Raw genomic sequence first — 57,671 nt, forward strand, 5'->3', positions numbered from 1 at the left:
TGACTGGTGACTGGTGACTGGTGACTGGTGACTGGTGACTGGTGACTGGTGACTGGTGACTGGTGACTGGTGACTGGTGACTGGTGACTGGTGACTGGTGACTGGTGACTGGTGACTGGTGACTGGTAACTGGGGAAACAGGGAATATTTAGGGTTTGCTGATAGCATAGCGTGGCGTTAGCCATATAAATCCGAAAACTTTACAGGTAAAGGGTTTTAGCTATTTTGACTTGTACTGAGCGACTTGTACTGAGCCTGTCCTGAGCCTGTCCTGAGCCTGTCCTGAGCGGTGTCGAAGGGCGGTGTCGAAGGGCGGTGTCGAAGGGCAGCGTCGAAGGGCGCAGTCGAAGTAAGTCGAAGTAAGTCGAAGTGCTTTCAAAAAGTGCCAGCTTTTATGAGGTGGCAACTGAAAAACCTTGCACTTAATTCCTACTTAAAGAAAAAATCGTTCCTATCCAACTCTTAAAACTGTCACCGTGGCGTAGCACCTGTAACCTGTCACCTAGCTTTCACAGATAACTTTTTCAGCAAACCCTATTTATCTTTCTCCTGCCTCCTGCCTCCTAAAAAAGATTACACCCAGAAAATCCGAAAAAATTCTGGGTGTCACTAGTAAACTTCTCACACTTCCCGATCTATCTTGTAAAAACGCTTATTCAATAATGAATGGACAATTAACAATGAACAATTGAGAACTACCTCTCCCTTGAAGGGAGAGGAGCAAAAAAGCGGAATTTTTTTCTTTTTTTCCCTTTGAAAGGGGAGGTTTTAAACCGTTCGGCTGACGCTCACGGCGAAAGCCTTGAGTGAAACAATTGTCAATTATCAATTATCAATTATCAATTGCTAACTGGCTTTTTCCTTAGAAATCATCAACCAAAGAACTCAGGCGACTGATTACAGGGTCGACCTCTTGGGGAGTAGGATCGGGAGTAGAAGCAGTTTCATTAACTACTTCTACCGTTGCTATAGATGAATTTGCGGGTTGAAAAGATGCTGCTTGATTGACCATGATTGCCAATTGTGCAACTTGTTGACTAAGTTGTAATATCTGGCTTTCCATCACCTGCAAACGATTGGATTCCTTAGCAAAAAAACGTTCCTCAAGTCCAGCTATCTGACGTTGCAACTCACCGAGTTGTTGTTCCATCGGTAGTGCTGCTGTATTCGGAGAAGGTCGTACAGAGTCCGGTACACATAAAGCTTGCCAAAGAGCCTCTTTACAGAGGTCACTGAAAGTCTTTTCTGGTTGCGCCTCCAAGTAACTTTCTACCTGTGCTAACAAGCTCTCATCACCAATTTCTGGATTGAAAGTGACGGATTTAACTACCTTTTTTGACCATTGGAACATCAGTTTTATTACCTAGCAGCGCGAACAGCAGAAGCAGACAATTGCGCCTCTCCGTAAAGATATTGACCTAAAGCGTTAGCTTGGCGGGAGGGTGCAGCCAGATGGGCATTAATCTTAGCTTCTTTGAGCAGACGTTGTACATCTTCCCAGAAGAACTCACCACCACCACCAGTGATAATTACATCTGTAACACGTTCTGGTAACCAAGCCAGCACACGATTGCAAATTTCGCGTGAAAACTGCTCTGTGAGGTTCGGCAGAAAATCATCTAGGTTAGTGGGTTTGCTTGCACCTTTAGGACGATAAAAACGCTCACCTTTGGGCTTATTAACCGCAGAAATCAGTGCTAGAGATTGACTATCAGCCCCTTCTATTTCATTAGCTACCAGTTCATAAAACTTGCTCATGCCAAAGTCTTCACTTTGAGAAAGACCTCTAGCAAAGCGGAAATTATCCACCATGATACAATCAATGGTTTGATGTCCAATATCGACAATTCCCACTGATATTTTGGTAAAATCAGGGGATGAGGGGGTTTTATTAGGTTGAGCTTCAGACCACAGCAGACTGCCGTAACCTTCTGGCATCACCCAAACTTTAGTTATATTTAACGACAAAGATTCCCCACGGAAGTTGAAGACATGGGGACCTGTTACTTGGCTGATTAAAGCGGTTTTTTCCTTTTCAAACTGTTCCAAGGACAGGAAAGGCAGACCTAAGACAACGGAAATTTCGTCTTTGAGTTTAAAGTAGCCAGCAGCTGCCAATACTTTGACCAGTGCATCTTCTACCTTAGATTGTCCAACTCCTAAACCTGCACCAAAGTCTGCTGCTAACTGCCCTACAGCATAGCCCTTGCCTTGATATTCCATCCACAAATCCATTAAAGGATCGGTTGCCTTAGATTCAAACACCCCACCACGTATTTGTTCAATTGACATTTGCTTGACATTGGCAGGGATGAAGGCAACATTGCCAGGTTCGCGGCTGACACAAGTTTTGGTAGATGTTCTACCTAAATCAACGCTGAGAATGTTTTTACCCGAAATTGAGGCTGGCTTATTAACATTGTTGTTTATAGGGGCTGATGCTACTCGATTCATGGGTATAGCAGCAGCGTTCATCGGATTAGCTACGGGTGGTTGGTCTGTCATGAAAGCTCCTATGTGGTGACGTAACTGTAAAAAGTTATCATGCCCATCTTACAAAAATACAAGATCAAAAAAATTTTCAGATGGGTCAAGTGTAGCTAGAAATACGGCAAAATTTATTGTAGGCGATTGGAAATGTAACATTATTTTGGATTTATTGTACAGGCAAAATTTTCACATATAGCCAGTGGAAAGTGGAGATATTTCCGTTACTAGCCGCCGAAACCTCTCTACAGCAGCCATATATTGAAAACTGAACTATATTCATCTGCGAGTTTCTCGACTTTGGCGCTTGAGTACCCAAAGTAAGAATACTACCAATAGACCTCCCAGGACAATTTTAGATACAGGGGCAAGGTATTTCTGCACAAGTTCATACTGGATTCCTAACCAGTATCTGGAATATGTGAGCAAAGCCACCCAGGCAGCACTACCCAAAGTTGTGTAAAATAAGAAAGGCAACAAGGGCATATTGCTCATACCTGCGGGAACAGAAATCAAAGTACGAATTCCTGGTACAATACGACCAATTAATACTGCTTTTCCCCCATGTCTGTTAAACCATCCTTTAGCCCTATCAATATCTTCGCTAGATATAGTCAACCATCTACCGTACTTGTTAGCTAATTGTTTTAAGCGTCGTTCCCCCAAAAACTTACCAGGATATTACCAGATCAGTGCGCCCGCGACAGAACCCAAAAGTCCTGATAAAAACACACCTATTATATTCAGCTTTGCTCCTCCTGGTTGATATGGACCGGACGTAAATCCTGCCAATGGCATAATCAATTCAGAAGGTATGGGGGGAAAAAGGTTTTCTAGGAACATCAGCAGGGTGATTCCTAAATATCCCAAAGAGCTAATGGTCTTGGTTATCCATTCGAGCATACTGGTGATTGGTGATTGGTGATTGGTGATTGGGGAAGAGTTGATAGTTGATAGCTGATAATTGATAGTTAATTGGGAAACATCAAATTGATTACCCAGTCCCCAGTCCCCAGTCCCCAGTCCCCAGTCCCCAGTCCCCAGTCCCCAGTCCCCAGTCACCTATTCTAGACAGTTGGCGTTAATGATTGTACTATCGATCCGGATTCCCATTCTAATGGGTTCCAATCCCGCTCTTCTACAGCCATTTGCTCAATTAAACTGGCTAATCTCAGAGCTTTAAGGGCTTGTTCACCACCCACAGAAGGCTGATTACCTCCATGTACACAGTTAACAAAATGCTCTAACTCTGCGCTTAAAGGTTGAACGTTACTAGTATAGACTTTTTCTATCAAACCATCTTGCCTATACAGAACCTGCCGATGGTCGTTATGCGGATTAGTATTTTGGCGATGAATCAAAATTTCATTTTTGAGGAAATCGGCTTCAGTAAATGAATTTTTGCAATGGGCGACGATGCGGCGAATTTTACGGTGAGTGACTTTACTGGCGGTGAGAGTGGCGACAATGCCATTGGCAAAGCCTAATGTGGCAGTCACATAATCTAAATAACCAGAGTCTAGGGAACGAGTGCCATTCGCTGTTAATTTGACTACGGGTGAACCAGCTAATTCTAAAAGTAGGTCAATGTCATGGATCATTAAATCCAGCACGACTGAAACATCATTCGCCCTGGCTGAATAAGGACTCATCCGATGCGCTTCTAAGGCCAAGACTTCCTCTGTTTTCAGGACTTGACTCAGTTCTCTAAAGGCTGGATTAAAACGCTCAATGTGTCCTACCTGCAAAATACATTGAGACTCAGCGGCTGCGTTGACGAGTGATTCTGCTTCGGAAATACTGGCAGCAATTGGCTTTTCAATCAAAACATGAATTCCTGCTAACAAACAGTTGATGCCTACGGCATAATGTAAGCGAGTGGGTACAGCAATACACACTGCATCTACATGGGGTAGCAGATCACAGTAATCTTCAAAAAAACGGACTTTGTATTTGCTGGCAGTTTCTAAGCCTCGTTCAACGTTGATATCAGAAACGCCTATCAGTTCAACATCTTTCATTGAACTGAGTACGCGGGTGTGATGTTGTCCCATGTTACCCACCCCAATCACGCCTATGCGGATTGCACGTGGCTGGTTGCGCTGTGAATATAGATTTGGTTCTGCCACTGATATGCTATTTTGCACTATTATTTTCTCCTCAACCACCAAATTTAAAAACGCTACGGTCGTTGGCATTTATACTGAACTGCCAAGTGTGATCCGTCTAAAACCATCCAGATGGTAACATAGTGGTTCTATTTATGAAGAATTTCAAAGTTTATGTTCAGTTCCCACTATCTTGCTAACTTTTGGATCGTTAGTTATTAATTTTCCTATGGTTTATAATTGACACAAAAGAATATGTGTTTTTTTATTGACTGACCATCTCAAAAATACTTACGTGGTAGCTTTCGGATGGCAGTTAGGTAATTAATAACTCAGATAACTACTTCCTTCGCTGCTGGATAAATTTATGACATTCTAATTTCCGTAAAATTATCAGTGACTGTAATTGGCTGCAAGGTTGTCTGTAAAAATTTTGCCAACGATACTGTAAATTGTTTTTTGCATTTTGATTTGCATTTTGATTTGCATTTTGAATTTAATTTTTTGTTTGTTGCATTTTGTTGATTGTCTCACCTTTTGGGTGAGATTGATGTTAGGGATTTTTTGAGATTTTTTTTGCATGATGAAAGCTGTAATTCTATTGTCTGGCGGATTGGATTCTTCTACGGTTCTCTATCAAGCTAGGGCTGATGGTTGTGAATGTTACGCCATTTCTTTTGATTACCAGCAGCGACACCGCCGAGAGTTACAATCAGCTATGTTTGTAGCGCAGTCTGTAGGGGTTGTTCAACATCAGATAGTTAATTTTGATTTACGCTTATGGGGTGGTTCTGCTTTGACGGATGAGGCGATCGCTCTCCCTCAAGCACGTTCCCTGGATGAAATGTCACAAAGTATTCCTGTCACTTATGTTCCTGCCCGGAATACTATCTTTTTAAGTTTTGCTTTGGGTTATGCTGAGACTATCGGCGCACAACGTGTATACATTGGTGTTAATGTTTTAGATTACTCTGGTTATCCTGATTGTCGTCCTGATTATATCCAAGCGATGCAAGAAGTGTTCCGTTTGGGAACTAAACAAGGTCGGGAAGGACAACCTATTGATATTATTGCACCGCTAATTAATTTGAAAAAAACGGAAATTATCCAACTTGGTAATCAGTTAGATGTACCTTGGGAGTTAACTTGGTCTTGTTATGCTGGTGGTGATCAAGCTTGTGGGGTTTGTGATTCTTGTCGGTTGCGGTTAGCTGCTTTTGCACAGTTGGGTTTACAAGATCCTGTTGATTATCTGTAGCAGGAAGCAGGAGCTAAGTTAGTAGTGGATTTAGATCCACCACTATAGCAGGAGTCAGTAGGGGCGAAGCATTCGGACAAAAATATTGGGGAAAAATCGAGAATTGATCACCTGAATGCTTCGCCCGTAAAGGAGTCAGGAGTCAGAAGTAAAACCCTCTTGTATTGGGCGTTTCATGAATGAATGGCTACTTTAATACTTAGCAATAACCAATCAATTCGCCATCATTCCATTCTAATGTATCGCCAATGGTATCACCGTTATGATAGGCAGCCAGTAAAACTTCACTGGTTTTACCATAGGATATTGCCCCAGTAGCATCAAGAGCGATCGCACCCAAATCCCGTTCATTTTTACTAGCTTCGGTAAATGAGCGCAACATCGCCTCTTTTAAAGACATTCCATCACTAACCCGGATGACAATTTTAGCGGCTAAACACTCATCAATGATATCTTCCCCAATACCAGTACAACTTACTCCTGCATATTGAGTAGCATAATTACCTGCTGGCATAGCAGAATCACTGACTCGCCCAATGCGCTCAAAGCCTTTACCACCTGTGGAAGTACCAGCGGCTAATTGACCATAGCCATCTAAGGCGACTACACCAATTGTACCCCGTCCTGCATTAGACATTTCTGCCATTTCCGGTTCAGCGACAACTCCAGCCATTGTCCTTTTAAAGTTATCTTCCCGTTCTTGCATCCACTCGTTAAGACGCAAATCAGTTAAAGCATTATAGGTGGGAATTTGTAACTCTCGTGCTAACTCAGAGGAACCGTAATCAGACAATACCCGATCTGGGGAATTTTGCAGAAATAGCGCCATTTCAATCGGGTTTTTTACCCGTGCAACATTAATTACACCACTAAACCGCCCTGATGTACCATCCATCAGAGAAGCACTCATGCGGATTTGACCATCAGATTGTAATACAGAACCAGTACCTGCATTAAAGCGGGGGTCATCTTCCAACATTTGACAACCCCGGACTACAGCATCAGAAGCAGTTGCGCCTGTGATCAATAGTGAGTATACTTCGTGTATTACAGTATGCAGCGATCGCCTGACAGATGCCAATCCTCCCTTTCCTTGGAGAGAACTACCAGCCCCACCATGAATAATTAATTTAGGTTGTACTTGTAAAGTCATTTATTTGTTTCTGTGTAGTTTTAACAGTTATTAGTTATCAGTTATCAATTGTCAATTGTCAATTATTTATCGTCTTTAGCCTGAGAACGGCGACGACGACAACGTTCTGAGCAATATTTAACTTCATCCCAACAATCTTGCCATTTTTTTCGCCAAGTGAAGGGACGTTGACATACTGGACAGATTTTTTCAGGCAGGTCAGATTTAGAACGAGTACGTCCCATGTTGATTTTAGATTTTAGATTTTAGACTGGTGATAATTCATAGTTGATAGTTGATTGGGAAAAATAAAATTGATTACCCAGTCAATGGTCCCCAGTTCCTGTCTCTAATGTCACCTGTCACCATATACTAACGTAAGTTGCTAATGATGCAAGAAAGGCTCTCAAATCGAAGTAACAAGGATAAGTAGATAGCAAAAAAGCAGGGAACACCATCATAATTCATTCTTTCTCCTGACTCCTAACTGCTATTCTTAACTAGCAACTTGGGTTAATATTATTGAAGATGCCTGAAAAAAATTCAGATTAATCCTGGATTTGGCATCTGATCATAGTTGTTGTAATAATTGGTAGATATTAACTCAGATTGGATATTTATAAAGCAGTAATTCGTCCTTTTTTATTTACTCTGGTAAAAGCAGATCCAGAGTGGTTACACCAACAGGCAATTAGTAGTTTGAATTTGCTGTCAGAAGCCAGCTATCATCAGTGTGCTAGATGGTTGAACTCTCTGCTACAAAAGTCTTTGTGCCTCTATGATACACGGCTAGAACAAAATCTATTCGGGTTAAATTTTCCTAACCCATTAGGTTTGGCTGCGGGATTTGATAAAGATGGAGTAGGTGCTAATTTTTGGTCTAGTTTTGGTTTTGGTTGTGCTGAATTGGGTACTGTTACTTATCATGCACAACCAGGCAATCCTCCTCCCCGTTTGTTTCGCTTAACTTTAGATCAAGCAGCCCTCAACCGAATGGGTTTTAATAATGCTGGTGCTGCTGCAATGGCAATGAGATTAAAAATGCTTGATCCGCAACAATCTCGGTTAATACCCATAGGCATAAATTTGGGTAAGTCTAAAATTACACCATTGGAAACGGCAGCAGCAGATTATTTAGAAAGCTTTCGCTTGCTGAAAAATCTAGGTGATTATTTTGTGGTTAATGTTTCTTCTCCTAATACACCAGGATTGCGATCGCTCCAAGATGCAGCAATGCTCAGTCAAATTTTGGAGGTTCTGCAAACAGAAAACATGGCACAAAAACCCTTATTTGTCAAGATAGCACCGGATTTAGAATGGGAAGCCATCGCTGACATTATTGATCTCGCCAAAACCTATAAACTAGCGGGAATAATTGCCACCAACACCACCATCAGCCGTGAGGGACTAAAAACCCAAATCATTGAAAAAACCGGTAAAACACCTCAAGAAGAAGCCGGAGGCATTAGCGGAGCGCCATTACGCCAACGTTCTACGGAAGTCATACGGTTTATTTATCAAAAAACCCAAGGACAGATACCCATCATTGGCGTTGGTGGCATTTTCACAGCTGAGGATGCTTGGGAAAAAATTACAGCAGGTGCTAGTCTCATCCAAGTTTATACAGGTTTGATTTATGAAGGACCAATGATGGTGCGCCGCACTCTTGCCGGTTTGTTAACCAAACTAGAAGAAAACGGCTTAAATTCCATCAGTGAAGCAGTGGGAATAGGGAATAGGGAATAGGGAATAGGTGATAGGTAATTGGGTTATTCATCCTCCCAGTCACCAGTCACCAGTCACCAGTCACCAATCACCAGTCACCAGTCACCAGTCCCCAGTCCCTAATTTTCCAAAGGGAAAAACTCCCTAGACTTACGAGAATAAGACCAAGCAATACCATCTGGATCACGGCTGCGACTCCATTCAGGAAAATCTGGGTCATTCCTTCGTTTATAAACTGTACTGGAATAAACACCCAACCGCTTGGCTAGTTCAGATTGAATCAGAGAACCAAAAACTAACTGTTCTTCCAGAGGTTTTTGTACCTCCTGATGAGTTGCTACATCTGTGGCTTCAGGTAATAATTCTGGTTGTAATTCTTCCTGCTCTTGCTTTTGCTGTTCTTCTTCCTGTGGAATGGGAGGAGGTGGAGCCAAGAGCGATCGCGCCTCTTTCGTCACAGACCGAGGAGGAAGTTTTTCCACTGATTCACTACTATCAAATATGTCACCCAAAATACTGGCAGTTATAAAGTAGTAGGAAGGACTCTCACTTTCTGAGTCCACTACACTAGCGCCAAATTCCTTTGCTTTACCCTCCAAGTAGCGTTTTGCCTGATTCCCAGAAAAATTACCTTTGAGAGCTAAATCAACAGGTGTGATCTTTCCCTGGTTTTCCCGAATCAACTGATAAAAAAGAGGGTTAACTTGCTCACCCCACTTTTCCCATCTGTATTGATGCCAAAGGTTGAAAACCATCAGCAGCAACAAGCCTATCAGCAAAAACCTCCAAGTATTGACGACGAAAACAATCAAAAACGATATCGGCAAAATGAGAACGAGAAAACTTTTCCCGTAATTTTCTATGGTTTTTTCACTCATGCTGATTTTTGCCAAGTGAACTTTTGCAAAATAATATTATTTATTATCTTGGCAAAAATTGGGACATTTTTTGTATCCCTTGGCAAAATAACAGCAAATTATTTGGCAAAAGCTACTGAAATAAGCACTAGGTGACAGTTGACAGGTTACTTATGAGAGTGAAGAAGGGGAAAATGATTATAAATGCAAAAATTTTCTCTCCAGGCTCTTAACAACTGAAAATACATACACTACTTTTTACTAATATGCTTAAATTAATACCAAACTGGCATTGGTGCATTTGCCACTACGCATGCATTATACAAATACATTCTAGCCTGGTGTTTGACTAAATTCCCAATTCCCATCAATGATTGTTGCACCTTTGCAATCGGTTACGCTGAGATTATATCCTATCCATAAATTTCACTAAATCAAAGGGGAAGCATTAGAGAAAAATTCTATCTGCCTATCAGTAAAAATTCTAAATTTGCTTGACAGAGTTTATACAATGACAGATAATATTCAAGGAGATTTTTCCCATCAAAAGTAATTCCCATCAAAAGTAATATTTATAGGACTTAAGCAAGATTGGACTAAAAACCTGATTCTTGCGTAGGGGTAATTCATGAATTACCCCTGCTTTCGTTCTGTTTTGCGTAAGTCATCATTTATACTTACCAGTAAAAAACCCTGATGTTGATGAAAAAATCTATAAATGGACATCTGTCTAAATCCTAACTAAAGCCCCATACCATACCTCTTTAGGAGTAAACTTGACTGATATACAGATCAAAATGCCATTACTGGGTCATTTTTATTGGTAGATTTTGATTACAGGCTGTATTTGCAAGAATCGGAGGTGAAACAGGTTCAGTTCCCAGGACTCAAATTTAATGTGCGAGCAATGTTTCAGGCAATTTTATGCTTTGCCAGAGGTAAGATAAAAGCTATACATGATAACTACCATTATAGATATTAGCGAGCTTGTCAATTAAGAATTGCTATAATCTATTGTTCAATCTTACATTCTTATCTATTATTTAGGTGTAAATTTCTATGGTTTTGCCAATGAATCGTCTGTCTATTTTCGTAGACGGAAACAATATGTTCTATGCTCAACAAAAAAATGGCTGGTTTTTTGACCCGCGACGAGTGTTAGAATATTTTAAGAACGAACAACCTGAGACAACATTAATCAATGCTTTTTGGTACACCGGCTTAAAAGACCCACAAGACCAACGTGGCTTTCGAGATGCACTCATTAGTTTGGGATATACAGTACGGACTAAAATTCTCAAAGAATATTATGATGATGTCTCTGGCCGTTATTCACAAAAAGCTAATTTAGATATTGAAATTGTTGTTGATATGTTCAATACCGTTGACCAGTACGACCGAGTAGTTTTATTCAGTGGAGATGGAGATTTTGAAAGAGCGATCGAGCTACTACGTTCCAAGAATACGCATATTACAGTGGTATCGACAGAAGGAATGATAGCTAGAGAATTGCGTAATGCTACGGATAGATATATAGACTTGAACGATATTAGAGACCAAATAGAAAAGACCGAAGCTTAGTAAAATTAATAATTATTTACAAAGCAAAAGTTAAAAACTGAAGAAGGAGTCTATAACCAGGAGTGAGAAGAAATTATTGAGGCGAAGCATCACCAAAAGTTAGAACTACCAAATCATAGATTTGCTAGGTATCTTCAACCCACTTATAAATAAGCTAGTCGTATATAATTTATTCTAAATTCTCTATTCTGACTCCTTTATTCTTTTTAATAAAGTTCAAGGTATTTTAAGCCCACAGTCACAACTCAACCAACCAAAACCCAAAACCAATGAGCAGTCAAGCAGACAGAATTATCATCTTTGATACGACACTGCGAGATGGAGAACAGTGTCCAGGAGCGACCTTAAACATAGACGAAAAGCTAATTATTGCCAAACAATTAGCCCGTTTAGGTGTAGATGTAATTGAAGCTGGTTTTGCCTTTGCGAGTCCGGGTGATTTTGAAGCAGTGAGCAAAATCGCCCAGACTGTGGGTTTAGAAGATGGTCCAGTGATATGTAGTTTAGCTAGAGCTAGACACGATGATATCAAAGCCGCAGCGGAAGCGATCAAACCAGCAGCTAAGGGGAGGATTCATACATTTATTGCTACTTCTGATATTCACCTGCAATATAAGTTAAAGAAAACCAGACCAGAAGTAATTGCGATCGCTGAGGAAATGGTAGCTTATGCTAAAAGCTTCACCGATGATGTAGAATTTTCCCCTGAAGATGCTGGTAGATCCGATCCAGAATTTTTGTATCAAGTTTTGGAAAGGGCGATCGCTGCTGGTGCAACAACTGTTAACATTCCCGACACCGTAGGTTACACCACCCCCAGCGAATTTGGCGCTTTGATTAAAGGTATCAAAGAAAACGTCCCCAACATTGATCAGGCGGTTATTTCCGTCCACGGCCATAATGATTTGGGTTTAGCTGTGGCCAACTTCCTGGAAGCTGTGAAAAACGGCGCAAGACAGCTAGAATGTACCATCAATGGTATTGGGGAAAGAGCCGGGAACGCTGCTTTAGAAGAATTAGTCATGGCCTTGCACGTCAGACGGCAATATTTTAACTCCTTCTTTGGTAGACCTGCTGATTCTGAAGAATCATTAACTAATATTGACACCAAGCAAATTTATAAAACCTCCCGCTTGGTTTCCAGCTTGACAGGAATGCTGGTACAACCGAATAAAGCTATTGTGGGTGCTAATGCTTTCGCACACGAATCTGGGATTCATCAAGATGGAGTGTTGAAAAATAAACTCACTTATGAGATTATGGATGCCCAATTGATTGGGTTGACAGATAATCAAATAGTATTGGGTAAACACTCAGGTAGAAATGCGTTTCGTACTCGTTTAAAAGAATTGGGATTTGAGTTGTCAGAGAATGACTTAAATAAAGCCTTTATTCGGTTTAAAGAAGTAGCGGACAAAAAGAAAGAAATTTCTGATTGGGATTTAGAGGCGATCGTTAACGACGAAATTAAACAAGCACCGGACTTATTTAAAATCGAATTGGTGCAAGTTTCCTGTGGTAGCAACGCCAAACCCACCGCAACTGTTACCCTGCGGACACCTGACGGACAGGAATTAACCGATGCGGCAATCGGTACTGGTCCAGTGGATGCTGTTTATAAAGCCATCAATCGGGTAGTGAATGTACCTAATGATTTAATTGAGTTTTCTGTGCAATCTGTAACCGGGGGAATTGATGCTCTGGGAGAGGTAACAATTCGTTTACGTTATGAATCCCGTGTATTTTCCGGTCATGCAGCCAGTACAGATATAATTGTGGCATCGGCTCAGGCTTATGTGAATGCCCTGAATAGGTTGTATGCTGCATTACAGCAAACCGTGAAGGAAGAAGTGACAGCGTAGAAGGTGTAGAGACGTTTCATGAAACGTCTCTACATTATTTACCACCAGGTATCTATTTTTGAATTAACTCCAAAGCATCAGTTAATATTTCTGATTCTTGTACCATAGCTGCTAATTCTTCTGTTTCATAACATCCTCCAAATGCTTCTAAAGCTGCTCTTTTGAGTGCTACTTGATATCCTTGTTGGAGAATTTCCATTAATTCCGTTTGATTTAAGTAATAACCTCCAGATTTGCGGCGTTTATTGATTTTATTGATTTCCCGTATTGCATTTTCTATAGATATTTCCCAAGAACGGGTAGAACGTTTTTCAGCTTTTTGTTTAATTAAATGGATGAGAAGAATTACACCATAACTATCAATTTTATTGATTTTATCACTGAGGCTCATTTCTTCTAATTCATCCACTAATATTAATGCTTCAGGAATTTTACCCTGTTCTAGAAGTTGTCTGAGTTCGAGTAGTTCTTCCATGTTATATTTTGTGCTTCATGAAAAACAGTTATTTTGGTTTTAGCTAATATTTCTGCTTACTGCTATTTCAATTCTAAACTAAAAAAACTTTCCCAAAGAAAAACCCCTACCTGGGTTGATTGAGTAGAGGTTATTTACTATTGTTGATTATCTTTAATCATCTTTCTTAGCTTTATCCCGTGTTAGCAACATATAACCACTAAATAGGGGTTGCTGAGAAAGTCTTTCCGTGAGGGCATAGGAGTCAGGAGTCAGGAGGAGATTTGAAAATTTCTTTGCCATCTCTTGAAATCCCAAAAAATGCACACTTTTTCCGGTATACCCTTCAAAACCCTTGCACTAATTTCTGTGTTTATCAGCCTCTAACCTTTGATATATCAAGGTTTTAGGTTTATTCAGCTAAATAGAGGTATAGACAATTCACCTGTTAACGCTAATATTGTTGAACTGTCTAAAAAGCACATTGATGATTATGAAAAATTATGGCGCGAACAATTGCGGGTTGTTCAAGCAGAAGATAAGTTTTGGGATTGGTTATTTAGACTGGGATATATTAGCAAACAAGACAACGAAGAAGGTTATGCGCTTGAGTGTGAAGATTGTACTCAAGGGTTAATGATGATAGAAACCCAATTACATGGTTCACGTTTGGCAATGGGACAAAAATTAGTATATATCCAGTACATTACCTCTGCACCTTGGAATCGTAAAGAAATCCAACGTCCACCACGATACAAAGGTGTTGGTACTGCATTATTAAGATATGCAAGATTGAGAAGTGTAGAATTAGGTTATGGTGGGAGAATTGGACTGCATTCACTACAGACTGCGGAACGATTTTATGAAAACCAAAATATGCTCAATCTTGGTGTTGATGAAGAATACAAGAATCTGACATACTTTGAATATGGTATTTTGAGACTACAACAATAATATCAATATAGGAAAAAATTTATGAATAATAATCACAATGTAGCAGCAGCTATTGACATACTTTTTAATCCTACATCTCTTCAAGAAGCAATTGAAATTGAAGATGAAACTGACTGTGATGTAACCGCAGGGTTAGAATGGGGTTTAGCAGTTCCCGCTTTATTGCAAAATCCTGGAATGTTTGGAAGGTTGACACAGTTGCGCGTATCACTCAACCGAGAACTGCGGTTACTTTTACAAGAATGGAATTTGGGTATAGGGGAAAAAACAGCTTTAGAAGTAGCACAGAAATGTTTGATTCAAAGACTTCAATTACCTGAACCTGTGGCTTTATCAGGACTGCAAGATATTTTAAAGCAAGATGAATTATATAATATTGACGAATTTATATCTAATCGGGATGTATTAAAGTCACTTTTAAGTATTTTACTATTAGATAGCGATTGGCAAGAAATAGCTGTAGCGGCTGCAAATTCAGTACGAGAACAGGTAATTTATCAAGTAGGCATTAATCAAATTTCTGCATAAAATAATGATTTAGGCTTAAATTTTTCTATGAATCACTCCACTACATCATTAACAGAACTCCGCACTGCATTAAAACAAATCTGGGGTTATGATGATTTTCGTCCTCCACAGGGAGAAATTGTCAAAAGTTTATTATCCCAAAAAGACGCTTTAATTATTATGCCCACAGGAGGGGGAAAATCAATTTGTTTTCAACTTCCTGCACTATTAAAAACCGGGTTAACTTTAGTAGTTTCTCCCTTGGTTGCATTGATGGAAAACCAAGTAGAAGAACTAAAACAACGAAATCAAAAAGCTGCACTTTTACATAGTGAACTACCTACTTATCAACGTCGGGCAACTTTGCAAGCTTTAGAAAAACAACAATTAAGATTATTATATTTATCACCAGAAACTTTATTCAGTCCTCATGTGTGGGAAAGATTATCTCATCCCCAATTACAAATTAATGGTTTGATATTAGATGAAGCCCATTGTTTAGTGCAGTGGGGTGATACATTTCGTCCAGCTTATCGACGTTTGGGTGCTGTACGTCCAGCTTTATTAAAAACAAAACCACCAGGTACAAAAATTAGTATAGCTGCTTTTACAGCAACGGCTGATCCTGCTGCACAAAAGATAATTTCTGAAGTTTTACAGTTACAAAAACCTGATAGTTATAAACTCAATCCTTACCGGAATAATTTACATCTTAGTGTTAAAATCGCTTGGACTCCGAAAGGTAGAAAACAACAATTATTAAAGTTCATTAAAAATCACCAAAATCAAGCAGGTTTGATTTATGTGAGAACTCGTAAAGATAGTGAAGAATTAGCAGCATGGTTAATAGAATTAGGGTATAATACTGCTAGTTATCATGCGGGTTTAGGTGCAACAGAAAGACGCGCATTAGAAGCAAGTTGGTTAAATGGAAAAATGCCGTTTGTGGTTTGTACCTGCGCTTTTGGAATGGGGATAAATAAGCCAGATGTCCGTTGGGTGATTCACTTTCAAGCACCACTTTTATTATCGGAATATGTGCAGGAAATTGGACGTGCGGGAAGAGATGGAAAACCAGCGGAAGCGTTAACTTTAATTAGTGAACCAACGGGTTTTTTAGATGCTGAAGATAAGCAAAGACAGCAGTTTTTTGAACAACAAATATTGAAACAACAACAAAAAGCACAACAGTTAGCGAAACAGTTACCAAAACAAGGAGAAGTAACATCTGTAATTAAACAATTTCCTGATGGTGCAACGGCGCTTTCTTTACTTCATAGTAGTGGACAATTACAATGGCTTGATCCTTTTCATTATACAATTTCTGCAAAGTCGGGAAAACAGCCACAAATGCAATTACAAGCTGCTAAACAGATGAGTGAATATTTGTATAGTAAAAAATGTCGTTGGCAGTTTTTGTTAACTGCTTTTGGGTTTGGGAAAGAAGCGGAAAATTTGCGTTGTGGACATTGTGATAATTGTAAAAAATGATTACTTTATTTGTAATAATTCAGGAGTCAGGAGTCAGGAGTCAGAATATTTAATAAAACCGTAGATTATCACTAGCGTGATTTTTGGCGTAACCTTTAAAAAGCTGACTGCTGTCCGCTGATAGCTGAATACTTACCTTTATTTTTGTTGGCGTTTTTGTTGAATATAATTACGAAAGTCATCCATTGTTAATTGATCTAGCCATTGATGACGATCTTTTGTATAATCTCCAAAACCGGATTCAAATCTTAGTAAAAATCTAGCAGCACCACCATAACCTAATTCTTGGATTAGTGCTTGGTAGCCTCTTCTGGAAATTTCACTGGCTTTCATTTTTAAAACTCCTGAATTAACTTTTGATTTTCCATTAACCAATTGACGGGATTAGCCACATTTATTTTAACATCATTAATATAATTCCTTGCTTTTCTTAACAGTCGATCATCTGTCGTCAGAAAGACTGTTACTGCCGCTGCTTCTGCAAACGCTAAATGCAATAGACATCTCCAGAAAAGAAATTATGGAACCTATTTATGGGGGCAGGGCGAAGCTTATGGGATATCTAGATGTCTGATTTTTCCGTTAAATTATCGCCCATAAGCTTCGCCCCTACAACTTATGACAAATTAATACATTCTATTGTGGAGATGTCTAATGAATCATATAAAGTAAAACCTAGTCCACATAAAATCTCTGCTCTAGATTCTATATCTTCATTTGACTCAACAAAGATATTTGCTGCACCTAAAAAAGCTAAAATCTGATCACGATTACCAGAATCAGGAATTTTTTGAAGCTCAAACTCTAGAGCATCACTGTTGACTAAGACTAAATCGCCGCGATCGCAATATTCTAGAATTGAGACTACTGCTTCAGTTTCTAACCGAACTCGATACTGTATGGGATCGTCTAAAAGACGGCAGAAACAACAGGAATCCATATAAATAGTCAAAGGTTTACTCAATATCAATAAATCCTCTTTGAATAATTGATAATTGTGAAATTTGTGTTCATTGTAAAAATTATTCAGTAGTCATTAGTCAGTTTTTCAGTGGTTATCCTACTGACTATTGACCACTGATAATTAGTTAAAACTGCCTTAAAAAGCGCAAATCGCTATTATACAAACGGCGAATATCATCAATTTGATGTAAAACCATCGCAAAACGTTCTACACCAAAACCAGCAGCAAAACCACTATAAATCTCTGGATCATAACCCACAGATTTTAATACATTGGGGTCAACCATACCGCAACCCATTACTTCTAACCAGCGCCCATTCCACTGTAAATCAACTTCCGCAGAAGGTTCGGTAAAAGGAAAATAACTAGCGCGGAAACGAATGGGTAAATCACCAAACATCGCTTGTAAAAATATCTTTACCGTGCCTTTCAAATCTGTAAAAGTTAAACCTTCATCAACTGCTAAAAGTTCAATTTGATGGAAAACAGCCGAGTGGGTAGCGTCTACATCGTCTCTGCGGTAAACTCGACCAGGGGCAACAATTTTAAATGGTGGTTCTTCTTTTTCCATGTAGCGAATTTGCACCGATGAGGTGTGAGTCCGCAGTAAATTTCCATCTGGCAAATAGAAAGTATCCTGCATATCACGGGCTGGGTGGTCAGGAGGGGTGTTGAGGGCTTCAAAATTGTAGTAATCTGTTTCCATCTCTGACCCCTGGGCGACAGTATAACCCATACCGACAAAGATATCTAGAGCTTGGTCAATGATACCATTGAGGGGATGAATGCGACCTTGGGGACGGTAAATACCGGGCATAGTCACATCTAAAGTTTCAGACTCTAGCTGTGCTTGAATTTGGGCAGTTTCTAAAGCGGTGCGTTGCTGGTCAAGACTGTTTTGTAAAGCTTCCTTAACTGTATTGGCGATCGCCCCAATTTTAGGACGTTCCTCCGCACTCATTTGTCCCATGCTGCGTAACAGCGCCCCCAGTTGACCTTTTTTGCCCAAATAGTTAACTCGCAGTTCTTCCAGGCGTTCTAGGGTATCAGCAGCAGCGATCGCTGTTTCTCCTTCCTGCCGTAATACTAAAAGTTGTTCCTCTAAATTGCTAGTCATTCGTGATTAATTATTAGTCAGGGGTCAATCAATTTTAGATTTACGATTTTGGATTTTGGATTTACTCCACCCTAAAATGTGGAGCTTGAGGATTTTAGATTGGCGTTAGCGAAGCGTAGGCAGCGCAGAGAGTATTTTGGATTAATTCTGCCCTGAAAAGGCCGAGTTTATCCCGAAAATTCTCAATCCACAATCTAAAATCCAAAATCTAAAATTTTTCGGTCAGTGGTCAGTAGTCAGTAGTCAGTGGCAAAATACAAACAACCAACAACTGACAAAGGACAATTAACCTTAGCAATGTGCCATAAACCAGTCAATGCCACAAGGTGAAACTTTCCTCTGTTTACAGTTTAGAAGCTAGAGAGCATGAGAAAAGTTTTTTTTGCAGTTGTTACCAAAAACACTGACAACAGACCATGAACTAATTATTAATTACCAATCACCTTTTCCCCAATAACAGATGAAATTACTAATAAGCAACGACGATGGAATTTCCGCTTTAGGTATTCGCACCTTAGCCAACACCCTAGCCGAAGCTGGTCATCAAGTGAGTGTAGTTTGTCCAGATCGAGAGCGATCGGCAACTGGACACGGATTAACCTTACATCAACCAATTCGCGCTGAAATGGTTGAAGCCCTGTTTCATCCTGCTGTTAATGCTTGGGCTTGTGACGGTACACCTTCCGATTGTGTAAAATTGGCATTGTGGGCGTTACTCGATTCCCCCCCAGATTTGGTATTATCAGGAATTAACCAAGGTGCGAATTTAGGAACAGAAATTCTTTACTCTGGAACTGTTTCGGCAGCAATGGAAGGTATGATTGAGGGCGTTCCTAGTATTGCTTTGAGTCTCACCAGTCATACACACAAAGACTTTCAGCCAGCTGCCAAATTTGCCAAACTGCTAGTAGACCATCTGGCAGTAGAACCCTTACCAGATTTAATGTTACTTAACGTCAACATTCCCCCAATCTCTTGGGAAGAAATAGCTGGTGTCACTCTCACTCGTCAAGGAGTGCGTCGCTATGTTGACGTTTTCGATAAGCGAGTTGACCCCCGTGGCAAAACTTATTACTGGTTAACTGGAGAAGTTTTAGAAGATGTCGAACCAACACCAGGGTTAAATTTACCCCCACACATTCCCATAGATGTAGAAGTTATCCGTAAAAATTTCATTAGTATTACTCCTTTGCAATACAATCTTACTTATGCCAATGGACTGCATAAATTGTCTACATGGAAATTTAACTTTACTTAAATTTTTCTGTATTTCCAAAGACTCAAGTCTAAATTAAAACCATTACCGTAAAATTTACACTTTAAACTAGAAAAATAAGCAGCATTTTTTTGATTTATCGCCCGCTCAGTCCAGCAACCAACAACCATGTCTAGGATAGAGAATCAATTTACAGTGCAGTTTTGGGGCGTTAGGGGTAGTATCCCCTGTCCTGGTCCACACACCGTCCGTTATGGAGGTAATACCCCTTGTGTTGCCATGCAAGTGGGGGGTAAACGTTTGATTTTTGATTGTGGTACAGGAGTTCACGTTTTGGGACAATCTTTACTGTCCCAAATGCCTGTAGAGGGTCATATCTTCTTTACTCACTCCCATTGGGATCATCTACAGGGGTTTCCATTCTTTACTCCGGCTTTTATCAAAGGAAATAAATTTAATATCTACGGTGCGATCGCCCCCGATGGCTCAACCATTGAGCAACGTCTCAATGACCAAATGCTTCATCCCAACTTCCCTGTACCCTTGCAGATTATGCAGGCCAACTTGAATTTTTATACTGTTAAAGCAGGTGAACCAATTCACATTGAGGACATTACCATAGAAACGACACATTTAAACCATCCAGGTGAAGCCGTAGGATATCGAGTTAACTGGTGTGGTGGAGCAGCCGTTTACATCACAGATACAGAACATTTTCCTGATAGATTAGATGAAAATGTCCTCTGGCTATCACGCAATGCCGATATTTTGATTTATGATTCCACCTACACTGATGAAGAATACTCTTGGGCTAAATCACCAAAAATTGGTTGGGGACATTCTACTTGGCAAGAAGCGGTGAAAATAGCCCAAGCAGCCAACGTGAAAACATTGGTCATTTATCACCATGATCCTGCCCACAATGATGATTTTTTAGATAATGTGGGTAAACAAGCAGCGGAGAAATTTCCTGGTGCAATTATGGCCAGAGAGGGATTAATACTGGATGTTCCTGTATTAGATGCTGTCTCTAAATCATTACCTTTACGTAAGTCATAAAATAATCGTTTAGGTGATAGGTGACTCTTGACAAGTGTGAGAGAGAACAGTTCTTAAATGATGACCGTCATCATTGGACAAGATATAACTTCCCCAAGACGATACTTATTCAAAAATGTTAAAAAAGGTAATTTTTTAGGATAATTACTAATTTGTAATTGGTAAACAAGGTAATGGGTCTGCTAATTTTACACCCTGCACCCCTTACCCTACACCTGCTCCAAGCCTCAAATACGTCTAAAAGGCAGAGGTTGGCAAACGCTGATAACGAAAATAAACCTAAAATCCCTGAATCCAAGTGCTAAATTTGTCTGAGGCTGGTTGTTTTTTTTGGGGGTGTTCTATGTGGGTTGCTGCTTCTACTGAACAGCTACTAACACCAACTGCTGTTGCTCTTGGTAAATTTGATGGTGTTCATCTTGGTCATCAAAGAGTAATTCAACCAATTTTGCATTCAGCAGTAAGTGAAAATGGGCGGGGAAATGGGGATAAATTACCAAAATACTCACCAGATCATCCCTCTCAATTATTAACCGTACCATCATCCCCAAACCATACATATTCAACGGTTGTTACCTTTGATCCTCATCCCCAGGAGTTTTTTACTGGTCAACCCCGTGCTTTGTTAACTCCCCTAGATGAAAAAGTCGAACAACTGCGATCGCTAGGTGTAGAACAACTTGTATTATTACCCTTTGATAGAGAATTATCTGCTTTATCACCAGAAGATTTTGTCAAAAAAATCCTTGTCGAAAAACTGCAATGTCAAAAAATCAGTGTTGGGGAAGATTTCTGTTTTGGCAAAAAACGCATGGGTAACGCCAAAGATTTGCAAATTATCGCTGCTCAGTACAATATACCTGTAACTATAGTTCCCATACAAACTGATACAGTAAATTTTCCCAACAATACTGATAATATCCCCAATGATTTCACAGAAGATGGTCGTATTAGCACTTCCTCAATTCGCCAAAGTTTAGAATTAGGAGATATGACTAGAGCAACCCGCTTACTGGGAAGACCTTATAGTTTAACTGGTGTGGTGATAACAGGGCAAAAATTAGGTAGAACCATTGGTTTTCCTACTGCTAACTTGCAACTTCCAAAAGATAAATTTTTACCCCGTCTGGGAGTTTACGCTGTGCGGGTTTTCATTCACAGTGAAACCCCTGATACCGCTCCTGTGGAAAAATTAGGCGTAAAATTAGGCGTGATGAATATTGGCAACCGTCCCACTATCAACGGTACATACTCAACAATAGAAGTACATTTATTTGATTGGTCTGGTGATTTGTACGGTAAAACATTGGTGGTAGAGTTAGTCAAATTTTTACGCCCAGAACAAAAATTTGCTGATATAGAAGCTCTGAAAACCCAAATTCAACTTGACTGCACCATAGCCAAAGAAATTTTAAATAGGACATACTGAATTTGAATGATAACTGGGGAACAATATATATATTGGTGATTGGTGACTGGTGACTGGTGATTGGTGACTGGTGACTGGGAAGAATAAATTAATTACCAATTACCAATTACCAATTACCTAAAGAGAATGAGAGAAAAAATTGACGCTTTAACCCAAAATCTGGCTCGTACCATCGTTGGTAAAAATGAAGCAGTACGCTTGGTTTTAGTTGCTTTGCTTGGTGGTGGTCATGCTTTATTAGAAGATGTACCTGGTGTTGGTAAAACCTTGCTGGCGAAATCTTTAGCGCGTTCTGTAGATGGTAAATTTCAACTGCTACTCAAAACCCCGTCGAATACCAAGGAACATTTCCTTTACCAGAAGCACAAATGGACTGGTTTATGCTTTCCTTGAGTTTGGGTTATCCTTCGGAAACAGAAGAATTACAAATGTTGCAAAATCTTCAGGAGGGTGTACAAGTTACTGATTTACAACCTTGTATTACTTTGGAAGAAGTTGCACAATTACGTCAACTTTGTTCACAGGTAAAAGTAGAAACATCTTTACAAGAATATATTTTAGAATTGGTGAGAACTACGAGACAGGATGAGGAAATTACTTTAGGTGTTAGTCCTCGTGGTAGTGTGGCATTACAAAAAGCTGCCCAAGCATTAGCTTTTATATTAGGTAGAGAATATGCAATACCCGATGATGTGAAGTTTTTAGCGCCTTATGTTTTGAGTCATCGTTTGATTCCTAGAGGGGGAAGGAATGCGAAAACGATAGTTGATCGGATATTGCGATCGGTTGCTATTCCTTAAAGGTGAGAGGTAACAGGTGACAGATGTAAAAGTTTGTTTTTGTATAGTTACATCTTGCACCTGTTACAACTATAATAAATTTATTGGATAAAACGACAGTTTATAATCATGCAGAAAATTATTATCAAAAACTTCGGTGCTATTGAATATGCAGAGATTGAAGTTAGAAAAGTATTAGTTTTAATTGGTGAACAAGCAAGCGGTAAAAGCACTATTGCTAAATTGATTTATTTTTTTAAATCACTAAGAGATGATTTGTTTAGTCAAATATATCAGGATGCAGAAAAAGCGAATTTTGATAAACTGCGTGATATTATGTTTCCCGTAAGAGAAAAATTTTACGACTTTTTCGGTTCTACATTACACTTACCTGATTTTGAAATAACATTTTATTATAGTCTTGAAGAAGATAAATGGTTGAGATTAACCCTTAATGATAAGAAAAAACTAGATTCTCGATTCAGTGATAATTTCTTTAATGAGGATTTTAAAAATTCTGTAAGCAATATTAAAAAACTTCTTCAACAAGATTTAAGTACAAACAATATTTACGAACAATTGACGTATGAGAAAAATAGAATTAGATATGCTCAACGGCTTTCTAAGTTGTTGAATGAATTATTTGAAAGTAATCAAACAGATTCATTGTTTGTAATTGCAGGTAGAAATGCGACAGTAAGTTATTCTGATTTTTTTGAAAGATACTTATCGGCAAGTATTCAAAATAGTTTAGAAGAAAATAGGAATAAACCAATAGAGGAAAATGAGGAAAGGGAAAATAACAAAAAAGCATTTCAGCGTAAGCAACAAACAATAGATGAAACTTTAATGTTGAAATTTATGGAAAAAGTTGCGAGAATTAAAGACACATTCAAAAAATTTGATAATTTTGAGGGACTAATTGAAAGTTATGAAGATGATGAAAATATACAACAAAAATTATATGGTATCAAAAACCGAATAGATGAAATAATAAAAGGTGAATACAGGATTGATAATTGGGGAGAAAAAATTATATTTAACACTCAAAAAGGAGAGTATGTTCATCTTTCTAATGCTTCATCAGGACAGCAAGAATCTATAAGGATTTTACAAGATATATTCCTGAATATTCTTGATAATACCAAAATATTAAGAATATTGGAAGAGCCAGAAGCCCATTTATTCCCTATTGCACAAAAACAACTGATTGAGTTATTATCTTTAATGGTTAATCAAAATGATGATAATCAACTCATCATCACCACTCATAGTCCTTATGTACTTACAGTTTTTAATAATCTTCTATTTGCGAATAGAGTAGTTGTCAAAAATCCCGATGCAGAAGTTGAAGTAACACAAATAATCCCTAAAGATTGTTGGTTACAAGCTGAAGATTTTTCAGCTTATTCATTAGGTAATCAATCTTCTGAAACAACGCATTATTGTGAGTCTATTTTTAATACTGAAAAAGGTACTATTCAACAAAATTATCTGGATACTGTTTCCGAAATTTTGGGTGGTGATTTTCAGACTTTATACAGTATCCACGCTAGAACTTTTAAAAGAAGATGAGCAAATTTGACGATATTAAAGAACTGCTATCAAATGCGTTTCCTAAGTTTCCTAATATTCTACAAATAGAATTGAGAGCAGAGTTTTCTGTGATAGACTATAAAGGACAATCTTTTATCTTATCATTGTCAGTATTGATTTCGATGATAATACATTTATTCTAAAAATCAATGGTGTGGAAACTATAATTCATGGTTTTGATAGCAGCAAATTATTTAATATCATTCATGCTACGGGAGTTGCTTTTATTCCTATTGATGGTAAACAGGGACTTTTAGGATTTGGTGATTCTCATTGTGATTTTGTATTTTTTGATGAAAGTTATTTCTGTTTTGTAGAGTTCAAATTAAATGCAACCAGTTTGAAGAAGGTAAACAAAAATAGAGTAGATGCGATTAGACAATTAAAAAATACTATAGATTTATTTGATGATAAACTAGAAAGGAATTATGCAGGTTTAAATTTAGAAGCTTATGTTTGTACTCCTGAATTTTACCCTAGATTAAATGCCAGTTGGCAAGCATTAGCACAGGATTTTTTAGAAGATTATGGTATTCCACTTTTTGAAAGGAATGATAAAACCTGCAAGTAAATAGAAATTAATGCAACAAATTATAATAAAATCTATCTAAATATCAGGTGTATACAAAAACCAAAATATTCACTTTTACCATAATGCTATTTATGCCTAGTATGTTTAAACCTAAATCATCCCACAAAAAACTCAAACGCCAACTACTGATAGTCATGCTGATTATTTTCGGTTGGAGTGTCGCCATAGGATTTATACTAGGTCTAGCCACCAGCACCCAAGCAGCAAACCCTCCGGAAATTGGTACAGTTGACGTAGTACGCGCACAATATAAGTTAGGAAAAGAATTATATATAGAAAACTGTTCAACCTGTCATCTAGCTTTACCACCAGAGGTATTTCCTACCCAAACCTGGAAAAATATCTTGGAAGACTCCCAGCACTATGGCGCAACTATTACGCCCTTAATAGGAATACAACGCAATTTAGTATGGAAATATGTTTCTACCTTTTCCCGTGTGCAACTGCAAGACGAAGAAACACCCTATCGTTTAAACAGATCACGTTATTTTAAAGCTTTACATCCTGGTGTAGAATTACCAAATCCTGTAACAATGGGTAGTTGTGTTAGTTGCCATCCTGGTGCAAATGAGTATAATTTCCGCCAACTGACAGCAGAATGGGAAAAATAAATTGGTGATAATAGTTGATAGTTGATAGTTGATAGTTGATAGTTGATAGTTGATTGGGAAACATCAAATTGATTACCCAGTCACCAGTCACCAGTCACCAGTCCCCAGTCACCTGTTCTAGTGGCAAAATGATACTATGAAAGAAGTTTAACTATAAGATATGAGTTAAAACCAATCACAAAATCGGGTGATTGGTAAATTTTCATTTCGGTTTTGAGTTGATTCTCATTTTCTACCCATCCACCACCAAAACGGTTGGGTTGAGTTAAGCGTCTATAATTATATAGCTTTTAGCTAAACCTTTAATTTCCATTCCCCTTGTTCTAGTTCTATAAACTGCCATGCTAAAACTATTGTTGGGCGATCCCAACGCTCGTAAACTAAAAAAATACCAGCCTTACATTACAGAAATTAATCTCTTAGAGGAAGAAATTAAAGCACTCTCTGATGATGAATTAAAAAGTAAAACTACTGAGTTTAGACAACGTATATCTAAGGGTGAAAGCCTTGATGATATTCTACCAGAGGCTTTTGCGGTTGTTCGTGAATCTGCTCGACGGGTGTTAGGATTACGACATTTTGATGTACAGTTACTCGGTGGGGCAATTCTGCATACTGGGCAAATAGCGGAAATGAAAACCGGTGAAGGTAAAACCTTGGTGGCTACCTTACCGAGTTATTTAAATGCCCTCACGGGTAAAGGTGTTCACGTTATTACAGTGAACGATTACCTGGCACGTCGGGACGCGGAATGGATGGGACAGGTTCACCGTTTCTTGGGTTTAAGTGTGGGGCTAATTCAAGCCAGCATGAGTCCCACAGAACGGAAGAAAAACTATGACTGTGATATTACTTATGTAACTAACAGTGAAATCGGTTTTGACTACCTGCGGGATAATATGGCCACTTCTATGGCGGAGGTGGTGCAGCGTCCCTTTAATTATTGTGTTATTGATGAAGTAGATTCGATTCTGATTGATGAAGCACGGACACCGCTAATTATTTCTGGACAGGTGGAAAGACCGACAGAAAAGTATTTACAAGCGGCAGAAATTGCTTTTACTCTTAAAAAAGATGAACATTACGAAGTAGACGAAAAGGCGCGTAACGTTCTGTTAACGGATGAAGGTTTTGCAGAAGCGGAAAACCTTTTAAATGTAACTGATTTGTTTGATCCTGAAAATCCTTGGGCGCATTTTGTGTTTAATGCGATTAAAGGTAAGGAACTATTTCTCAAAGACGTGAATTATATTGTTCGTAATGGGGAAGTGGTGATCGTTGATGAATTTACCGGTCGGGTATTACCGGGACGACGTTGGAGTGATGGACTGCACCAAGCTATTGAAGCGAAGGAACGGGTAGACATTCAACCAGAAACCCAAACTCTGGCAACTATTACCTATCAAAATCTGTTTTTGCTGTATCCTAAGTTGGGAGGAATGACAGGAACAGCGAAGACGGAAGAGGTGGAATTTGAAAAGATTTATAAGTTGGAAGTAAGCATTATTCCTACCAACCGGGTGAGAAAACGCCAAGATTTATCGGATATGGTGTTTAAGACGGAAATGGGTAAATGGCAGGCGATCGCTAAAGAATGTGCGGAAATGCACGAACAAGGTAGACCTGTGTTAGTGGGTACGACCAGTGTAGAAAAATCCGAACTTCTTAGCCGTCTCTTGAAGGAAATAGAAATTCCCCATGAGTTGCTAAATGCTAGACCGGAAAACGTGGAACGGGAAGCGGAAATTGTCGCCCAAGCTGGACGCAGAGGGGCTGTAACCATTGCCACCAACATGGCAGGACGGGGTACAGATATCATCCTGGGTGGTAACTCCGAATATATGGCGCGGTTAAAGTTGCGGGAATATTTTATGCCCCGGATCGTTAGCCCTGAAGATGATGAGTTTAGCATTCAACGGGCTTCTGGACTTCCTACCGGTCATGGTGGAGGACAGGGTTTTGTGCCTGGTAAAAAGGTGAAAACTTGGCGTGCTTCCCCGGAAATTTTCCCCACTCAGATATCAAAGGAAACAGAACAACTGTTAAAAGAAGCGGTAGACGTGGCGGTAAAAGCTTACGGTGAAAGAAGTTTACCGGAGTTGGAAGCGGAAGAAAAAATCGCGGTAGCTGCGGAAAAAGCGCCTACTGATGATCCTGTGATTCAGAAATTGCGGGAAGCTTACCAGCGCATTAAGCATGAGTATGAAGAGTTTACTGGTAGTGAACATGATGATGTGGTGAACCGTGGCGGTTTGCACGTTATTGGTACTGAACGTCATGAATCACGACGCATTGATAACCAATTGCGCGGACGGGCGGGCAGACAAGGAGACCCTGGAACAACGAGATTTTTCCTCAGTTTAGAGGATAACTTGTTAAGGATCTTTGGGGGCGATCGCGTTGCCGGCTTAATGAATGCTTTCCAAGTAGAGGAAGATATGCCTATTGAGTCAGGTATGTTGACTCGCAGTTTGGAAGGCGCTCAGAAAAAGGTTGAAACCTATTACTATGACATCCGTAAACAAGTATTTGAGTATGACGAGGTAATGAATAACCAACGTCGTGCTATTTATGCGGAACGTCGGCGGGTGTTGGAAGGTCAAGACCTGAAGGAACAGGTAATTAAATATGCTGAGAAAACGATGGATGACATCGTTGATTATTACATTAACCCTGATTTACCTTCGGAAGAATGGGAGTTAGAGAAGTTGGTGGATAAGGTGAAGGAGTTTGTTTACCTGTTGGCTGATATGCAGTCTAGTCAGTTGGAGGATATGGGAGTTCCAGAAATTAAGGCTTTCCTCCATGAACAAGCGCGTATTGCTTATGATCTTAAGGAAGCAGAAATTGATCAAATTCAACCGGGTTTGATGCGTCAAGCGGAAAGGTTCTTTATTCTGCAACGCATAGATACTTTGTGGCGTGAACACTTGCAACAAATGGATGCTTTGCGGGAGTCGGTTGGTTTGCGTGGTTATGGGCAAAAAGATCCTCTGATTGAGTACAAGAGTGAGGGTTATGAGTTGTTCTTGGATATGATGGTGAATATCCGCCGTGATGTGGTTTATTCGCTGTTTATGTTCCAGCCTCAGCCACAACCTACGGTGCAGACTTCTGGGATGGTTTAGGTTTTTTCACGCAAAGACGCAGAGAGTTGTTTTCTGCGTCTTTTGTTTTAGGAGGAATTAACCACGAAGACGCGAAGAGCGTGAAGGAAGAAGAGGAAGAGGAAGAAAAGAGAAGGTTATTTATTCAGCAAACATTTGCGCTAATCTCATGAAATCAAGTAATCTCAAGTCCCAAAAGATCCCGTTACAAGCAAATTCTCTAGAATCAACAAGACAGGAAATATTAAGAAGGATACAAGCATCTGGCTATCCTCCAAATGGCTTACTTTTAAACTCTAGCTTTTTAGGTAAAAATGGTCAAAATTACGCAGCAGATATTATTGTTTTTTCTCCTGATGCTGTCCTGCATATAGAACCATTATTAGTGGTCAGCATAGCTAAAAATGGCTTTACCTTTAGCTATGAATGGGTAAACTCATTTCAAGACTCAGGAGCAAAAAAAATAATTTGGTTTAATGGTAAAATCTTAAAGCTTTTCTATCTTAATTCTCAAGAAAAATATCAAGAACTTCCTCCATTTTTACCTAATTGGGCTGAAATTAATCAAGAAAATAGTATTTTCAGTCAACATTTCAAATCTAATTTAACTCCTGCTTATGATTTAAAGCAAATTTTATCAGACTTGCATGATCATTTTTATGGTAATAGTAATATTCGCATTCCTTCCCGTTTGGGTACAGAAATTCAAAAAATAATTTTATTGAAAAAATTTGATGAAGAACAACCTCATAACAGAAGTAATTTTTATATTGCAGAAAATGAACTACCACAGGGGTTAAATGGTGATAAAATTATACCATCTGATGCTGTTGTCTCAGTCGCAAATCGTCTGCGTAAATTACTTACTCAATATGATTTAGAAAGAAATGAAAAGCAAAAATTAGGAAATTTAGACTTGGATGATCAATCCCTTTATCATGCTGTTTTTCAACTAGAAAGATTATCTTTGAAAAAAACTCCTACAGATGTTTTAGGTGATGCATTAGAAGCATTTAGAGTTTATACAGTTAAAAGAGAAGGAGGTCAGTTTTTTACCCATCGTTATGTAGTAGATTTAGCTTTACATTTAGTAGGATTTACAGGAGAAAAACATCAAACATTAGCAGATATCAGTTGTGGAACTTCTGGTTTTTTACATAGTGCAAAAAACATTATTATTAATAAAGCTCAAGCAGAAAGTATAATTACCGAAGAAGAACAAAATAATTTAGTTAGTGAACTACTTATTGGGTTAGAAGTAGATCAAGACTTGGTGCAGATATCTAACACTTCACCGGAATTTTTTAGCCTACCTAAAATGTTGGTTGAAAGACAAGATAGTTTAGCTCCTTATGGAACTTGGAAAAAGGAAATATCTGAGCGTATTCAACCAAAATCTAGATATTTTATGGTAGGAAATCCCCCCTTTGGTACAAAGATTGTAGTTAAAGATACAGAAACATTAAAAAGATTCTCTTTAGCTTATGCTTGGAAAAAAGCGGGTCATAAATGGCAAAAATCAACCGAAAAAATTGTATCCAGATCACCAGATATTTTATTTATTGAACGCAATTTAGATTTTTTAATTCCCGGAATAGGTAGAATGGTATTAGTTGTACCATATCAAATCCTCAGCGGACCCAAAGAAGGTTTTGTTCGTGAATGGTTAATGACAAATTGTAAAATAATTGCAATTGTTGATTTACCGGAAGATACATTTCAACCCTATACAGGAACAAAAGGATCACTTTTAGTAGTTGAAAAAAGATTGAATCCTAATCCTCAATGGAGAGATGAACTAGATTATCCAATATTTATGGCCTGTCCCCAAAAAATCGGACATGACAGACGGGGAAGACCGATTTTTAAAAATAATGAATCGGCAGAAATAGATGTTGATTTACCTGAAATTTCCACAGCTTATGATGCTTTTTTAGCTGGAAATAATCCCAGTCAAGTATCGGAATTAGCTTTTACTATCTCTTCTCAATTCATCAAAAATAATTCCGATATTCGCTTGAATGCTGCTTATTATCGTCCTTCATCAATAGATTTACGCGATAAGTTAATTACAATTGTTAAGCAGGATTTATCTTTAACAATTACTCCATTAGGAGATTTAGTTAAAGATATTTTTTACCCTGGTAGATTTAAACGTGAATACACAGAAGATTTAGAAAACTCAGTTCCTTTTTTGGGAGGTTCTAATATTACACAACTAATTCCTGTCACAGAAAAAAGAATTTTAAAAGACAGTATTCACTATCAACAATTAGCTTTAAAAGCAGGATGGATTTTAATTACCAGAAGTGGTACTACAGGAATAGTATCAAGTGTGCCTCAAAACTGGGAAGGTTTTGCAGCATCAGAACATATTATTAGAATAATTCCTGATCCTGAAAAGTTGCATCCTGGTTATTTATACGGTTATTTGAAAAGTGAAATTGGACAAAATTTACTCAAAAGTGGGATTTTTGGATCTGTGATTGATGAAATTAATTCTAGTTATATTGCATCAATACCAGTTCTCCATCCTCAAGATAAAAGTTATGCTGATAAAATTGGTGGAAAAATGTATAAAGCTGATCTACTCAGATATCAAGCGTCAATTTTAATTCAAGAAACTACTCAAACAATTGAAAATCTAATAATTTAGATGTGTAGTTACTTATAGTTTATATCCTGCCTTTTTCGTGATAACCTTTAACTACTCTGGTCATGAGTTCTAGCAGTTCATCTAACGTTTGATTACCTTGGATTTGATTACTTCTTTCTAACATTAAAAATGTATTTTGCGGGGTATGTTTACCACCACGATCCAAAGGAATTAAATGACCGGATTGAATTGTTCTTGGTGTATCAATAAGCTGAGAAAATTCAATGGGAATTAATTGTATAGGATCAAGATATATTCCCGGTTTTACGGAATGTTCCAACAGCCAAATAAAGCTATCTTGAATAGAATTATCTTGTAAACTAGGTGATCCATTCATTGATAAAGCTTGTAGAAAATACTTTACTTCAACCAGTGTTGCATCCACTTGTGAAGCATAAAATTTATGTTCTAATGGAAGTTCCCAACGATTTATTCTATTTCCATCTTTTCCATCTTGCGGCCTACCTGGCACACGACTAGATGTAGGTTTCCAAGGTGCAGAACGTCTCCCTGCATCACGAAATTTTGTGATAATAGCACGAATTTTTTTCTCTTCATATCCTGCTGATAATAATAGTGTTTTAAATAAACTAGAAGTTAACTTGATAAGTTGTGTTACTGCCTCTACAGAAATATTATATTCTTGTACAGCTAATTTTTTGATATTTTCAGAAATTGCCTCTACAGGAAAAACATTGTCTTTGACAGATGAATTTTTAATTTCTGCTATGGTTTTGTCTATTAAATCATTCTCATCTCTATCTTCTAATTTTTTAAATATCTGAACTTTTTTATTACTTAAATTCTCATCTTTCTTTTTTGCCATAATTGTTACTCATCTTGAAAGTTAAACAAATCAACATAAGAAACATGGAGAAATTCAGAGAGTTTAAAATAATACCGTAGTTTAAATTGCTGTAACACGAAGTATAACTACGAGTTTTGCCTAGAAAAGTATATATAGTAAAATAGTCAAGAGGTTTACCCTTGACTGACTTTTATTTTTTAAATAATTTGGTCAAACTTTGACTATAAATAAATATATAAAGAATTATTTTACTTACCCCAGTTTCTAGACATCATCTAATAAAACATCATCGCCATTTTCCGCTATTTCTATAAATGCTTTTTCCCAACCTTTTCTTACTTGTTTAACTGGGCGAATAATGAAATGATTTCCTTGAACTTCTATTTCTACTTCTGAGTTAATTACGCTTTGTTATAAAAGTGTTTGAGGAATAAAAACACCTTGCAAATCTCCGATTTTGACAATTTGGACTTTAACAGCTTTGCCCATTGTATATGATTGAGTAAATATATTCACAATTGTATCACAAAAATATTATAATCATGTTATGCTATAAAAGTGTATGGAGAAAAGATCCATGACTACTTTAGTGAAAGAATTATTAAGCACATTTGGTAGTTTACCAGAATCCGAAAGATTAGAAATAGCTGTGGAGATTTTGAAACGAGTTACAAATTTAGACTTTCCACCTTTATCCGATGACGATTTAGTGTGGAATGCTGAAGAAATTTTTTTAGAATTAGATCAACAGGAAACAGACTATGAGTACCCCTAAACGTGGAGAAGTTTGGCTTGTTGATCTGGGTTACACTGCAAAAGTCAGACTAACAATATTTCAAGATTCAAGGAAAAAATATTATGAATGTATCTATTTCTGACCAAATTATTGAACAATTAAAAATAATGTCTCAAGACTTGCAATATCAAGTCCTGGAATTTGCCCGCAGTTTGACAACAAGGGTAGGTATTTTACATTGTCGTCAGGGCAAGACTTGGTAGACAAGGTGGACAAGGTGACAAGGGAGGAAAACAGTACAAAGTCTGTATTCTTAGTCACAAAAATAGTCCGTCAAAAAATCATTGTCCGTATAAAATCTTCCTTGTCCATCCCTTCGACTACGCTCAGGACAAGCCTTCCTTGTCTTCCTGGTCTTGCCTTCACAGATTATATTAAAAACCTACCCCTGTGAGGTGGGGTCATCCCACAAAATCGCATTGCTCCCCAACTGTTAACAGAACTGCGGTTAATCGGAAATGCTTTTCCCAACTAGCTCAGTGGGGGTGATAAATTAGGGGAGTCCAGAGAATAAAGCCCACTGCGTCGTCAGCAAGTGGACTATGATTTTAAGAATATATTTTCAACAATTCTATTTGTAATCGCCAATGGTTCAACAGCCGATGTCGCCAACTCAAGAAACTCAAAACCTAGAAAAACCAGCAGAGAAAATCTATTTACCCCGCACCAGCGAATCAGAAACATTAAAAAAAATTCGCCATACTGCTTCTCACGTCATGGCCATGGCCGTACAAAAGCTGTTTCCCAAGGCGCAAGTTACCATTGGTCCGTGGATTGAAAACGGTTTTTATTATGACTTCGATAACCCCGAACCCTTTAGCGATAAGGATTTAAAAGCCATCCAAAAAGAGATGGTGAAGATTATTAACCGCAAACTCCCAGTTATTCGGGAAGAAGTCAACCGCGAAGAAGCAAAAAAACGAATTGAAGCAATTCAAGAACCGTATAAATTAGAAATTCTCGCAGATATTAAAGAAGAACCCATTACCATTTATCATTTAGGTGATCAATGGTGGGATTTGTGCGCGGGTCCCCACGTCGAAAATACCAAGGAAATTAACCCCAAAGCGATAGAATTAGAAAGCGTAGCCGGTGCTTATTGGCGCGGAGATGAAACTAAAGCCCAGTTACAACGCATTTACGCTACTGCTTGGGAAACTCCCGAACAACTAGCAGAATATAAACGCCGCAAAGAAGAAGCGTTAAGGCGTGACCATCGTAAACTGGGTAAAGAACTCGGTTTGTTTATTTTCGCCGATCCTGTCGGTCCTGGTTTACCCCTTTGGACTCCTAAAGGTACGCTGTTAAGAAGCATTTTAGAAGACTTCCTGAAAAAAGAACAGTTAAAACGGGGTTATTTACCTGTTGTTACTCCTCACATTGCCAGAGTTGATTTATTTAAAACATCGGGACACTGGCAAAAATACAAGGAAGATATGTTTCCGATGATGGCTGAAAATGAGGAAGCTAAAGCCATTGAACAGGGTTTTGTCCTCAAGCCAATGAACTGCCCCTTTCATATCCAAATATACAAGAGTGAATTAAGATCCTATCGGGAATTACCGATGCGGTTGGCGGAATTTGGTACAGTTTACCGCTATGAACAATCGGGAGAACTGGGTGGTTTAACGCGGGTACGTGGTTTTACTGTGGATGATTCCCATTTATTTGTTACTCCTGAACAACTGGATGAGGAATTTTTGAATGTTGTAGATTTGATTTTGACGGTGTTTAGAAGTCTGCAACTGAAGAATTTTAAAGCGAGATTGAGTTTCCGTGATCCAGCCAGTGATAAATATATTGGTGGGGATGAAGTTTGGGATAAAGCGGAAGGTGCGATTCGTCGTGCTGTGCAAGAATTGGGAATGGACTATTTTGAAGGTATTGGGGAAGCTGCTTTCTATGGCCCAAAACTCGATTTTATCTTCAGTGATGCCTTAGATAGAGAATGGCAATTAGGGACGGTGCAGGTAGATTATAATTTACCTGAACGCTTTGATTTAGAATACGTTGCTGAAGATGGTTCGCGTAAACGTCCTGTAATGATTCACCGCGCACCCTTTGGTTCTTTGGAACGGTTGATAGGGATTTTAATTGAAGAATATGCGGGTGATTTTCCTTTATGGTTAGCACCTGTGCAGATTCGACTTTTACCTGTAGGTGAATTGCAAGTTGATTTTACTAAAGAAGTTGCTGCGAAAATGGTAGCTTTAGGAATTAGAGCCGAAGTTGATTTAAGTGGCGATCGCTTGGGTAAATTGATTCGCAATGCGGAAAAAGATAAAATACCAGTAATGGCGGTAGTAGGTGCGAAGGAAGTAGAAAGTAATTCTTTGAGTATTCGTACCCGTGCATCTGGGGAGTTGGGAGCGATATCTGTAGATGAAGTTGTGAATAAAATGCAGGAAGCAATTTCTAATTTTAGCAACTTCTAAAACTTCTAAAAAACCTGGCTGGGATTTACCCAGCCCATCAACAAATTAACTCAAAATGAAACTATGAGTACCACAAAAGAACAAGTACAATCTCTTTTACAGCAACTTCCAGACAATTGCACAATTGAGGATATTCAATATCATTTATATGTAATTGAAAAAGTACGTCGTGGTTTAGAAGTGGCTGATAAAGAGGGGACTATTTCACAAGTAGCAGTAGAAGAACGGTTAAATAAATGGCTTATCAAGTAGTTTGGTCTTCCACTGCAATAGAAGATGTAGAAGCAATTGCTAACTATATATCCCGTGATTCATCTGCTTATGCAGCAGCAGTTGTTCAGAAAATTCTTGATGTTACTCGAAATTTGAATAACTTTCCCTTTTCTGGTCGTATAGTACCAGAATTAAAAGAAGATAATATTAGAGAAAAGTTTGCCTACAACTATCGAATTATTTATCGAATTGAGAATGATACCATAACTATTGCATCTGTAATTCATGGAAAAAGGATATTAGATGTGGAAAATGATTTGCTATAGTCTGAATACTGGGGGGAGAAAATCACCCAATGGATAGAATAGAAACTTATCGAAATGTAATTCGCAATGTCCTTAAATCCTATTTGAATATTTTCTATGCTAACGCTAATATCCGTAACAGAGCAGCATTTGATTCAGAAACAGATCAATATCTAATTATTTCTGAAGGTTGGACAGAAAAACAGCATTTGCATAGTTGTTTAATTCATATTGAAATAATTAACGATAAAGTTTGGATTCAGTGTGATAATACAGAATATGGTGTTGCTAGTGAACTGATTGAATCCGGTATTCCTAAAGAAGAGATTGTTTTAGGATTTCATGAACCTAATGTCAGACAATATACAGGATTTGCAGTAGCTTAAATTCTCAATCCTGTTAATCCTTTAATCCTGGACATCCTGATTCTGACAAAAAAAATTAAGAATATTCCCAAAATTTCTCACTCAAAAGTGCATCAACATTAAGACTAAAATGCCACAAATCAGGAAACTCAATTTGAGAGGTTGTCTTAAAAGTTTTCGGCGAATATAATTCGCTACTACACAAACAAAGTCCACCTGCGTGGACTAACGAAAAATTAAGGATTTGAAACTTGCGTAGGCAGGTTTTGTCTGTGTAGATGTGATTTTTAATCGCCTAAGTTAGACTTTTCAAACATCCTCTGAGGATAATCTTCCCTAACTTCCATTAACGCATCTTCCCAAGCTTGATCCAATACTTCTGTAAAATATTGTTTTAAACTAAGAGATTGTTTCAAAAGTATTCTTAACTGACGACGTTGTTCTCGAATCGTCACTTCCCAACCACGATTATCATATTCACTATTAAGATAAATCCGTTTTAATAAATGTGTCCATAATACAATTAAACGGCTTTCAACTTCAGCCCTATCCCTACCCGCCAAGATTTCCATCTCCTCAATTAAATGTTCCACATCCAACCCATGAAAATCTCGCGCCTTGAGTTTGAGGATGGTATCTTCTAACCATAGATACTGATCTTGATCATAAAGACCTTCCGTTACTAATTTAATCTCTGTCATGGATTTAATAGATTTAATTTAATAGATTTAATTTAATAGCGCGATCGCCACTCATAACATAACTAAATCTTATCACATCAGCTACATATACCCTTACCAATACTAACCATAGGATTTTTCTAGGTATTTATTCTCTCTATATGTAAAGAGGGTAAAAATTTATAAAGAAATTGTTACAAAGTCCAGTACAATGTCATCATTACACAAATAAGTATTTTTCTCTATTGACATGATGGCGGAACAATTTCCTTGGCTGACCGCGATTATTCTCCTCCCTCTCCTTGCATCCTTTCTGATTCCTGTACTACCTGATAAAGACGGTAAACTTGTCCGTTGGTATGCCTTGGGTGTGGGTATCGCTGACTTTGCGTTAATGTGCTATGCTTTCTGGACACATTACAATCCTGCTGATGCGAGTTTCCAACTAATAGAAAATTATGCCTGGATGCCTACCCTGGGACTAAACTGGTCTGTGGCAGTGGATGGTATTTCTGCGCCTTTGGTACTTTTAGCAGGTTTTGTCACCACCCTTTCTATATTTTCAGCTTGGCAAGTTGACCGCAGACCACGCCTATTTTACTTTTTAATGTTGGTGCTATATTCGGCACAAATAGGGGTGTTTGTTGCCAAAGACCTGATGTTATTTTTCATTATGTGGGAAGTAGAACTTCTCCCCGTATATCTGTTAGTTTCCATTTGGGGTGGTCAAAAACGACGCTACGCCGCAACCAAATTTATACTATATACCGCAGCAGCTTCTATATTTATCTTAGTAGCCGCCCTCGCAATGGGTTTACAAGGCGACGGTACTCTGAGTTTTGATATCAGTGACTTAGCTACTAAAAGTTATCCTCTCGGTTTACAATTACTGCTTTATGCAGGTTTGTTTGTTGCCTTTGGGGTGAAGTTGGCAATTTTCCCCTTACATACCTGGTTGCCCGATGCCCACGGTGAAGCATCTTCCCCTGTATCTATGATTTTGGCAGGTGTGTTACTAAAAATGGGCGGTTATGGTTTAATTCGCCTGAATATGCAGCTTTTACCCGATGCCCATATTTACTTTGCACCAGTTTTAGCTATTCTCGGTGTGGTCAATATTATCTATGGTGCGTTAAACTCCTTTGCCCAAACTAACATGAAACGGCGTTTAGCCTTTTCTTCTATCTCTCACATGGGTTTTGTACTGCTAGGTTTAGCTTCCTTCACCGATTTAGGGATGAATGGGGCTATGTTGCAAATGATATCACATGGTTTAATCGCCTCCGTGTTATTCTTCCTGGCAGGTGTCACCTACGACCGCACCCATACAATGGTGATGAAGGATATGGGTGGTATTGGACAAGCGATGCCTGTGGTGTTTGCGTTGTTTACTATAGGTGCAATGGCATCTCTGGCTTTACCCGGTATGAGTGGTTTTGTTGGTGAACTCTCGGTGTTTGTGGGTGTAACAACCAGTGATGTTTATAGTTCCACTTTCTGCACAGTGACAGTTTTCCTCGCCGCTGTGGGTGTTATCCTCACACCTATTTATCTACTTTCTATGCTGCGTCAGGTATTTTATGGTAAGGATGCAGCATTGATTTGTGATATCAATAATGGAGGTTCGGAAAACCTGGAAGATGAAGGTACTGCTTGTTTTGGTACTGATTGTTTATTACCAGGTCAATCACTTTACACTGATGCTAGACCCCGTGAAGTGTTTATTGCAGCTTGTTTTCTAGTTTTAATTATCGGTATTGGTTTCTATCCTAAAGTGGCGATGCAGATGTATGACGCTACAACTGTGGCTATTAATGCCCAGGTACGTCAATCTTACACTGTGATTTCTGAAACTAAGCCTGGTATTTATGCTGGGTTTGCCAGTCCAAAAATTGCTGATGTTGAGGTTAAGTCTGTTTTGGCGACTGTTGAATAAACCTAATCTTGGGAACGAAATTAAGTTTTTTATTGTTTACTCAACAAAATAGAAAATTTTTGATCATAAATTAATCCCACTACTTTTACTATATTGGTAGTGGGTATTTTTTATAGTGAAGCATTAAATTTAAGTGAAATTAGCTAACTCATCTGATCTTGAGATATCAGATATAATCTGAACTTGAGGTTATCAAGTCAGTAGCTAGTTGCAATTAAATATAAGATGTGAGATGGGCCAGACAGACCGTCAACAGGCTAGAAGCCTGTTCCACTATCTAACAGTTAATTAAGCCTACTTACTTATTTCTATTGAGAGTGGGACAAAATTTGTAATCGGCGATCGCTCTCTTGATATCTAGTCAAAAACATTGATAAAAGAAAGAGTAATCTTAAATTTGATTACCCCTTTTTTTATATCAATTTTGATATCTAGGAAAGCAATTTGTGAGTGTTTTTCTGTGAAATGTGGGTTACGAATTAACTGCCGCCACCACCACTACTTTCACTAATTACTGGAATTACTTCTTCATACTCGTTATGGTATGAGCAGTTTGTACAGTGGTGGGTTACTCTTTTCCTTCCTGTACTGCTAGTCGTTGCAGCAACTAATATTGTAGAATTCCTGTTTAGCGTAAATTTTTCACATTCAGGACATTTTCGATTATTGATTGCTGAAAAGAGGTGTTTGTGCGGCAGCATGATTGAGAGAAAGTGCAATAGTGAAAAATAGAGCAACGCAAAATAGAGACAATCTTCGGATAAGTTTAGTCCACATCATTTAACCTATTGAATGTAGTTCAAGAATTATTTATGAAGCGGAAATTTCACAAATCTCCGCACAATAATTAAAAGCTTCTCTATTACTCAAAGTCATAGTATTGAGAGCCAGAAATCAGTTGAACTTGACGCTAACGATGATATCATTGAAATCTTTATCACCACCATTGGGCAAGTCCTCAAATCCGAAGACATTGTTGCCTAACATCCGCACATGGTCTACATTGTCCGAATTTGCACCAATATACGGGAAGTAAATGGCGGGGTTATTATTGGGGTTGCTATCAAGAAGTTGGTCTGGTGTGCCATTGACAATGAGAAACGGCGCAAATATTGAGCCACCCTCAAACTGACCCGTAAAGCTTGCTTGACCTTGATTGCCCACACTCAGGTTAATACCACCGACACGGTTCTTTACCGCAGCTTCTCCATAACCTGTTTGTCCGGGTAGCAAATCCCCCATACCATCGCCATTGGTATCAATGCTGCCGTTGGCATCTGCCACACGGAAGAACCCAACAAAGTTGTTATATGCTGCCTCACGGTTAACCGTAAATGTTGCCGTTTGCGTATCTGTTAGCCCACGTAAGTCAAGTACCTCACCTTCCTGCTGGTCTTGTAGATTAGTACCTATAGGTTTATCAGCTTCTGTTCCTAGTTGCATTTGCACCACTGCATCATTGAACTGACCACTCCCAGGACTATCCTCAAAACGCAGGTCAAAGGTGCTGTTACCTACGTCAGAAACTTGCAAGGAGGCAGGAGAGGATAGCAACAATTGTGACAGTGGTACTGTACCATTCCTTAAACCATCGAGAGTGCCGTTTTGTACTAATAGGAGGCGGAAGCGAATACCAGCATCGAGGTCTAGAGTCCGGGTGAGGTTAGTATCAAATCCGTTGGGCGAATTTCCTAAAGTTGAGAAAATACTGCGAGAACGTGACAGCACCGCTTGAGTGTAATTAGAATCGTTGGGCGCAATACCGTCTATAGTTCCTTGATCATCGTCTACAGTAAATAGTCCAATTTCGTTGACAACACTAGGACTAGCACTTTTGAGGAGAAACTGTATAGGGGTTGCAGCACCGTTAAGATTGAATACGCTGTCAGTATTATTAGGTATTAGAGTGATTTGTGTTTCCCCTACTTCATCCCCAAGCTTGACAATAAAGGCATCTATGCTGCCAGCACTGGTGAGGCTGGTATTACCAAAGGTAGCAGTATCCGAGAAGCCTCCTGTAGCGTAGATGTTACCCTTAGCGTCAGAGGTTATATCTAAACCCCTGTCTGCTAAAGTGCCACCAAAGTTCTGTGCCGATAGGAATTTGCCGTTACTGTCAAGTTTGGCAACGAAGGCATCACTATCACCTGCACTTGTAAGGGTGATGTTACCAAAAGTGGCTGTATCTGAAAAATATCCTGTGACGTAGATATTACCTGAACTATCGACAGTGATGCCGTTAGCTTTACAGAAAATACTGTCGAATTTTTGCGCCCAGAGGAATTTGCCACTGCTATCAAGCTTGGTGATGAACGCATTATCATTTCCCGTACTGGTCAGGGTAATATTGCCAAAAGTGGCAATACCATTGAAACTTCCCGTGATGTAGGTGTTACCAGAACTATCGACAGTAATGCCGTGAGCAGAGTCATAGGATGTACCACCCAATTTCTTTGCCCAGAGGAATTTGCCACTACTATCGAGCTTGGTTATGAATCCATCACTACCACCTGCACTGGTAAGGGTAATGTCTCCGAAAGTAGCAGTATCTGAAAAATATCCTGTGATGTAACTATTACCTGCTCCATCGCTGGCAATACCTTCGCCATAGTCATAGGATGTACCCCCAAATTTCTGCGCCCAGAGGAATTTGCCACTACTATCAAGCTTGGTGATGAAAGCATCATCACTACCTGCACTGGTAAGAGCAATATCGCCAAAGGTAGCGGTATCAGAGAAACTGCCTGTGACGTAGGAGTTACCGGAACTATCGACGCTAATGCCCATAGCTATGTCATAGGATGCGCCGCCAAATTTTTGCGCCCAGAGGAAGTTACCACTGCTATCGAGTTTGGTGATAAAGGCATCACCCAGACCTGTACTGGTAAGGGTGATATTACCAAAGGTGGCAGGATCGAAGAAAAAACCTGTGGCGTAAGTGTTACCTAAATTATCGACTGTAATGCCGCTAGATGTATTGTATGAACTACCGCCCAATTTTTGCGCCCACAGGACGTTACCACTTTTGTCAAGCTTGGCGATGAAAGAATCATTACCTCCCGTACTGGTAAGGGTGGTGTTGCCAAAGGTAACCGTATCTGAAAAGTCTCCCATTACGTAGGTGTTACCTGAAGCGTCGGCAGTGATACCCCAGCCAGCGTCAAACGCAGTGCCGCCAAATTGTTGCGTCCACAGGACGTTGTTAATGTTGCTCATGATAGATATGTATCAGTTGCTAGTAAATTTCTTTTGCCGTTAATTTTTCGGATCAAAGTTTAGTTTGTGGAGTTTCTGCTTGACGACCAGTGATTTTTTCTAACTGCGATCGCATTTCTCTACCAGTTTCTCGCTCGATAAATACCCTTAAGGAGTTCACACTTTTTTCCTGGCTGGTGTCTTGGGGAGTAGTTGATGTATAATCAAACTCAATTTCTGATACCTTTTTGTTGGGAGTGAGTAGCAAACCAGCAACTCCAAATAGGATCGTGTTGACTATCTTCGCGCCTGTGTTGCCTTTTTCATCTTCACGATATTGAATTCTACCCACGCTAGTCGGGGTAATCTGTACGGTACGAGTAGATTTTTTATCGTTAATAATTTCCAGTTCTTTGCCAGTTTCTTGGTAAATGGTAATGCCTGTACCATTGACAGTAATCTTACAAAGTCCTCGGCTTTCTACCTCATTATTTTTAAATATGCAATCACCTATTTTGCCGGCTCGATCATCCAAGGCTATAGGCGTTTCATAACCTTGACATTGGGAATTGAGGGGAAAGCGAGAACATAGCTGGTATAGCTTTCTTGCATCCAACCCATGAGCAGTGGGTATAAATACTGCCTCAACTAGCAGCAAGGGAATAAATACAATCCCTAAGAATTTACTTTTTTGCATAATTTTTCTGTGTTCTATTTGGAATTGTTTACAATCTGTCTTTGCTACCCAGATTTTTTTCTTCGGTGTCTGCAATATTGAGAATTTCTATGATGTCTTTACGCGCCAAATCCGGATCTTTGTTTAGAGGTATAATCTTGTAGTAAAAAGTGGCATACATTCCTTCTTTAGAAACTGTATCCCAACCGCTTGATATGTCATTAACTTTGCTTTGCAATTGCTTGGTTTTTTCCGCATCTGGAGGTGTTTTAGCGATTCGAGAAAAAGAAATTACGAGAATAAAATCATTGTTAGAGTGTTCCAACTTCTGGCACGATAAATCCATTTTGAGTCCGATTACCGTCAACTCCAGCTAATATTGCAATAGTCCCATCTTTTTGGACTTCATAATTCATCCCTAAGCGATCCAAGAAGGCTGTAACCGGGGAAGGTTTGGTTTGAGCAAATGCCTGAGTTGATAACGAACCCATAATTGTAACCGTAGCAACAGCGGTTGAGATAAAGTGCTTCATGGTCTTTTCCGTCGTCTTTGAGGAATATACTTAATATCACTGATGTCTATTAACTATTTCTAGTTCAGTTTCGGTTCACTATAATACTGATCTAAAATTGAGCTTGACAGATTTAGCACAAGCCCCTAATAATCTCTCATGCCTAGTCTCAAACTCTCAGTTACCGGACTGCACATCATCAAACAAGCTCGGAAAGAAAAGGATGGACGATTGATAATCCTTGTTGGTTAGAAACTGCGAGTCAAATTCTCGAACCCGGACGGAACTGGGAAAATGCGGAAGTTTTTGCAAATGGTGTATCTTTACCCACCTGGAAACATTTTCTGAAAGGTGATGCCATTGATGCCTCAGTATTCAAAGCGTTTTGTCAAATTTTGGGGCTAAATTGGCAAGGCTTACTGGCACGTTCTGTGGATTTTTCTGGATCTAGTACATCCCAAATTCCTAATATTCCCTTGTTCTTTGGCTATCCATTATAAACATCTTTCTTAACAATCTTAAAACCTATACTTGGTAAAGGTTTCAAGACTTTTGAATTTACCTGATCTTGACAAAATGCACCTCATCTTTATTGATAAAAACCTCATTTTATTGAGAATCAGCAACGGAGGATTAAGGGTTGGGGGTCTGCAAGCGATCGCTCTCATGAATGTTAAGAAAGATGTGGGTAATGGATAGCTTTTTAAGGGGGATTTAGGGGAATCTACAAGTGTTTTATGCAAAACGACAAAGTTTTCAGACATCCGGTGAGTTTGTGTTTAGCCCAAGCAATCGCTGTCTAAAATGTCAGTTTTAGTGTTAAATTATTCCTTTCCATGAGATGCTATTTTATTGATTAATAAATATCGGCAAATGTCTACTATTTCTACTGTTACTGTTAAGGTCCCTGCTACTACTGCTAATTTAGGTCCTGGTTTTGACTGCATCGGTGCGGCTTTGCAACTGCACAATGAATTTAAGTTTACTCACAATGATGGCGGTTTGGTGATTCAGGTTTCTGGGACGGAAGCCGATAAGGTGCAAACTGATGAAAGTAATCTGCTTTATCAGGCTTTTGTCAAGTTATATGAATATATCCAGGAAACACCGCCTTCTGTGAAAATTGAAATTAAGTTGGGTGTACCCTTAGCCAGAGGTTTGGGAAGTTCTGCTACTGCTATTGTGGGTGGTTTGGTTGCTGGTAATGCGTTAGCGGGTTCGCCGTTGTCTGATATGCAGGTAATGGAATTGGCGATCGCAATGGAAGGACATCCTGATAATGTTGTTCCTGCTTTTTTGGGTGGATGTCGTTTAGCGGCCACTGGTTTGAATGGTTGGAAAATTTGTGATCTGACTTGGCACAAAGATATTATACCTGTGGTGGCAATTCCTGATTTTGAGTTATCAACTTCGGAAGCCCGTAAGGTTTTACCTACGGAAATAAGTCGGGCTGATGCGATTTTTAATGCTGCTCATTTGGGTTTGTTGTTGCGGGCTTTGGCAACGAGTAGGGAAGAATGGCTAAAAGCTGCTTTGCAAGATAAATTACATCAACCCTATCGTAAGGCTTTGATTCCTGGTTATGATGATGTAGAAACTTCTGCTTTAGCTGCTGGTGCTTATGGGATGGTTATTAGTGGTGCAGGACCTACGCTTTTAGCTTTGACTGATAATTTACATACACAAGCTGTAGTAACTGCGATGGCTAATGCTTGGAAGCAAGAGGGAATTACTTCTCATGTGCGATCGCTCCCCATTGATGTGCAAGGGGCAGTTATTTTGTAAGCGGTGATTTTTTGACACTCTGCGTCCTAAAGGATCGCAGATTCTTAGTTCAACGAGTCCACTTAGATTAGATCCCTTGCGGTGTCTAACAAGCGAGGTGGTTCTCTCCCTAGCCTGTATTTTTCATTTTCTTAAATAAAGATTCATATTGCTGTGTTGCTGCTGCTGATAATGGGATAATAAATTCGCTTTTCTCCAACAATTCCTGATTAGTTAATAATAGGTTTTGTAATGGTTGGGAAATATCAGAGGCAGCAATATTTGTGGTAATAGGCGTGTTGGTTTTAGTCAATATAGTAATTTCCTTAGCTATATTTGGTTGCCAACAAAAATTAATCCATTCGGATGATAAATTGCTTTGCTCAACTCCTGCTGGTTTTACCCATAAGTCTGCCCAAATTGCTGTTCCTGATTGGGGAATTATAGCATTAAGTTTAGGATAACGACTGAGTACAGGTATAACATCATTTGACCAACCCACAGCTAACCAAGTATCTCCCATAATTAGCGGTTCTAGGTATGTAGTGGAATCATAGAATTTAACTTGTTGATTTAATGTTTTTAATTCTGTTTCTAAATCGGAAATTTCTGCAAGATTTTCTGTATTATAGGATTTTCCGAGTTTCTTTAAAACTAACCCAATTACTTCTCTAGGATGGTTGAGTAGGGAAATGCGCGATCGCAACTCACTGCGCCATAAATCACTCCAATCTTGTGGTTGCCAATCAAATTGTTGCAACTTTTCCCGATTATAAACAATTACTGTATTACCCCAGCGATAAGGTGCAGCCCAAACCTTACCTTGTGGATCTATATTTCCTTGATCATCCCTTTTTACCGGTTGTTGCCATTTTGGATTTAAAGTTGACCATTGTTTAATTTTTTCTGTTTCCAATGGTTGAATTAATTTCTGTTCAATAGCTGCTTTTAGCCAATAATCTCCTAATGTTACTAAGTCAGATTTAGTAACTTTTTGATTTTGCCTAAATGGAATCAAACGACTCCATCCTTCTTTGTTATTAGCGTCTGGTTGTTGCCAAGTTTGTAACTGTTTAAATAAATCATAAATTTGATTAACAGGGACAAACTTGAAATTTACCTCTGACTGTACAGTTTTGCGAAATTGATTAACAACGTGTCCAGGTATAGAACCTTTTAAAACCTGTACTTTGAACTGTGACTCATTTTCGCGGTTACACCCAATTAACATTTGGGAAACTATCATACCGCTTGTACCTAGTAAAAAAAACCGTCGATCCATTTATTTTCAACTTTAGGGCTATCAACATAATCTTAACCATAGGAGCAAAATTTGCTAAGAAAATAACAATATCTCACTCCTGTATCTTTAGAAACCGATGATAACAAATTGTAACTGATTATTAGCAGGACTTACGCAAAATAGAACGAAAGTAGGGGTAATTCATGAATTACCCCTAGACAAGAATCAGCTTTTTAGTACAATCTTGCGTATAGCAATATTCACATCTTGTAACTTTCCCATCAGTGTTGGTGAGCAATGCCCCCTAATACTTCAATTTATTAATAAATATTTGAGTGATATGGATAGATTTTATTGATGTACATATATAATTAATAATCTCTTTCACAACCTACCAAGAAAAATATCAAAGATTAAATAAATCATAAGTATTTTTAACATTGCCAGTAAATTGAATAACATAGAAACACTATTTGGGAATAAAGGTATTAAATGGACTCACTGCAAACACAGATACTGACTTTGAGCCAGAAAGTAGATGCTCTATACCAGGTGATTGAAAACCTTGACAGGAAACTGTCTCAGGGTTTGACTGATTGCTTTTTAGAGCAAAAACAGCCAAAAGATAATTATCTAGAAAATCATGAAGTTGAAATGTTCAACTTCAAACCACAGATTACTTTCAATTCTAATTTGGAACATAAGGATGTGTTAATAGATGGCATTTATCCAGATATGAATATGCAAGCTGGAGATAGGCAAATAACACCAGAAATTCAAATCCAACGACTAACAGCACAATTAACAGCGGCATATAATCGTATTGCTGCTTTAGAAGAACAATTAATGCGACAACGAATTTATTAATTGTGTCATTTGGGCTTCAATGGCTGTTAAAAGTTGTTCTTGCAACCAATTTTGACTGAGATAGGCCGCTAGACACGCTGCTCCAGCACCAACACCTTCTTTGACAAAACCCTGCTCATAAGCTTGGAGTTGGGGATAACGAGAATTAGCAAAACTTAATTGTGTAGCTAGTAGGGGAGGAGTGATTTTACCCCAACTAAAGTTGTTTTTACCCAAGCTGAGGGCTAAGTCAACTGTAGCCCCGGTAGTGTCTTCTGCTACCCAACGGGTTGTACCGACGATAATAGCTTCTGGTTGCCAAGATAAAGAGTAAGCTTGAGCGATCGCTTGCACTAAAGCATAAACAGCCAGCATTTGTGTACCACCAGCCAGCAAAACCCCACAACGCCGACTAGCAGCGATCGCCATCCCAGCTACCACTACTTGCATGGGATCACCTACTGCTGCTACAAGTTCCAGAGGATCTGTAAAATTGTGTCGGTTTTCCAAACCTGCTTGTACTACAGCCCACTTTTGTGCATGATTACAAACAGGATGACTACTATTAACTTTTCCAGCCGCATCAATACCTAAACCAGTTAAAATTGCCAAAGCAGTTGTAGTACCACCCACAACACACTCACTTAAAATTAGATATCCCTGAGAGTGTTTAGCACCGAGTTGATCACCCCAAAGTAAACCTTGTTCCAGCAAATGTTTAACTGTGGCTATTTCCATAGCTGCACCTGTGCTTAAACACCTAGCAGTCGTGCCTCCCAAATCAATTAATGGTACAGCCGGAATCAAAGGTAAACCCGCATTAAACAAATAAACTGGTATTTTTAGTTCTTCCACCACAGCACGAGAAATTAGCACCGGGGAAGCGCCAGCAGTCAAAGGTGGTAAGGGATATTGAGGCTGATGTGCTGCACCATAATACAAAAATTCCGCATCAGCACAAGCAGTATATTTTCTATCCTCTGGAGTCAAACCAGCAGCAGAAATACCAGGAATCAAACAAGTTTCTGTAAAACCTAAAACACAGGCAAAAATAGGTAAACTACCATAATAACGTTTGAGCCATGCTTCACCCTGTTCAATTTGGGTATAAATTTTAATCATTCTTATTAGTCATAGGGAATAGGGAATAGGGAACAGGGAAGAGACAGGAGTTTATGAATTATCAATTATCAATTATCAATTATCAATTATTAATTAACCTTCATAATCCAACAAGATTTGTACCCAACGTGGGGGACGGGGGATAGGATTTCCCAGACGATCCAAAAGTAACCATGCTGCCAGATGTACCACAAACAAATAAATCAAGTTGTTGAATGCAATCAAAAGCATCCCCCCCACCTGAACAACAAACACATTGGGAGTGGCTAATATTTGCAGTTTCAGGAATATCCATTCAATAATTTCTGTCACCTGGTTAATCACATAAACCCACAAATCTTCACCAGATAAAACCGACAGTAACCACAGACGGAAAAACACACCCAAAGTACCCAGGAGCATACCTAAAGTAATTGACACAATCCAAGGTACACGACGATGCCAAGTTGCCCCTAAAAGTACACCCATCAAACCAAAAGGCATCACGAATAACATACTGCGAACAGGTCCCATCAGCACCGCCAACAGTAAACCAGATGTTACCGCAGCCATCCAGGCAGCACGTTTACCCCAGCGCAAATAAACTAAAGCAATGGGTAAAGGGAAAAACATCCGTAAAACCGGACCAAAAGGAAAATAAAAATTAATAAACCAAATTAAACTAGCTGTACTGGCTAAAAATGCCGTTTCCACCATCCTCAAAGGAGCATCAACTTTAAGTTGGGGACGCTTTAAGTGTTGGTGTATATCTGGCTGATTACCAGGCTTTGATGATTCAGGTGATGAATCTTCTCCCGGTTCATCTGGCATAGAATCTAAAATACTCATATCATGTTTGTTTTAACACCTATCATATCTGTTTTGCTTGGTGATTGGTGATTGGTGATTGGTGATTGGGAATAATATTACCCATTCCCCATTCCCCATTCCCCATTCCCCATTCCCTATTCCCTATTCCCTATTAAATGATCATTTTTTCCAAAGCTACTAGATCGGGGATACACATTACATCTTGTTCCCGGATAATCAAGCCTTTTTTTTCTAACCTTGTCAGTACGCGTGTAACTGTTTCCCGTGCCAGTCCACTCAAACTGCTCAATTCTCGATGGGGTAAATTAGGAATTTCTGTACCTGTTTCTCCTATCTTACCCTGTCCCTCTGCTAAAAATAGCAAAGTATCTGCTACCCGTGATTGACTATCTGATTCTCGCAGACGCAAACGACGATTTACTTGTCTTAATCGTCGCGCCATTAATTGGGATAATCTCATTCCCGCTAAAGGTTCTGTTTGCAACAATTTGACAAAATCTTGAGCAGGCATACTGCCTATCATGGTTGGGGTAAGAGTTATGACATCAGTGGAACGGGGAACTTCATCTAGTGCCGCCATTTCTCCAAATAATTCCCCATGCCCAATAATGTTTAGTGTTACCTCTTTTCCTTCTAAATTGTATGTACGGATTTTTACCCATCCCTCTAAAATAAAATATACTGAACCACCCCAGTCATTTTCTAGCAGGATCACTTGGTTGGCTGGGTGGGTACGGGTAACAAGATTGGTGAGGGCTGTTTCTACAATAGATTCAGGCAACCCTTGAAAAAAGGGTGCTGAAGTGATCAAGTTTTGAGCGGATGTCTGCAAGCTATATCGGTCTTCCATTAGGACATATTTATTTAAGCTGCTATGAACAGAACAAGTAAGATCGGTGTTTTTAGCCTTACCTATCAAATTATTACAGCCGCTTTCAAAGAGGAGACTAAACTATGTTACACAAGAAAACGACAAATAATTTTTTCTCAACAATTTTTACTTTCCCTTAGTATTTGCTGATTAAATACACCAGGCTTAACCCCCCTGTCACCAATACCACGAATTTGATTTTACCTTAACCTAACGCAAAATTTGGCAAACTACCTAAAAACAAAGCTAATCATCTAGATCAAGTTGCATCTCTGAGTGATTCATAACATAATTGCCGTCAGAAGTACGAGCAATAAATTTGGTTACTCAGTGCTTTTGTAAACTTAATTACCATAAACATCACAGTACATTTCTAGCTAAGGTAATTTAACGTGACTTCCCGTAAAGATGAAATTCACAAACTGATTGCAGATATTGACAACTTGCTTGCCAATAGTGGTAATCCCCTATCAAAACTGCTGTCTGGTCAGGGACAAGAAGAGAGAGATGTTTTACAGCGAGTGCGTGAGTTTCTTGTCAAACTCAATGAAAGTGAGACACCAGAAGAAACTCCTGTGGAGCAATCACAGACACAACCACTGTCATCTTTGTTGGCGCGATATGTGGAGCAGGAGCATAACCAAGCTGGATCAAAGTCTTATCAATCCCAACAGCCACAGGCTAATTTTACCGCAGAACAATTAAAAGATGAAATTTCGGTTGTGCTTCAACCTTTGCAGGCAGAATTATCAAGTCTGTTGCAAGAAAGAGCTTCTCTTGTCCAGGAAATTAGACAGCTAGAGCAAAAGCGACTGCAAAACTATTCCTTAACACAGCAGTTAGCCACCCAAGAGCAGATAATTAGCGAATTTTTACAAGTGCTAATCAGTCGTTTAGTGCCAAATTTAATTCCATATTTAACAAGAAATGCAGCTAATTCTTCTAGTTTGACTACAGGTGAAACTAAGCAAGAAGTCAGCAACTCTGCTATTCAACCTGTTGTGGAATCCGTCGAAGGGTTAGAAAGGTTAGCTAGTTTGGCGAAGGAGTTGGATCAACGTTTACTATCACTAGATGGAACTGTTAACGTTATCTTTGAGGCATTAGAGCGTAACATTAACACTTATTATCAGTCTTTATCCCAAGCACTGGCAAGAATGCACAGTCAGGGGTTGCAAGGTGAACAGTTGATGGCAAATTTTCTGAATAATTTGCATCAGACTTTACAAATACAATCTCCAGATGCTCCACCTTTAACCTTTGGATTAGATTCTGCAACAGAAGTACAACCTGTTTCTTCTGTTGCTGAGGAATTAATTCAGGATACTGTGACTGCGGACACTCAAGAACCTGAGATTGTGGAAAATCTGGAAGCAGTGCTTTCACAACTGACTGCACAACCAGCACCAGTTTCAGCAGTTGATAGTTTTATTAGGTCTAATATTAGTTCTGATGAAACTCCATCAGAGAATGGGGAGGAATTAATTCAGGATACTGTGACTGCGGACACTCAAGAACCTGAGATTGTGGAGAATTTGGAAGCAGTGCTTTCACAATTGACTGCACAACCAGCACCAGTTTCAGCAGTTGATAGTTTTATTAGTTCTAATATTAGTTCTGATGAAACTCCATCAGAGAATGGGGAGGAATTAATTCAGGATACTGTGACTGCGGACATTCAAGAACCTGAGATTGTGGAGAATTTGGAGGCAGTGCTGTTACAACTGAGGTCAGATGAGATTTCAAGTTCAGTTGCTGCTTCTTTTACCACCCCTGATGAAACTCAGTCAGAGAGTATTGATGAAGTAGATGAACTTTATGCGAGTTTGTTTGGTGGTGCAGATAGGATTAAATCAACAGAATCGACTACAGAATCTACTGCTGTGCCAGTGGTGACAAGTGAGGTAGATAACACTGCTGAGATTAGTGAAAGTATGTCAGCATCACTAATTATTCCAGAAGCACAAGAAGAAGCACAAGAGCTTAATGTGCAGGTGTCGTCAGAGAGTGTAGAGCAAGAGGATTTAAATATTTTTGAGCAGAGTAACAATTTTCCACCTGAAAATGCGGCTATGGTTGTAGAAACCACAGAGCCAGCATCATCTGATTTATGGGAAAAATCCTTGTTGCCAGAGGATACGCAATCACAAGCTGAATTTGCCAGCACTCCTACATTACTGAACTTTCATCCAGATAGTAGTGATACAATCACAGTCCTGACGGACTTGTTAGTTGATGTCTTCGGTGAAGAACAAGTTACAGAAGCTTTAGCTGTTGATGATCATCCAGACACGACAGAACTAGAGACTCCCATAGTTAGCTCTGCTGTAGAGGAATCGACAGAGACACAAAATTTAGCATCTGCTTACATTCTGGCTTCACCACAGGAAAATTTACTATCTATAGATAACACGGATACAGAGACGCAAGGTATACCGAATATTGTTTTAGATGAAGCGCAGTTGCAACAATTGGATCGAGATTTAACCAATTTTGATTGGCGGTTAAATTCTGAATCGCAACAGACAACGAATGTAGAAAGTTTGCAGGATTCGGTATCTGAAGGTCAGAATATTCTCCGGGATATCCTGGATACAGGAATGCAGTTGATGGAATCTCCTAGCAGCACAGCAACAGAAAATATCCCATTAGCTGCTGTTTCTAATGTGAATAGTCCGCAAAGTCCGCAAACTGAAAAAAAAAAGGAAGTCACAAATTCTTCACCAGAAGTTGCTTTGCTTGGCGATAACAAGTTAAGTGATAATTCTGTGTTGAGAGTCAACGACCCAAACTTTGTTTGGTATTTAGGAATTGATTTGGGTACAACTGGGATTTCCGCGGCGTTGTTGAATCGTTCGCAGTTGGTTGTGTATCCGATCTACTGGTCAACAGAAAATCCATTAGGTAATACTGCTTTTGAGCAATCTTTTCGTTTACCGGCAGAAGTTTATTTACCTACGGCTTCCATACCTCATTCAGACGCAGAAAGCAGAGAAAGTAGAGAAAATAGAGAAAATAGAGAAAATAGAGAGCAGACAACACCTGCGGCAGTGGCACAGGATCAAACTCACTCCACAACAGCACCGAAACAAAATCTTTACTCTGCTCATTTAAAGCCTTTTTTAGACATAGGGATTCCCTATAGAACTACGCAGCAAAAATGGGAACCTGTATTGCAGTTAAATGAATTTTCCGCAGGTCCTTTGATTTGGGTGGTGCGATCGCTCTCGAAGTTACTGTTAACTCTCAAGTCGGATCAAACTAGTACAACTCCGGCTTTAATTGCTCATGCTGTGGGCATAGATCCTCAAGTTTTCTCTGCGATTATGAATAATATTACCGGTGTTGTTTGTAGTTGTCCTTCTAGTTGGTCTGAACAATATCGTTTTAATGTGCGGGAAGCAATACTGGCTAGTCAGCTTGTTTCCCATCCCCAAGAGATATTTTTTGTGGAGGAGGCGATCGCTAGTTTGCTGCCAGAACTTAATCCTAGCAATTCTCCTTCAGTACAGTTGCATGACAATCAAGGTTTGCGTCCTTTAAAAACCAGTGAAAATTTCCATGGGGGTACAACCCTGGCTCTAAATATTGGTGCTACTGCTACAGAGATGGCATTGGTTGATTTACCGGCAGATTTGAGCCAATTAACATACAGAGATTTTATGCTTCACAGTTTTGCCTATGCTGGTAAGGCTATGGAGCAGGATATTATTTGTCAGTTGCTACTACCACCAAAATCTCGCCAACCCCGTGGGAGGTCAAAAGCTAACAGTAGCATTTCTAGTAGTAATCCTTGGCATTGGCAACCCTCAATTCCTGGTTTAGACCAGATACAATGGTCTAGTTTGAGTTTGGAAGCGTTAGAACTACCACGAGTTGGAGAACCGGATCTACTTTCCCGCATCCGCTTCCAGCAAAAGTTAGAAAGTTCTTTGTTGGGACAAGGATTGTTAGATGCTGCTCTGGCTCTGAAGCTGATTTTGCAACATCAAGAATCTTTCACTCTGGAGTTAGCAGATCAGTGCTGGATATTGCAGCGACGAGATTTGGAAACTCAGGTTTTTGTCCCCTACATACGTCGTCTCAACCGGGAACTGAATAAATTATTAGTAGCTCGTGGTATTCCTACGGAAGCTGTTGATCAGACAATTATTTCTGGTGGGGTGGCTGCTATTGCTACAGTCAACCGTTGGTTAAGACAAAAACTTCCCAATGCCAAAATTATTCAGGATTTATATCTGGGTGAAAATGGCGCTCCTAAATGTAGTCGGGTGGCTTATGGGTTGGCTACCTTACCTCTACATCCCCAGGTTTTAGAAGTACCTAAACAACAGTATACAGATTACTTCTTGTTTTCGGAATTGCTGAAAATTTTACCGCATAGCTCAGGTGGTGAAACTATGCGTTCTCTATCTTTTGGTGAAATTCTGCAATTGTTTGAGAATCGTGGCATCAATACCCGCATTTGTCAACAGCGTTTGCTGGCTTTTTTGGAAGGTGAACTACCTGCTGGTTTAATACCTACTGCTGCTGAAATCTTACCAGAACCAGATGATAAACTTCTTTCAGGGCAAACATCTTTAAATTCTCTGTGGTTAGCAAAAACTTCTCAGGAAAATCCTGATTATCAGGCGATCGCCTCTGCACCATTGTTTCAAAAACAAGGAAATCTCACATATCGTCCCAATTCTCAACAACTTCTATTGTTGCGTCGTTATCTGGATGCTATCAAAGCTAGTTCTTTACAATCACTAGAAGAACCTTTAGCGGTTAACTTGATCTCAACTGTTAGCCAATAAATAGGGGTTGCTGAGAAAGTCTTTTCGTGGAGAAAGGGAACAGGGAGGAAAATTTTAGATTTTAGATTTTAGATTTTAGATTTTAGATTGGAGATAACAAAAACAATCCAAAATCCTTGCATCCAAAATCCAAAATTAATAACTCCTGACTCCTGTAAGGGCGTTCGCGAAGCGTGCTGGAAGCATCAGCATTCGGGCGATAAATTATCAATTTTGATCACAGGTTATTTTCCTGTAAGGGCGAAGCATTCGGGCGATAAATTATCAATTTTGATCACAGGTTATTTTCCTGTAAGGGCGAAGCATTCGGGCGATAAATTATCAATTTTGATCACAGGTTATTTTCCGAATGCTTCGCCCCTACTTCGCCCCTACTTCGCCCCTACTTCGCCCCTACGACTCCTGAATTTTTACACTTTGACTTTTGAATTGCAATTATCTAGGACTTACGCAAGATATGACTAAAAACCTTATTCTTGCGTAGGGGTAATTCATGAATTACCCCTACTTTCGTTCCCTTTTGCGTAAGTCCTGTTATCCTTTAACACCGCTACCTGTATCTGTGGGGACAATAAACCTTTGTAAAAAGAGAAATAACAGCAAAACTGGAGCAATTGAAATTACAGATCCAGCTGCTACTAATCGCCAATCTAAAGAAAATGTACCTGCTAATTTAGCCACTCCCAAGGGTAAAGTATATAAACTCTCATCTTGGATAACAATTAACGGCCATAAAAAGTCACTCCAAGCACCAATAAATACAAAAATAGCCAGAGTTATTAGTGCTGGTTGAATAGCGGGTAACATCACAAACCACCATAATCCTAACTCAGAACTACCATCCATGCGGGCGGCTTCTTCTATTTCTTTAGGCACTCCCATAAAAGCTTGTCTTAATAAAAAAATGCCAAAAGCAGAAGCTAAACTGGGAAAAATCATTCCTAAATAACTATTTGTTAACCCTAACTGCACTGTCAAAATATATAAGGGAATCATGACTATTTGAAAGGGAATCATAATTGTAGAAACAATCGCAATAAAAATTCCATTCCGTCCTAAAAATGATAATCTGGCTAAAGGATAAGCGGCTAAAGAACAAAACATTAAATTCAAAATTACAGTCAATACAGACACCAAAATACTATTATATAAATATTGCCCAAAAGGTAAAGATTGCCAAACACGAGAGAAATTATTTAAAGTCGGTTGAATGGGTAATAACTGGGGTGGAGACTGTAAAAGATTTTCGGTGGGTGATTTTAAGGCTGTACTAATGAGCCATAATAAGGGAAACAGGGTGAGGAGTGCGATCGCTGTCAATAATCCGTATATGATGAAGATTTGTCGGTTTGATTTTTGGATGTTCATATTTTTGTCTCACTCAAAGACGCAAAGTAATAAGAATTAAGTACCTGGGCAAAATTAATTTAACATTTTTGGAACAAACAAAAATCCCTGTATTCCTTATCTGTTACCTGTTACCTGTTACCTGTTACCTGTTACCTGTTACCTGTTACCTGTTACCTGTTACCTGTTACCTGTTACCTGTTACCTGTTACCTGTTCCCTCTCCCAAATATAAAATTTATTTTGCACGACTACTTATCTGTTATGCTGCTTTTGATATTGATTAAACTAACCGCAAAGTACGCAAAGTACACAAAGGAAGAAAAGAAGTCTTCTTTCCGTTTGAAGGTAGGAGTTCAGTTTTTGGAATAAGCACATGAAGAATACCCTAAATATTGTACTTTTTCTGGTAATATGTTTGACGGTAGTAAGTGTAAGTTATTTGGGATAAGCAACTATGATATCACCACCACAACTATTAACAGATCCATTTTTACAACTACCAACAGAAAATTCTGTGCGTGTAGTTTGGTTTACTGAGTTTGCCGGTGATAAACATTTGGTTGTTTACGGTGATAAATTTGATAGAAATTCAATTGCAAAAACTACTAAACTTAGTCGTGTTCGGGAAGATCAAGAGTCAAGAGTAGCAGATCAAAAGGCAAATGGGCAAGTTTATCAACAACCTGTAAAAAGAGATATTTGGCGACATGAAGCTGAAGTTACTGGTTTAACTCCTAATCTGCGAGTTCCCTATTTTGTCACCAGTATACGAGAAGATGGGAAAAAGGTTAATAGTGAGGTTTTTACTCTTGCACCTACTCCAAAACCCGGTACACCGTTAAAAGTTCTCCTCACATCTGATCATCAATTAAAACCAATGACAGCAGCAAATTTACAAAAAGTTGTGGAAACTGTGGGGAGAGTTGACGGTGTATGGTTTGCTGGAGATTTAATTAATGTTCCAGATCGTGCTTCTGAATGGTTTGATGATAATCGCGGAAATGCTTTATTTCCAGGTTTACAAGGTCGTGGTAATTATACAATGGAATCTAATGATGGTGTCAAGGTTACTTACACTGGTGGGAAAATTATTCAAAATGCCCCTATGTTTCCTTGTATTGGTAATCATGAAGTCATGGGAAGATATCAGAGAAAAAAGAGTTTAAATGATGAATTTAATGATACTGTTCCCCGTGAAGTAGCTGAAAATTTGTATGGTCAAAAATCTTTAATAGATAATTCTTTTAATACTATCACTTACGAGGAAATTTTTACTTTACCTGAAACTAAATCAGGAGGAAAAACCTATTACGCTGTGACTTTTGGTAATGTCCGTTTGGTGGTTTTGTATATTACTAATATGTGGCGACATCCTCAATTAAATTCAGAGAGAAAAGGTAGATA

General features: G+C 38.9%; 49 protein-coding genes and 2 pseudogenes (1 of these 51 running past the window's edge). 28 read left to right on the plus strand and 23 right to left on the minus strand.

Features of this window, described 5'->3' with window-relative positions; translation table 11 throughout:
• Positions 1–862: 862 nt before the first annotated feature.
• The 4 genes and pseudogenes from H6F45_RS14035 to H6F45_RS14050 all read right to left on the minus strand — a co-directional run bounded on the left by H6F45_RS14035 (position 863) and on the right by H6F45_RS14050 (position 4,634).
• Positions 863–1,351 (minus strand): plasmid segregation centromere-binding protein ParR, encoded by a 489-nt coding sequence (locus H6F45_RS14035; RefSeq protein WP_096572211.1) that lies wholly within the window; start codon positions 1,349–1,351, stop codon positions 863–865.
• Between the two features lie 8 nt (positions 1,352–1,359).
• A complete protein-coding gene (locus H6F45_RS14040) occupies positions 1,360–2,505 on the minus strand; it encodes a ParM/StbA family protein (RefSeq protein ID WP_096572210.1) in 1,146 nt (381 codons plus the stop codon).
• A gap of 261 nt (positions 2,506–2,766) precedes the next feature.
• Positions 2,767–3,390 (minus strand): annotated as a pseudogene (locus tag H6F45_RS14045) (DedA family protein).
• A gap of 164 nt (positions 3,391–3,554) precedes the next feature.
• Positions 3,555–4,634: a Gfo/Idh/MocA family oxidoreductase gene (locus H6F45_RS14050; protein WP_096572875.1), complete on the minus strand. Its 1,080-nt coding sequence runs from the start codon at positions 4,632–4,634 to the stop codon at positions 3,555–3,557.
• A 544-nt stretch (positions 4,635–5,178) separates the two neighbouring features.
• Between H6F45_RS14050 and queC the strand changes: the two genes are divergently transcribed.
• Positions 5,179–5,853: a 7-cyano-7-deazaguanine synthase QueC gene (gene queC, locus H6F45_RS14055; RefSeq protein WP_190347501.1), complete on the plus strand. Its 675-nt coding sequence runs from the start codon at positions 5,179–5,181 to the stop codon at positions 5,851–5,853.
• Positions 5,854–6,052: 199 nt separating this feature from the next.
• Here queC and H6F45_RS14060 read toward each other — a convergent pair whose 3' ends face one another.
• The gene (locus tag H6F45_RS14060; protein WP_190347469.1) at positions 6,053–7,006 is read right to left on the minus strand and encodes an isoaspartyl peptidase/L-asparaginase; all 954 of its coding nucleotides are present in this window, start codon (positions 7,004–7,006) and stop codon (positions 6,053–6,055) included.
• Between the two features lie 62 nt (positions 7,007–7,068).
• On the minus strand, positions 7,069–7,230 hold the full coding sequence (locus H6F45_RS14065) for a DUF2256 domain-containing protein (protein WP_096572208.1): 162 nt from the start codon (positions 7,228–7,230) through the stop codon (positions 7,069–7,071).
• Between the two features lie 364 nt (positions 7,231–7,594).
• Between H6F45_RS14065 and H6F45_RS14070 the strand changes: the two genes are divergently transcribed.
• Positions 7,595–8,731, plus strand: a complete 1,137-nt coding sequence (locus H6F45_RS14070; RefSeq protein WP_096572207.1) for a quinone-dependent dihydroorotate dehydrogenase — start codon at positions 7,595–7,597, stop codon at positions 8,729–8,731.
• 98 nt (positions 8,732–8,829) lie between these two features.
• Here H6F45_RS14070 and H6F45_RS14075 read toward each other — a convergent pair whose 3' ends face one another.
• Positions 8,830–9,588, minus strand: coding sequence for a hypothetical protein (locus tag H6F45_RS14075; RefSeq protein WP_190347470.1), 759 nt, complete (start codon positions 9,586–9,588; stop codon positions 8,830–8,832).
• 1,038 nt (positions 9,589–10,626) lie between these two features.
• Here H6F45_RS14075 and H6F45_RS14080 point away from each other — a divergent pair.
• A complete protein-coding gene (locus H6F45_RS14080) occupies positions 10,627–11,148 on the plus strand; it encodes an NYN domain-containing protein (protein WP_096572205.1) in 522 nt (173 codons plus the stop codon).
• Between the two features lie 269 nt (positions 11,149–11,417).
• The gene (locus tag H6F45_RS14085; protein ID WP_137667337.1) at positions 11,418–13,010 is read left to right on the plus strand and encodes a 2-isopropylmalate synthase; all 1,593 of its coding nucleotides are present in this window, start codon (positions 11,418–11,420) and stop codon (positions 13,008–13,010) included.
• A 52-nt stretch (positions 13,011–13,062) separates the two neighbouring features.
• Here H6F45_RS14085 and H6F45_RS14090 read toward each other — a convergent pair whose 3' ends face one another.
• Positions 13,063–13,485, minus strand: a complete 423-nt coding sequence (locus H6F45_RS14090) for a DUF29 family protein (RefSeq protein WP_137667338.1) — start codon at positions 13,483–13,485, stop codon at positions 13,063–13,065.
• Between the two features lie 153 nt (positions 13,486–13,638).
• The gene (locus H6F45_RS27035) at positions 13,639–13,767 is read right to left on the minus strand and encodes a hypothetical protein (protein ID WP_268932425.1); all 129 of its coding nucleotides are present in this window, start codon (positions 13,765–13,767) and stop codon (positions 13,639–13,641) included.
• Positions 13,768–13,854: 87 nt separating this feature from the next.
• Between H6F45_RS27035 and H6F45_RS14095 the strand changes: the two genes are divergently transcribed.
• The 3 genes from H6F45_RS14095 to H6F45_RS14105 are packed head-to-tail and all read left to right on the plus strand — an operon-like array spanning position 13,855 to position 16,416.
• On the plus strand, positions 13,855–14,418 hold the full coding sequence (locus tag H6F45_RS14095) for a GNAT family N-acetyltransferase (RefSeq protein ID WP_199291215.1): 564 nt from the start codon (positions 13,855–13,857) through the stop codon (positions 14,416–14,418).
• A 21-nt stretch (positions 14,419–14,439) separates the two neighbouring features.
• Positions 14,440–14,946 (plus strand): hypothetical protein, encoded by a 507-nt coding sequence (locus tag H6F45_RS14100; protein WP_190347471.1) that lies wholly within the window; start codon positions 14,440–14,442, stop codon positions 14,944–14,946.
• 27 nt (positions 14,947–14,973) lie between these two features.
• The gene (locus H6F45_RS14105) at positions 14,974–16,416 is read left to right on the plus strand and encodes an ATP-dependent DNA helicase RecQ (RefSeq protein WP_190347472.1); all 1,443 of its coding nucleotides are present in this window, start codon (positions 14,974–14,976) and stop codon (positions 16,414–16,416) included.
• A 138-nt stretch (positions 16,417–16,554) separates the two neighbouring features.
• On the opposite strand, the gene H6F45_RS14110 is transcribed toward H6F45_RS14105, so the two are convergent.
• From H6F45_RS14110 to pheS, 3 genes are all read right to left on the minus strand, one after another.
• Entirely contained in the window at positions 16,555–16,749 is a 195-nt protein-coding gene (locus tag H6F45_RS14110) for a hypothetical protein (RefSeq protein WP_137667341.1), read from the minus strand.
• Positions 16,750–17,032: 283 nt separating this feature from the next.
• Positions 17,033–17,380: a PIN domain-containing protein gene (locus H6F45_RS14115; RefSeq protein WP_190347473.1), complete on the minus strand. Its 348-nt coding sequence runs from the start codon at positions 17,378–17,380 to the stop codon at positions 17,033–17,035.
• A gap of 124 nt (positions 17,381–17,504) precedes the next feature.
• A complete protein-coding gene (gene pheS, locus H6F45_RS14120) occupies positions 17,505–18,497 on the minus strand; it encodes a phenylalanine--tRNA ligase subunit alpha (protein ID WP_096572200.1) in 993 nt (330 codons plus the stop codon).
• 460 nt (positions 18,498–18,957) lie between these two features.
• Between pheS and surE the strand changes: the two genes are divergently transcribed.
• From surE to H6F45_RS14165, 9 genes and pseudogenes are all read left to right on the plus strand, one after another.
• A complete protein-coding gene (gene surE / locus H6F45_RS14125; RefSeq protein WP_190347474.1) occupies positions 18,958–19,755 on the plus strand; it encodes a 5'/3'-nucleotidase SurE in 798 nt (265 codons plus the stop codon).
• Between the two features lie 126 nt (positions 19,756–19,881).
• Positions 19,882–20,772, plus strand: coding sequence for an MBL fold metallo-hydrolase (locus H6F45_RS14130; RefSeq protein WP_190347475.1), 891 nt, complete (start codon positions 19,882–19,884; stop codon positions 20,770–20,772).
• Between the two features lie 298 nt (positions 20,773–21,070).
• Complete coding sequence (locus H6F45_RS14135; protein ID WP_096572197.1) at positions 21,071–22,201, plus strand: bifunctional riboflavin kinase/FAD synthetase; 1,131 nt, start codon at positions 21,071–21,073, stop codon at positions 22,199–22,201.
• Between the two features lie 126 nt (positions 22,202–22,327).
• Positions 22,328–23,001: pseudogene (locus H6F45_RS14140) on the plus strand (MoxR family ATPase).
• Positions 23,002–23,109: 108 nt separating this feature from the next.
• The gene (locus H6F45_RS14145) at positions 23,110–24,555 is read left to right on the plus strand and encodes an AAA family ATPase (protein ID WP_190347476.1); all 1,446 of its coding nucleotides are present in this window, start codon (positions 23,110–23,112) and stop codon (positions 24,553–24,555) included.
• Between the two features lie 175 nt (positions 24,556–24,730).
• The gene (locus H6F45_RS14150) at positions 24,731–25,147 is read left to right on the plus strand and encodes a hypothetical protein (RefSeq protein ID WP_199301823.1); all 417 of its coding nucleotides are present in this window, start codon (positions 24,731–24,733) and stop codon (positions 25,145–25,147) included.
• A 92-nt stretch (positions 25,148–25,239) separates the two neighbouring features.
• Positions 25,240–25,779, plus strand: coding sequence for a cytochrome C (locus H6F45_RS14155; protein ID WP_137667346.1), 540 nt, complete (start codon positions 25,240–25,242; stop codon positions 25,777–25,779).
• A 341-nt stretch (positions 25,780–26,120) separates the two neighbouring features.
• A complete protein-coding gene (gene secA, locus H6F45_RS14160) occupies positions 26,121–28,907 on the plus strand; it encodes a preprotein translocase subunit SecA (protein ID WP_190347477.1) in 2,787 nt (928 codons plus the stop codon).
• A 148-nt stretch (positions 28,908–29,055) separates the two neighbouring features.
• Positions 29,056–31,542, plus strand: a complete 2,487-nt coding sequence (locus tag H6F45_RS14165) for an N-6 DNA methylase (protein ID WP_190347478.1) — start codon at positions 29,056–29,058, stop codon at positions 31,540–31,542.
• A gap of 19 nt (positions 31,543–31,561) precedes the next feature.
• Here H6F45_RS14165 and H6F45_RS14170 read toward each other — a convergent pair whose 3' ends face one another.
• Positions 31,562–32,368, minus strand: coding sequence for a hypothetical protein (locus tag H6F45_RS14170; protein WP_096572191.1), 807 nt, complete (start codon positions 32,366–32,368; stop codon positions 31,562–31,564).
• Positions 32,369–32,927: 559 nt separating this feature from the next.
• On the opposite strand from H6F45_RS14170, the gene H6F45_RS14175 reads away from it, so the two are divergent.
• The 6 genes from H6F45_RS14175 (at position 32,928) to H6F45_RS14200 (ending at position 36,485) form a co-directional block, all read left to right on the plus strand.
• Positions 32,928–33,125 (plus strand): hypothetical protein, encoded by a 198-nt coding sequence (locus H6F45_RS14175; RefSeq protein ID WP_096572189.1) that lies wholly within the window; start codon positions 32,928–32,930, stop codon positions 33,123–33,125.
• Between the two features lie 83 nt (positions 33,126–33,208).
• On the plus strand, positions 33,209–33,349 hold the full coding sequence (locus H6F45_RS14180) for a hypothetical protein (protein WP_190347504.1): 141 nt from the start codon (positions 33,209–33,211) through the stop codon (positions 33,347–33,349).
• A 384-nt stretch (positions 33,350–33,733) separates the two neighbouring features.
• Complete coding sequence (gene thrS / locus H6F45_RS14185) at positions 33,734–35,581, plus strand: threonine--tRNA ligase (RefSeq protein ID WP_242052625.1); 1,848 nt, start codon at positions 33,734–33,736, stop codon at positions 35,579–35,581.
• 63 nt (positions 35,582–35,644) lie between these two features.
• Positions 35,645–35,833 carry a hypothetical protein gene (locus H6F45_RS14190; RefSeq protein WP_096572187.1) on the plus strand — a complete coding sequence of 63 codons (189 nt, stop codon included), beginning with the start codon at positions 35,645–35,647 and terminating at the stop codon, positions 35,831–35,833.
• The gene (locus H6F45_RS14195) at positions 35,818–36,120 is read left to right on the plus strand and encodes a type II toxin-antitoxin system RelE/ParE family toxin (RefSeq protein ID WP_137666244.1); all 303 of its coding nucleotides are present in this window, start codon (positions 35,818–35,820) and stop codon (positions 36,118–36,120) included. The genes H6F45_RS14190 and H6F45_RS14195 overlap by 16 nt, the downstream gene beginning before the upstream one ends.
• Before the next feature lie 29 nt (positions 36,121–36,149).
• Positions 36,150–36,485 (plus strand): XisI protein, encoded by a 336-nt coding sequence (locus H6F45_RS14200; protein WP_096572185.1) that lies wholly within the window; start codon positions 36,150–36,152, stop codon positions 36,483–36,485.
• A gap of 266 nt (positions 36,486–36,751) precedes the next feature.
• On the opposite strand, the gene H6F45_RS14205 is transcribed toward H6F45_RS14200, so the two are convergent.
• Entirely contained in the window at positions 36,752–37,165 is a 414-nt protein-coding gene (locus H6F45_RS14205) for a DUF29 domain-containing protein (RefSeq protein WP_190347479.1), read from the minus strand.
• 229 nt (positions 37,166–37,394) lie between these two features.
• Between H6F45_RS14205 and H6F45_RS14210 the strand changes: the two genes are divergently transcribed.
• A complete protein-coding gene (locus H6F45_RS14210; RefSeq protein WP_190347480.1) occupies positions 37,395–39,080 on the plus strand; it encodes an NAD(P)H-quinone oxidoreductase subunit 4 in 1,686 nt (561 codons plus the stop codon).
• A gap of 894 nt (positions 39,081–39,974) precedes the next feature.
• Here H6F45_RS14210 and H6F45_RS14215 read toward each other — a convergent pair.
• The 4 genes from H6F45_RS14215 to H6F45_RS14230 are packed head-to-tail and all read right to left on the minus strand — an operon-like array spanning position 39,975 to position 43,484.
• A complete protein-coding gene (locus H6F45_RS14215; protein ID WP_190347481.1) occupies positions 39,975–42,296 on the minus strand; it encodes an SBBP repeat-containing protein in 2,322 nt (773 codons plus the stop codon).
• A 52-nt stretch (positions 42,297–42,348) separates the two neighbouring features.
• The gene (locus tag H6F45_RS14220; RefSeq protein WP_190347482.1) at positions 42,349–42,972 is read right to left on the minus strand and encodes a hypothetical protein; all 624 of its coding nucleotides are present in this window, start codon (positions 42,970–42,972) and stop codon (positions 42,349–42,351) included.
• Between the two features lie 28 nt (positions 42,973–43,000).
• The gene (locus tag H6F45_RS14225; RefSeq protein WP_190347483.1) at positions 43,001–43,276 is read right to left on the minus strand and encodes a hypothetical protein; all 276 of its coding nucleotides are present in this window, start codon (positions 43,274–43,276) and stop codon (positions 43,001–43,003) included.
• Positions 43,263–43,484 carry a hypothetical protein gene (locus H6F45_RS14230; RefSeq protein ID WP_190347484.1) on the minus strand — a complete coding sequence of 74 codons (222 nt, stop codon included), beginning with the start codon at positions 43,482–43,484 and terminating at the stop codon, positions 43,263–43,265. Before H6F45_RS14230 ends, H6F45_RS14225 begins: the two co-directional genes overlap by 14 nt.
• Before the next feature lie 531 nt (positions 43,485–44,015).
• On the opposite strand from H6F45_RS14230, the gene H6F45_RS14235 reads away from it, so the two are divergent.
• Entirely contained in the window at positions 44,016–44,162 is a 147-nt protein-coding gene (locus H6F45_RS14235; RefSeq protein ID WP_190347485.1) for a hypothetical protein, read from the plus strand.
• A 174-nt stretch (positions 44,163–44,336) separates the two neighbouring features.
• Positions 44,337–45,248 carry a homoserine kinase gene (gene thrB / locus H6F45_RS14240; protein WP_190347486.1) on the plus strand — a complete coding sequence of 304 codons (912 nt, stop codon included), beginning with the start codon at positions 44,337–44,339 and terminating at the stop codon, positions 45,246–45,248.
• Between the two features lie 109 nt (positions 45,249–45,357).
• Here thrB and H6F45_RS14245 read toward each other — a convergent pair whose 3' ends face one another.
• On the minus strand, positions 45,358–46,509 hold the full coding sequence (locus H6F45_RS14245) for an extracellular solute-binding protein (RefSeq protein ID WP_190347487.1): 1,152 nt from the start codon (positions 46,507–46,509) through the stop codon (positions 45,358–45,360).
• A gap of 453 nt (positions 46,510–46,962) precedes the next feature.
• On the opposite strand from H6F45_RS14245, the gene H6F45_RS14250 reads away from it, so the two are divergent.
• On the plus strand, positions 46,963–47,337 hold the full coding sequence (locus H6F45_RS14250; RefSeq protein WP_096572176.1) for a hypothetical protein: 375 nt from the start codon (positions 46,963–46,965) through the stop codon (positions 47,335–47,337).
• Here H6F45_RS14250 and cobT read toward each other — a convergent pair.
• From cobT to H6F45_RS14265, 3 genes are all read right to left on the minus strand, one after another.
• Positions 47,314–48,438, minus strand: a complete 1,125-nt coding sequence (cobT, locus tag H6F45_RS14255; protein ID WP_190347488.1) for a nicotinate mononucleotide-dependent phosphoribosyltransferase CobT — start codon at positions 48,436–48,438, stop codon at positions 47,314–47,316. The genes H6F45_RS14250 and cobT overlap by 24 nt on opposite strands.
• Before the next feature lie 93 nt (positions 48,439–48,531).
• Complete coding sequence (locus H6F45_RS14260) at positions 48,532–49,266, minus strand: DUF2232 domain-containing protein (RefSeq protein ID WP_190347489.1); 735 nt, start codon at positions 49,264–49,266, stop codon at positions 48,532–48,534.
• A 133-nt stretch (positions 49,267–49,399) separates the two neighbouring features.
• On the minus strand, positions 49,400–50,098 hold the full coding sequence (locus H6F45_RS14265; protein ID WP_137666234.1) for a Crp/Fnr family transcriptional regulator: 699 nt from the start codon (positions 50,096–50,098) through the stop codon (positions 49,400–49,402).
• Between the two features lie 413 nt (positions 50,099–50,511).
• On the opposite strand from H6F45_RS14265, the gene H6F45_RS14270 reads away from it, so the two are divergent.
• A complete protein-coding gene (locus H6F45_RS14270; RefSeq protein WP_190347490.1) occupies positions 50,512–54,918 on the plus strand; it encodes a hypothetical protein in 4,407 nt (1,468 codons plus the stop codon).
• Between the two features lie 534 nt (positions 54,919–55,452).
• Here H6F45_RS14270 and H6F45_RS14275 read toward each other — a convergent pair.
• Complete coding sequence (locus H6F45_RS14275) at positions 55,453–56,286, minus strand: carbohydrate ABC transporter permease (protein WP_096572171.1); 834 nt, start codon at positions 56,284–56,286, stop codon at positions 55,453–55,455.
• Positions 56,287–56,721: 435 nt separating this feature from the next.
• Between H6F45_RS14275 and H6F45_RS14280 the strand changes: the two genes are divergently transcribed.
• Positions 56,722–57,671 carry the 5' portion of a metallophosphoesterase gene (locus H6F45_RS14280; RefSeq protein WP_190347491.1) on the plus strand. The gene runs 703 nt beyond the window's last position, so only the first 950 of its 1,653 coding nucleotides appear in the window; the start codon lies at positions 56,722–56,724; its stop codon lies beyond the right edge, outside the window.

The organism is Sphaerospermopsis sp. FACHB-1194 (assembly GCF_014696235.1).
Classification (GTDB): domain Bacteria; phylum Cyanobacteriota; class Cyanobacteriia; order Cyanobacteriales; family Nostocaceae; genus Sphaerospermopsis; species Sphaerospermopsis kisseleviana.

Bases quoted from the DNA above. Each gene is read 5' to 3' on its own strand.
- H6F45_RS14035 (WP_096572211.1), bottom strand. From the start codon at position 1,351: ATGTTCCAATGGTCAAAAAAGGTAGTTAAATCCGTCACTTTCAATCCA.
- H6F45_RS14040 (WP_096572210.1), bottom strand. From the start codon at position 2,505: ATGACAGACCAACCACCCGTAGCTAATCCGATGAACGCTGCTGCTATA.
- queC (WP_190347501.1), top strand. From the start codon at position 5,179: ATGAAAGCTGTAATTCTATTGTCTGGCGGATTGGATTCTTCTACGGTT.
- H6F45_RS14060 (WP_190347469.1), bottom strand. From the start codon at position 7,006: ATGACTTTACAAGTACAACCTAAATTAATTATTCATGGTGGGGCTGGT.
- H6F45_RS14065 (WP_096572208.1), bottom strand. From the start codon at position 7,230: ATGGGACGTACTCGTTCTAAATCTGACCTGCCTGAAAAAATCTGTCCA.
- H6F45_RS14075 (WP_190347470.1), bottom strand. From the start codon at position 9,588: ATGAGTGAAAAAACCATAGAAAATTACGGGAAAAGTTTTCTCGTTCTC.
- H6F45_RS14080 (WP_096572205.1), top strand. From the start codon at position 10,627: ATGGTTTTGCCAATGAATCGTCTGTCTATTTTCGTAGACGGAAACAAT.
- H6F45_RS14085 (WP_137667337.1), top strand. From the start codon at position 11,418: ATGAGCAGTCAAGCAGACAGAATTATCATCTTTGATACGACACTGCGA.
- H6F45_RS14090 (WP_137667338.1), bottom strand. From the start codon at position 13,485: ATGGAAGAACTACTCGAACTCAGACAACTTCTAGAACAGGGTAAAATT.
- H6F45_RS27035 (WP_268932425.1), bottom strand. From the start codon at position 13,767: ATGGCAAAGAAATTTTCAAATCTCCTCCTGACTCCTGACTCCTATGCC.
- H6F45_RS14100 (WP_190347471.1), top strand. From the start codon at position 14,440: ATGAATAATAATCACAATGTAGCAGCAGCTATTGACATACTTTTTAAT.
- H6F45_RS14105 (WP_190347472.1), top strand. From the start codon at position 14,974: ATGAATCACTCCACTACATCATTAACAGAACTCCGCACTGCATTAAAA.
- H6F45_RS14110 (WP_137667341.1), bottom strand. From the start codon at position 16,749: ATGAAAGCCAGTGAAATTTCCAGAAGAGGCTACCAAGCACTAATCCAA.
- pheS (WP_096572200.1), bottom strand. From the start codon at position 18,497: ATGACTAGCAATTTAGAGGAACAACTTTTAGTATTACGGCAGGAAGGA.
- surE (WP_190347474.1), top strand. From the start codon at position 18,958: ATGAAATTACTAATAAGCAACGACGATGGAATTTCCGCTTTAGGTATT.
- H6F45_RS14130 (WP_190347475.1), top strand. From the start codon at position 19,882: ATGTCTAGGATAGAGAATCAATTTACAGTGCAGTTTTGGGGCGTTAGG.
- H6F45_RS14145 (WP_190347476.1), top strand. From the start codon at position 23,110: ATGCAGAAAATTATTATCAAAAACTTCGGTGCTATTGAATATGCAGAG.
- H6F45_RS14155 (WP_137667346.1), top strand. From the start codon at position 25,240: ATGCCTAGTATGTTTAAACCTAAATCATCCCACAAAAAACTCAAACGC.
- secA (WP_190347477.1), top strand. From the start codon at position 26,121: ATGCTAAAACTATTGTTGGGCGATCCCAACGCTCGTAAACTAAAAAAA.
- H6F45_RS14165 (WP_190347478.1), top strand. From the start codon at position 29,056: ATGAAATCAAGTAATCTCAAGTCCCAAAAGATCCCGTTACAAGCAAAT.
- H6F45_RS14170 (WP_096572191.1), bottom strand. From the start codon at position 32,368: ATGGCAAAAAAGAAAGATGAGAATTTAAGTAATAAAAAAGTTCAGATA.
- H6F45_RS14175 (WP_096572189.1), top strand. From the start codon at position 32,928: ATGACTACTTTAGTGAAAGAATTATTAAGCACATTTGGTAGTTTACCA.
- H6F45_RS14180 (WP_190347504.1), top strand. From the start codon at position 33,209: ATGAATGTATCTATTTCTGACCAAATTATTGAACAATTAAAAATAATG.
- thrS (WP_242052625.1), top strand. From the start codon at position 33,734: ATGGTTCAACAGCCGATGTCGCCAACTCAAGAAACTCAAAACCTAGAA.
- H6F45_RS14190 (WP_096572187.1), top strand. From the start codon at position 35,645: ATGAGTACCACAAAAGAACAAGTACAATCTCTTTTACAGCAACTTCCA.
- H6F45_RS14195 (WP_137666244.1), top strand. From the start codon at position 35,818: ATGGCTTATCAAGTAGTTTGGTCTTCCACTGCAATAGAAGATGTAGAA.
- H6F45_RS14200 (WP_096572185.1), top strand. From the start codon at position 36,150: ATGGATAGAATAGAAACTTATCGAAATGTAATTCGCAATGTCCTTAAA.
- H6F45_RS14205 (WP_190347479.1), bottom strand. From the start codon at position 37,165: ATGACAGAGATTAAATTAGTAACGGAAGGTCTTTATGATCAAGATCAG.
- H6F45_RS14210 (WP_190347480.1), top strand. From the start codon at position 37,395: ATGATGGCGGAACAATTTCCTTGGCTGACCGCGATTATTCTCCTCCCT.
- H6F45_RS14215 (WP_190347481.1), bottom strand. From the start codon at position 42,296: ATGAGCAACATTAACAACGTCCTGTGGACGCAACAATTTGGCGGCACT.
- H6F45_RS14220 (WP_190347482.1), bottom strand. From the start codon at position 42,972: ATGCAAAAAAGTAAATTCTTAGGGATTGTATTTATTCCCTTGCTGCTA.
- H6F45_RS14230 (WP_190347484.1), bottom strand. From the start codon at position 43,484: ATGAAGCACTTTATCTCAACCGCTGTTGCTACGGTTACAATTATGGGT.
- thrB (WP_190347486.1), top strand. From the start codon at position 44,337: ATGTCTACTATTTCTACTGTTACTGTTAAGGTCCCTGCTACTACTGCT.
- H6F45_RS14245 (WP_190347487.1), bottom strand. From the start codon at position 46,509: ATGGATCGACGGTTTTTTTTACTAGGTACAAGCGGTATGATAGTTTCC.
- H6F45_RS14250 (WP_096572176.1), top strand. From the start codon at position 46,963: ATGGACTCACTGCAAACACAGATACTGACTTTGAGCCAGAAAGTAGAT.
- cobT (WP_190347488.1), bottom strand. From the start codon at position 48,438: ATGATTAAAATTTATACCCAAATTGAACAGGGTGAAGCATGGCTCAAA.
- H6F45_RS14260 (WP_190347489.1), bottom strand. From the start codon at position 49,266: ATGAGTATTTTAGATTCTATGCCAGATGAACCGGGAGAAGATTCATCA.
- H6F45_RS14265 (WP_137666234.1), bottom strand. From the start codon at position 50,098: ATGGAAGACCGATATAGCTTGCAGACATCCGCTCAAAACTTGATCACT.
- H6F45_RS14275 (WP_096572171.1), bottom strand. From the start codon at position 56,286: ATGAACATCCAAAAATCAAACCGACAAATCTTCATCATATACGGATTA.